We start from the raw sequence: 56196 nt of genomic DNA, 5'->3' as shown, positions 1-56196 counted from the left end.
CACGGCGATGGCCAAGTTCCTGCTGCGCGGCGAGGTGATCGAATGACCGCCACCACCCTGCCCCTGTGGGCCGAGATCGCCATCGCGGCCCTGGTGCTGGCCGGGTGCGGCATCGCCCTGCTGGGATCGCTCGGACTGCTGCGCCTGCCGACCTACTTCGAGCGGGTGCACGCGCCGTCCGTGATCGCCACGCTCGGGTGCTGGTGCATCGTGCTGGCCACGCTGCTGTACTTTTCGGTCCAGGGCGCCGGGCTGGCGCTGCACGCGCTGCTCATCGGCCTGTTCGTGGCGGTCACCGTGCCGGTGACCAACATCTTCCTGATGCGCGCCGCCCTGTTCCGCGCGCGCCGGGCCGGCCAGAACGTGCCGCCCAGCCTGAGCCGCCTGCACGAGAGCACCGACCGCGACTCCTGAGGCGATCGTCGGCGCATCTTCTCGGCGTGTTTCTCGACGCATTCTTCGATGTACTTGCTACCAAATTTGTAGCAATATGCCCTAGAAGAATATGCCGCCACGGCCTGTTTGACCACATGCCGAACGGTCCGCACCGGACGAGCGGCATCTGTGGCTGGATACAGCCAAATGCTATTAATTCAATAGCATGATGCCCTAGTGGAATATTCGCTGGCGGCCTTTTCCGCTCGAATCAAGAACCCACCCCGCCGAAGCCGCCGCCACCCGGCGTGTGCACCTCGAACACGTCGCCCGGCTCCATCTGCGCCTGGCCGATGTGCTCCAGCACCTCCACCCGGCCGTCCGCACGCACCACCCGGTTGATGCCCGGCTGCCCCGGCTGGCCGCCCGCCATGCCGAACGCACCGTGGCGGCGCCCGTTCGACAGGATGCCGGCCGTCATGGGTTCGAGAAACCGCACCCGGCGCACGCCGCCGTTGCCGCCCTTCCACCGCCCTGCTCCACCCGAATCAGTGCGGATGGCATAGCTCTCCAGCCGCACCGGAAAGCGGAACTCCAGGATCTCCGGATCGGTCAGGCGCGAGTTGGTCATGTGCGTCTGCACCACGTTCGTGCCGTCGAAACCGTCCACGCAGTCCCCGTCGTCGCCGAACACCCCACCGGCGCCGCTGCCGCCCGAGATGGTCTCGTAGTACTGGTGGCGGTCGTTGCCGAAGGTGAAATTGTTCATCGTGCACTGGCTGCCCGCCGACACACCCAACGCGCCCAGCAGCGCATTGGTGATGCAGGTGGAGGTTTCCACGTTGCCCGCCACCACGGACGCCGGCGGCAGGGGGTTGAGCATGGAGCCGGGCGGGATGATGACCTGCAGCGGCTTGAGGCAGCCGGCGTTCAGCGGAATGTCGTCGTCCACTAGCGAGCGGAACACGTACAGCACCGCGGCCATGCACACCGCCGTGGGCGCGTTGAAGTTGTTCGCCTGCTGCGCCGAGGTGCCGGTGAAGTCGATCACCGCGCTGCGGGCGGCGGCGTCCACGCGCACCGCGACCTGGATCTGCGCGCCGTTGTCCAGCGGCAGCGTGAAGGCACCGTCCTGGAGCCGGGCGGCCAGACGGGTGATGGCCCGGCGCACCGACTCCTCGGCGTTGTCCTGCACATGGCCCATGTAGGCCTGCACCACGGGCAGGCCGAACTGCTGCACCATGCGCCGCAGCTCCTGCACGCCCTTTTCGTTGGCGGCGATCTGCGCCTTCAGGTCGGCCAGGTTCTGCTGCGGGTTGCGGCTGGGGTATTCGCCGCTTTGCAGCAGGGCCACCATTTCGGCCTCGCGCAGCATGCCGCGCTCCACCAGCTTGACGTTGTCGATCTGCACGCCCTCTTCCTCAATGCGCGTGGAAAACGGCGGCATCGAGCCGGGGGTGATGCCGCCCACGTCGGCATGGTGGCCGCGGCTGCCGACGTAAAACGTGGGCTCGGCCTCTTCGGCCAGGTACACGGGCGTGATGACGGTGATGTCCGGCAGGTGGGTGCCGCCGTGGTACGGGTCGTTCAGCACGTACACGTCGCCCGGCTGCATGCGGCCGGCATTGCGGTAGATGACCGCCTTGATGCTCTCGCCCATCGAGCCCAGGTGCACCGGCATGTGCGGCGCGTTGGCGATCAGGTGGCCTTCGGCGTCGAACAGCGCGCAGCTGAAATCCAGGCGCTCCTTGATGTTCACCGAGTGCGCGGTGTTCTGCAACTGCAGGCCCATCTGTTCGGCGATGTTCATGAAGAGGTTGTTGAACACCTCCAGCAGCACCGGGTCCACCGTGGTGCCCAGCGCATGCCGCACACTGCGCGCGATGGTGCGGTCGATCACCAGGTGGTCGAGGGCCGTCAGCGCGGCCTGCCAGCCCGGCTCCACCACGGTGGTGGCGTTCTTCTCGGCAATGATGGCCGGGCCGGCGATCACGTCGCCGGGGCGCAGGTCCTCGCGCACCACCAGGGCCGCGTCGTGCCACGCGGGCACGCCGTCCACGCCCACGGTGTACATGCGCACGGTGCCACGGCGCGGCGCCTCGCGCGGCGGGTGCAGGGCCTGCATCGGTTCGACCGGCGCGTCGCCGGCCACCACCGCCTCGACCGAGACCGCCTCCACGATCAACGCCCGGCCCCGCATGAGAAAGGCGAAGCGCTGGCGGTAGGCGGCCTCGAACCCCGCCGTGATGGCCGCCACCTCCGGCACGTCGCCGACGGGCACGACCAGCGCCGCGTCCGAGCCCTCGTACCGCACATGCACCCGGCGGCGCACCGACACCGGCGCACCGCCTTGCTGCTGCTGTGCCATCTCGGCCCGGGCCGCCTGGGCCAGCGCATCCAGCGCGTGGGCGATGCCGCCCAGGGCCTCTGGCGACAGGCGCGCCTCCACTGCCTGCTCGCGGATCAGGTTCTGGTCGGCCAGGCCCATGCCATAGGCCGACAACACGCCGGCCAGCGGGTGCACGAACACGCGCTGCATGCCCAGCGCATCGGCCACCAGACAGGCATGCTGCCCGCCCGCGCCGCCGAAGCACTGCAGCGTGTAGCGCGTGACGTCGTAGCCCCGTGCGACCGAGATCTTCTTGATGGCATTGGCCATCTGCTGCACCGCGATCTGGATGAAGCCGTGCGCCACGTCGTGCGCGGCGCGGCCGGCCTGCGCCGCGAGGTCGGCGAAGCGGGCCTGCACCACGCCCGCATCGAGCGGCTCGTCGCCGCCATGGCCGAACACGTGCGGAAAGTGCGCGGGCTGGATCTTGCCCACCATCACGTTGGCATCGGTCACGGCCAGCGGCCCGCCCCGGCGATAGCTGGCCGGCCCCGGGTTGGCGCCCGCGCTCTGCGGGCCCACGCGAAAGCGCGCACCGTCGTATTCCAGCAGCGAGCCGCCGCCGGCGGCCACGGTGTGGATGCTCATCATCGGCGCGCGCATGCGCACGCCCGCCACCTGGGTTTCGAACTCGCGCTCGAACTCGCCCGCATAGTGGCTCACGTCGGTGGAGGTGCCGCCCATGTCGAAGCCGATCACGCGCACCGAATCGCCTGGGCCTGCGGCCCCGCGCGCCTGGCCCGCGAAGGCCAGTTCCGCCGTGCGCGCCATCCCCACGATGCCACCGGCCGGGCCGGAGAGGATCGCGTCCTTGCCCTGGAAACGGTGCGCATCGGTGAGCCCGCCCGACGACTGCATGAAGTACAGCGGCACGCCCGGCATCTCGGCCGCCACCTGCTCCACGTAGCGGCGCAGGATGGGCGACAGGTAGGCATCGACCACCGTGGTGTCGCCCCGGCTCACGAACTTCATCAGCGGGCTGGTGCCGTGCGAGGTGCTCACCTGCGTGAAGCCCGCCTCGCGCGCGAGCCGCGCCGCCGCCTGCTCGTGCGCGGTGTAGCGGTAGCCGTGCATGAACACGATGGCCACGCTGCGCAGGCCCGCGTCGTGGGCGGCCCACAGGCGCTCGCGCAGGTGGGCCTCGTCCAGCGCCTGCTCGACCTCGCCATGGGCACCCACGCGCTCCTGCGCCTCAATCACGCGGCTGTACAGCAGCTCGGGCAGCACGATGCGGCGGTCGAACAGGCGGGGGCGGTTCTGGTAGGCGATGCGCAGCGCATCGCGAAAGCCCCGCGTGGTCACCAGCAGCGTGGGCTCGCCCTTGCGCTCCAGCAGCGCGTTGGTGGCCACGGTGGTGCCCATCTTCACGCACTCCACCTGCTTGGGCGACACGGGCGCGCCGGGCGCCAGGCCCAGCAGGTGGCGGATGCCGGCCACCGCGGCATCGCGATAGTGCCCGGGGTTTTCGGACAGCAGCTTGTGCGTGACCAGGGTGCCGTCGGGCCGGCGGCCCACCACGTCGGTGAAGGTGCCGCCACGGTCCACCCAGAACTGCCACAGTTGTGTTGCCATGTCGATGTTTTCCTCAGCCTGTTACGAATGAAATGTTTGGACAACATTGACGCAGGCATCACCTGCGAGCCAGGAGAACATCCACGATTTGCCGACCTTTTTCGATGATATCTTCGGCCCGCGGCACGACGCTGCGGCGGCCCGCTCGCATCCCAGGGGGCGCGATTTTTCGATTCCCCTCTTCTCAACGAACCGGCCCATTCCTCCGAGTGCGGCAGCCACCGATCACCTTCATCCACCAGACATGCCAGAACAAATCGACTATGCATTCCTGAGCGCCCTGGAGGGCGGCTCGCTGACCACCGGCTACGTGCCAGCGGCCAACGTGAGCAAGAGCGGCGTGACCATCGCGACCGGGTTCGACCTGGGCCAACGCTCCGAAAGCGATCTGAAGAACCTGGGCCTGGCCAGCGGCCTGGTCACCAAGCTCAAACCCTACCTCGGCACCAAGGGCGCCGATGCCAAGACGCTGATCGAGAAGACCCCGCTGACGATCACCGCCGCCGAGGCCGAGTCCATCGACAAGGCCACCAAGGCCAGCCACATCGCCAGCGTGAAGCTGAAGTACGACTCGGCCACGGCCGCCAAGAAGAACTTCATCGACCTGCCTGCGGAAGCGCAGACCGTCATCGCGTCGGTGTCGTTCCAGTACGGCGTCAACCTGGATGCGGCCACGCCGAAGTTCTGGAAGGCCGTCACCGAACAGGACTGGACCGAAGCGGTCAAGCTGCTCAAGAACTTCGGGGACGTGTACCCCACCCGCCGCGGCAAGGAAGCCGCACTGCTGGAGAAAGTCAAATGAAACGATGGATCGCCCTGGCCACCGCCGTGATGGTTTCCGGTGCCCTGCATGCCACCAATGCCACGCCTGCCGCCGACCACGCGGTCGGCGTGGTGCATGTCACCAACCCGGAACTGCTCTCGGCGCTGCAGAACCTCAAGGCCTCGCTCACGGCGGAGCGCACGCCGCTCGCGTTCGACAACGGCGCGTCGGCCAAGAACTGCCTCGAATACTCGGATCTGCTGTCGAAGAGCCAGCCGGTCGAGTCGACCCGCAACTTCGAGATCCGCAGCGAATACCGGCTGTGCGACAGCATCCGCGTGATCGCCGGCAAGCCTTTCGTCGCGCAGAAGGCCGCCGCCTCCGGCAAGCAGGGCAAGACCCTGTACGAAAAACTGGACCTGCGATCGTTCCCCTCGTCGCTTCGCAATCGCGCCGATGGCAAGAAGCACACGCTCCAGGCGCTGCTGCCTGGCACGCCCCAGTCCGAAGGCAGCGCCGTCCAGGTGGAAACCCCGGAGCAGTTCTTCCGCCTGGAGGTCGTGGGCACCATCGACCACGGCAAAGGCCGCCCGCCCGAATGGATCGTCTGGGTGACGGACGAGCTCAAGAACGGCACCTACCGCGGGTACAGCAACATCGTCGTGCATCCGCCCCGTGCGGCTTCCGGCCTGTACACCGCGGCGGCTTCGCCCCGATGACAATGGGCGGTCCTTTCCTTTAGCCCCATCGCCGGGGCACCGCAGGTACCGAATCGCATGGCCTCTTTCGCCCCCCACCGTCCCTTGCTGGACCAGACCTTTCCCCGCACCCTGTCCGCCTGGGTGGAGCGTTTCGGCCAACCCGCATTTCGCGGCGCCCGCATCGAAGGCTGGCTGTTCGAGGGCGTGACCGCGCGGCGCGCGGCCGAGCAGCGCCTCGCGGCGGTAGGCGTGGTGGCGCGCTTTCGCAGTGCCTACAAGCCGCTGGTGCACTACTTTCTGGAAGAGGTCGATGCCGCCCAACTGGCCGCCGCCACGGTGCGCTACCCGGTGCCAGCCACGGGCTCGCCCGGGCGTTTTCTGCTGGAGGCCTATCCGCTGGCCGACCTGCTGGCCGGGTGCGACCTGCAGTTCGAACCCGGGGCCGACGACCTGCACTATGGCGTGGCGCTGCGCTTTCGCGATGGCCGCGAAACGGCCGATCGGGTCTTCGCACCCAACCGGGTGCACGAAGACCCCACCGGCCCGGACCCGCTGCTGTCGCCCACGGGCTGGCTGCGCGTGGACGCGTCCGGCGCGCCGGGCGGCAACCTGGATGCGGCCGAATCCACCGACTTCGAAGACCTCTTCGCGCACGCCATGCACACGCTGCGGCAGCATGCCTGGCCCGCGCAGGAGCCCTACTTCGAACGGCTGGACATCCGCGTCGACCTGCCGGGCTTCGAGCAGCCGCTGTCCACGCCGCACGAATGCATGAGCCTGCACGAGGCCCTGCACGAAGACCTGTATTTTTCGCTGCTCGAGTTCTTTCAGCAGCACTCCGGCCGCCCGGCGGGCGACCGCCGGCTGCAGCCCGGGCAGATCGTGCCCGACATCCGCCAACACGAAGGCCCGCCGTGCCTGCGCATCGCGCTGCGCGCCTTCGACGTGGCCGCACAGGACGCCGGCGCCTGGGCGGACACCACGGCCGGGCAGGCGCTGGACGACATGGGCCAGGCCCCGCCGCCCGAGCGCATCGCGCAAGCCATGGAGCAACTGGGCGGCCAGCGCTTTTCTGCCCGCAGCCGCCAGGGGCGCGAGGTGCTGGGCCTGTACCGCACCGGCACCGAGGCCCCGATCCTGCTGAGCGGCGGCCAGCACGCCAACGAAACCTCCGGCGTCGTGGGGGCCCTGCGCGCGGCCGAGGCGCTGCATGCGCAGCCCGGCGCGCACTTCGCCCTCATCGCGCTGGAGAACCCCGACGGCTACGCGCTGCACCGCGAACTGGGTGCGCACCACGCCCACCACATGCAGCATGCCGCGCGCTACAGCGCGCTGGGCGACGACATCGAATACCGCGAGACCGCGCCGCTGTACGAGCGGGAGGCCCGCGAACAGGCCCTGGCACTTTCCGGCGCGCAATTGCACATCAACCTGCACGGCTACCCCGCGCACGAGTGGACCCGGCCCCTGTCCGGCTATGTGCCGCGCGGCTTCGGCCTGTGGACGGTGCCCAAGGGGTTCTTTCTGATCCTGCGCCACCACCCGGGCTGGCAGGCCGAGGGCCGCGCGCTGCTGGAGCGGGTGGCTGCCGCGCTGCAGGGCGTCCCCGGCCTGCCTGAGTACAACGCCCGCCAGATGGCGCTGTACGAACGCCATGCGGGCGCGTTGCCGTTCGAGGTGATCCATGGCACGGCCTGCACGCAGTCCGAGAACCCGCGCGGTGCGCCGGTCACGCTCATCACCGAGTTCCCGGACGAGACGGTGTCGGGCGATGCCTTCCGCTTCGCGCACGGCGTGCAAAAGGCCGCCGTGCTGGCCGCGGTGGAGGCATGGCAGGCCCTTCTTTCCGCACGCGGCTGACCGGCAGGACGGCCGGGCAAGCCTGCACGCTCGGCCCTCACGAAGCGGCTCCCGGCCCATGCGATGAACCGCCACCGTCGCGGCCGATGCGCAAGGAAAAGAGCAGATCGTAGAGAACGGGAATCAGCCCCAGCGTCACCAGCGTGCCCAGCGCCAGGCCGCCGATCATGGTGATGGCCATGCCCGTCCACAAAGGGCCGGCGAACAGCATCAGCGGAACCAGCCCGACGATGCAGGTGAGCTTGGTCATCACGATCGGCCGCAGCCGCTTGATGGCCGCGGCCACCACCGCTTCGCGGCGCTCCAGGCCCTCGCTCAGCTCTTCCTCGATGCGCTCGAGCAGCAGCACCGCGTTGTTGACGATGATGCCCGCCAGCGCCAGCAGCCCGAACGTCGCCATGAAGCCGAAGGGATACCCCGTGACGAGCAGCGCCAGCGCTGCGCCGATCAACACGAACGGCACGCTCGCCATCACGATGAACAGCTTGCGAAACGAGTTGAACTGCCAGACGAACAACAGCAGGATGGCACCCAGCGCGTGCGGAAAATACTGCAGCAGGGCGCCGTTGGCTTCCCGCGAGTCCTCGATCTCGCCCCCCAGTTCGATGCGGTAGCCGGGCGGCAACCGGATCGCCGCCACGGGGCCGGCAAGGCGGTTGACGATCTCGGTGGCGGTCAGGCCGGGGTTCTGGCCGGTCACGGTGATGGCACGGCTCAGGTTGCGGCGCACGATGGCGGACGGCTCGGTGCCGCTCACGACGGTGGCCACCGAAGCCAGCGGCACGGGCGATCCGCCGCCCTGCGCAGACACCAGGGTGTCGCCCGGATCGCCGTGCCCGGCCCGCTCGCCCGCATCGCCGCGCAGCACGATCGGCACGTTGACGCCATCGTCGCGAACCATCGACACGTCCGTGCCGCTGTACCGCATCTGCAGCGCCTGGGCGATGCCCTCGCTGGTCACGCCGGCGCGGCGCGCCTTCAGTGGGTCGACGCGCACCTGGTAGCGGGGAATCCGCGCATTCCAGTCGTCGTAGACATCTTCGGTGCCGGGCAAAGCGCGCAGGGCCTGGGCGATCGCCTCGGCGGCTCCCCGCAACACGGTCTCGTCCGGCCCGATCACGCGGTAGATCGCCACGCCCGCCTCGGTCGACCCCATCGAAAAGCGCTTGGGTTCGGCACGCGCTTCGGGATGCTGCGCGCGAAGATGGGCGCGGGTGCGGGCGATGACCGCGTCGATGTCGGTGCCCGCCCGAACGCTGACCGTGAAGTAGGCCATGCCCGCCGCAGGCAGCGGCGGCGCCAGGCCCAGCACGATGCGGGGCCCGCCATCAGCGACGTAGCCGATGCTGTCCACCACTTCCGGGTTCGCCGTCTTGTCGGCGAACCACTGGCTGATTGCCTGCACGGTCCGCAGCGTCTGGCGGGAATCGCTGCCGGGCTGCAGGTTGACCGGCATCTGGAACTGCAGGCGGTCCGATTTCGGCAGGAAGTCATACGGAATGCTGGCGAGGACCGCGATGGCGCCGGCCAGCAGCGCCAGCATCGCCCCGACGAACCAGGGCTTGTGCGCGAGCAGGCTTTCGATGGCCCGGCGGTAGCCCCGGTAGAACGCGGAATCGTAGACCGCGCCCCCCGATGCGTCGGCCGCATGCGCCCGCGCGAAATACAGACACAGCAAGGGGGTGACGGTGAGGCTGAGCAGCCACGAGCCCAGCAGCGTCGTCGCCAGCACGATCGCGAGCGACCGCAGGTATTCGTTGGTGCTGGTCTGGCCCAGGAAGAACGGCGAGAACGCCAGCACGATCACCAGCGAGGACGTGAGCAGCGGCAGTGCCAGCGTGCGGCCGGCGGCGATGCAGGCGGCCCGGCGGTCCTCGCCGATGCCGAGCCGGCGCTCGATGTCCTCCGCGATGACGATGCCGTTGTCCACCAGCAGGCCGAGCGCGAGGATGATCGCGGCGATCGAGACCGTCTGCAGTTCCACGCCGAGCGCGCGCATCGCCACCAGCGCGCCGAGAATGGTCAGCGGCACGATGGCGCCCACGATCAGGCCGGTGCGCCAGCCCAGGAACAGCATGACGACCGCCATGACGATGGCCACCGTCTCGCCCATGACGTGGTGCATCTTGTCCATTTCCCGCTCGACCACGTCGGCCTGGAAGGTCACGATGTGCTGCTCGAAGCCCGCAGGCAGCAAGGTGGCGGTCTCGTCGAGCTTCTGGCGCAGCGCCTTCCCGAACGCGGCAATGTTCCTGCCGGGGGCCATCGACACCGCCACCACCACCGCGGGTTGCCCCTGGTAGATGGCGGCGCTCTCCGGTGGATCAACGGGCATGACCTGCACCTGGGCGAGTTGGGACAGCGGCACCTCCCGAGGGCCGCTGCCGGCCGGGACCGACACCAGGAACTGGCGCAGGTCATCGAGGGTGCGCAATTCGCCGGAGACGGCCACGGTCATCGCCAGACCGGAGACTGCGATCTGCCCGCCAGGCGCCACGATGTTCTGAGCGCGCAGCTGCGCGATCACCGCGGCCGGCGTCAGGCCCGCCTGGAGAAGGCGGCCCCGGTCGAAATCGACATACACGCGCTCTTCCTGCAAGCCGTGCAGTGTCACCCGCTCGACCCCTGGCAAGGCATAGAGCTGCTCGCGCATGCGCCGCAGCGGGCCGCGCATCTCGCCCATGCTGAAGCCCGGGGCCACGATGGCGATCGAGGCGACCGAGACGCGGCCGAAGTCGTCGTCCACGAAAGGGCCCAGCGCTCCCGTTGGCAAGGCGGTGCCGGCTTCGAGACCCTTGGCACGCACCCGCTGCCACAGGGCGCCGAGGTCCTTGACATCGTCGTAGGCCGTCAACTGGATGATCGCGCTGCCCGGGCGCACCGTCGTGACGATCTTCTTGATGCCGGCAATCTCGCGCAGGCGCTCCTCGGTCGGACGGGCCAGCAGGCTCTCGACCTGCTCGCTGGGCATGCCAGGGAAAGCCACGGAGACAAGGGCATCGCGCACCGTGACCGAGGGCTCTTCTTGCGAGGGAAAATCCAAGAAAGCGACGATGCCAGCGACCAGAATGAACAGCGCGGCGAACAGCGTCAGGCGGCTGGAGGAAAGGGCTGCACGGGTGAGGTTCATCGCGGCACACCGGCACCCAGGCGGGTTTCAGGACGAAACAGAGCGACCGCCTGTCCATTGACCAAGAAGGCGGCGCCCGTGCTGACGATGCGCTCGCCCGGGGCCAGCCCCCGAAGCACGGGAAAGCGGGTGCCCTCCAAAGGGCCCAGCACCACTTCGCGGCGCTGCACATGCCCCGTCAGCGCGTCGTAGACGAAGACAGCGGCCTTGTCCTTTTCCGCGGCGGGAACCACCGCGGTCAATGGAATGGTCAGACCGGCCGGCGCGGAGGGCAACGCCAGCATCAGGCTTTCACCGCTGCGCGGGAGCCGCTCCTGTTCGGGCAGGTCGAAAATCGCCTGCACGGTGGCGCCGCCTTCGACCTGGGCCGACACGCTGCGAAGCCGCAGTGCGAACGACCGGTCGCCCTCCCCGCTGCGGTAGGCCGTCGCCGAGGCACCCGGGGCCAGGCCGGCACCCACATCGGCCGGCAGCATGGTCAGCACCTGCGCACGGCCCTCGCCATCGAGCTGCAGGACGGCCTGACCCGGCGCGGCATCCGACTGCGGTTGCAGCAAACGCGCGACCACGGTGCCCGCAAACGGCGCGCGGATGTCCGCCTGCCGCAAGGCGCGTCGGGCCAAGGCGCGGTCGGATTCCGCCGCGCGCACCTTGGACTGCGCGGCCTCGAACGCGGTCCGGCTGGTGATCAATGCCGCGGCGGAAAGGGACCCATCCTCGAACAGGGCCTGCTGCTGGCGCAGCTGGCTTTTGCGCTCGTCCAGATCCGCCACGGCGGCCTGGACGCTGGCGTCGGCCTGCTCCCACTTCAGCCGCGCCGGCTGCGGATCGAGGCGGGCCAGGAGCTGGTCCTTGCGCACGCGATCGCCGACGTCCACGCGGACCTCGGCAATGCGGCCGCCGCCCTCGAACCCCAGTTGGGCGCGCTGCTCCTGGCGGACCACGGCGGTGAACCGGGTTTCGACCGATGCGGCCGCCCCCACGGTTTCCAGTTTGACGGCCCGGGGGACCGTGTCGGCAGGGGCGGCCTGCCCGTCGCAGCCAGTCAGCAACAGCATGGAGGCCCATCCGCAAAGGAGGAGAAAAAGACAAGGAACGGATTTCACGGCAGTGGCCTCCCTGTTCATCGATGCGTCAGTAGGTGTAGGTCACTGCGGCACCGCCGGTGACGGAGGTGCGGCGCACGACCAGCGGGCTGTGCTCCGCGTTGTCGACATACCGCAAGGCGGACACCTGCAGGGAAGTGGTCCAGTGCGGGGCCAGGGCGTGGCTCCAGCTCGCGCCGATGGCATATCCGTACACACCGGAGCCGGCGTTGAATGCGGCGAAGCGCGTGCGCGAAGCCTGCTGCGGCGTGACGCCGAAATAGGCCTGGTTGTATCGCCGGTCGCCCGCATGGACGTCGGCACTGAGCGAGACGGTATCGGCCGAGGTTTTCAGCAGGTTGTATTCGGCCCCCAGGCGGTACCGGTTGCGGCGCGCACCGCTTTCCAGGGCGAATTCCGCTTCGGCGCTGACCGAGAAATCGGGAGTGAACTGCTGCATGAGCAAGGTGCGGGTGGTGACCGAGTCCGGCACGTCTCCCAGGCCCGCCAGCTTTCTGGAGCCAGGGCGAAAGGGACTGTTGCGCTGCACGCGGCCGAAGTCGTAGAACACCGATTGCGATGCGTAGAAACCGCTCTCGGACTGCCATTGCAGGCCGATGCCGCGGCTGGTGTCGGCAAAGAAGATGCCTCGCTGGACAGACAGCACCGGAAGAATCTCCACGCGGTGGTCGTCGGACCCCGGATAGCGGGGGGTCACCCTCGCCGCGGCGCCGATGCTGAAATCGGTCGTGTCCCCGAGCAGGCGGGAGCCCCAGCCCGCGAGCGTTTGGGCATGCCCGGCGTGGGGCATCGCCACGAAAACGGACGCCAGCAGGCAGGGAGCGAGGCGGAGAGCGGTTGGTTTCATGATGGTTCGCGAGGTGTGGTCGAGTCAAAGGGAAGACGGAAGCTGAACGCCGTAGAACGCGCTGAACAGCGCGATCCGGTTCAGCACGAGGTCGCGGGCAATGCCCAAGTGGTCGAGTTCGGACTGGCTCGCCCGCACCCGTTCGGACAGCAACGTGCTGCGGTTTTGCAGGCCCTGGGCGGTGCGGGCCGCCAAGCGCTGAATCCGCGCGCGCTCGCGCATGGCGTTGTCCCGCGCATGCGTTTCGGAAGCGGCCAGCGTGGCCTGCCTGTCCAGGGCATCGGCGACTTCGCGGAAAGCGGACTGGACCGCCTTTTCGTATTCGGCGACGCCGGCCCGTTGGCGCACTTCGGCCAGTTGCAGGCCCGCGCTGTTGCGGCCGTGGTCGAAGATCGGCAACACCAGTTGCGGCGTGAAGGTCCACATGCGGCTGCCGGCATTGAAAAGGCCGCTCAGGCTGTCGCTGGCCACGCCCACCGACGTGCTGAGGCGAATGGAAGGAAAAAAGGCCGCCCGCGCAGCGCCGATGTCCGCATTGCCTGCGCGCAATTCGGCCTCGGCCTGCTGGATGTCGGGCCGCTGCAGCAGCACCTGCGAGTCCAGGTTGCGCAGCGCCGCCACCGGGGCGCCCCGAGGGAGCAGGCCATCGATATCGCCCTCGGCACGGCCGGTGCTGTAGCCGGTGAGCAGTTGCAGGGCCCGCAGGGCCGCCGCATCGTCGTCGTCGGCCTGCAGCGCACGCACGTGGATTCGGTCGGCCTGCGTGCGCTGGGCATCGAGTTCGTCCGCCGAGATCGCGCCGACCTCGTGCTGGCGTCGGGCGATGGACAGCAGCGCGGCGCTGTCGCTGTCGATGGCGGCCATCTGCCCCGCTGCCTGGGCCGCCGCCAGCTTCTGGCTGTAGGCCCGCAGCACCTCGGCGATCAAGGCGCCCCGCGCCGCCTGCTGCCCGTGCGCCGATGCCAGGTACCGTTGCCGCGCGGCTTCGGACAGCGCCTTCATCTTGCCGAAGAAATCGATCTCGAAATCGGAAATTCCCACACTGGCATAGGCCTGATCCTGTCCGTACCGGGCCTGCAGCGCATCGCTGCCGAACCGTTGCCGGTCGCGCTGCACCTGGAGTCCGACCTGCGGCAGGCGCGCCGAGTCTTCGATCCCATACTGCGCGCGGGCCTGCTCGACCTTCAGCGCAGCCAGGCGGAAATCCGCGTTGTGGGCCAGCGCGCGGGCCACCATCGGCGCGAGGTCCCGCGCAGGCGAGAACGCTTGAAGAAACCGGCGCTCGTCTTGCGAGAGTTCGGCCGTCGCCGCTTCGGAAGCCATGCCGCGCCCGGCCGGGTCCGCCATGAAGGTCGCCGGAATCCGGGGAACGGGGCGCTCGAAAGGCGGGGTCAACGAGCACCCGCCGACCAGCAAGGCCAAGGTGGCGCATGCCAGCGAGAGGCCGCTGCGGACGGGGTGTGCGGGCAATGAAATCATGTCGATGGGTGGGTGACAACTCGGCGGGCAGTGTCCCCAGGCGGGATCAAGATTGCTTTCGGGAATCTTCAAGATTTCATCAAGACGCGCGCAAAAAATGGCCGCTCGCATTCGACCGCGCGGCGGGCGGCTGGCAGTACGATTCGCACGGCAAAGCCGGGCACCGGTGCCCGGCGCGTTTTGCCAAGTGCTTCGAAGGCGCACGAAACCCATGAATCAAAAACGAGTGTTGGTGGTTGAGGACGATCCCGACAGCGCCAGCGTGCTGGAGGCCTACTTGAAAAGGGAGGGGTTCCTGGTGGCCGTGGCGAACGACGGCGAGCAAGCCGTCACCTGGCATGCCCAGTGGAAACCGGATCTGGTCCTGCTGGATGTGATGCTTCCCAAGCTGGGCGGCACCGAAGTGCTCTCCGCCATCCGGCGTGCGGGCGATACGCCCGTCATCATGGTGAGCGCCATCGGCGACGAGCCGGAAAAGCTGGGGGCGCTGCGCTACGGCGCGGACGATTACGTCGTCAAGCCCTACAGCCCGAAGGAGGTGGTGGCGCGCGTGTATGCGGTGATGCGCCGCACCGGTGCGGCCCGCTCGCCCGAGGGCGCGCTCAAACATGGCCGCCTCACGGTGGACACCAGTGCCTTCGTGGCGGCCGTGAGCGACGCCGATGGCCAACCCGTCGCGCTCGACCTGACACCCACCGAATTCAACCTGCTGGCGTCGTTGCTGCGCACGCCGTTCAAGGCCTTCACCCGCAGCGAGTTGCTGGAAGCGTGCCTGCCCGAGAGCGATGCGCTGGAGCGCGTGGTCGATGCGCACATCCACAACCTGCGCCGCAAGCTGGAGCAGCGCGGCATCACCGGGGTGCTGGTCACGGTGCGGGCCGTGGGCTACCGCTTCCAATGAAAGGCCTGTTCTCCCCACGCCCCCGGCACACCCCGCTTTGGCGGTGGGTGGGTTTTCGCATGAGTGCGTTGGCCGTGGTGACCGTCATCGCGATCGCGCTAGCGATGTGGTTTCGATTCGCGATCTCGGACGCGGTGGCGCTCGGCCAGCTGCCGCCCGAAGCCCGTCAGGAAATGCTGCAGCTGCGTGCCGACCCACACCGCAATGCCTCGCGGCTGTGGCAGCTGTTTGCGCAGTACTACGACGTCGTCGATTTCCTGCCAGGCATCGCCAACCGGGACTGGTGGCTGCTTGCGGCGATGGTGATCGGTGCCATCCCGTTGATCGTCCTGTGCGGCCTCTACGCTTCGCGCCCGCTGTCGCGGCAGTTCACCATGGTCGCTCACGCGGCACGCCGCGTGAGCGAGGGCGACTTCTCCGCCCGGGCGACGGTGGTGACCGACGCTCCGCAGGAACTCATCGGGCTGGCGGTGGATTTCAACGACATGACGGCCCGGCTGCAGCGCTACGAACGCGAGGTGAGCGAATCGAGTGCCATGGTCGCGCACGAATTGCGCACGCCGCTGAACGCCGCCATGGGCCGGCTCCAGGGCATGCTGGACCAGGTGTTCCCCTGCGACGAGTCGCAGCTGCTGATGGTGCATCGACAGCTGGAGCAGCTCAACCGGCTGGTGGGCGATCTGCACCTGCTCTCCCTGGCCCGCGCAGGCCAGCTGTCGCTGGAGCATGAAGACTTCCTGCTCGAGGACCTGATCCAGGAGCGGCTGGCCTGGGCCTCGCAGCGGCTGAACGCCGCGGGACTCGCACCGCAGGTGTCCATCCCCCGAGGCACCCGGCTGACCGGCGACCGCGACCGGATCGGCCAGGTGCTGCTCATCCTGGTCGACAACGCCATTCGATACGCCGCGTCCGGCCAACAGCTGTCCATCGACGTGCAGGCATCGAATGGCGATATCCACCTGTCGGTCTGCGACCGGGGGCCGGGCGTGGAGGCAGAATCCCTGGCCCGGATGACCGAGCGCTTCTGGCGGGCCGAGCACTCCCGCGACCGCCATCTGGGCGGCAGCGGGCTGGGTCTGTCGATTGCCTGCGCCATCTGCGAGGCCCATGGCGGTTCGCTGGAAATGGTCGGCCGCAACGGGGGTGGATTGTGTGCCCGGGTCCGGCTCCCGCATCCGCCGCAGCGCGCGCCCTAGGTCCGTCGTTCATGCCGAAGGGGCGGCGCCACTGCGGCGCGGCCACCTGCGCCGCCGTGCCCTTGCCGTCCTTTGGTGACAGTCGCCGGTCCGATGCCCGGCCCCTTCCTCCCTGCCTTGGTGCGTGCCGGACGCACCACCGCGCGGCCACTGCAGCCCCCCTGCCTGCGGACCGCCCCGTTTTCCCAGGATCCCGCCCTTGGCATGCTCCGTGCATGGCCAGCCAGGTGATCGCGATGGCCCGAGGGCGGGGCTCCGGCCAGCCGGTCGTTCAGGTAAACACCTGAGGGTGGGATCGCAAACACGCGGTTACATTGAATGCGGTCTTTCGTTTCCCTGTCTCACTACCACTGTGGAGTTCATCGATGAAGCGTAGCGCTCTCCCTCTGTCCGCATGGGCCCTCGCCGGCGCCCTGGGTTGCGGACTGTGTGCCCCCACCGCGTTCGCGCAGACCAAATGGGACCTGGCCGCGGCCTATCCCGCCACCAACTTCCACACCGAGAACCTGGCGGAGTTCGCCAAGGACGTGGACGTCGCCACGGGTGGCAAGCTCAAGATCACGGTGCATGCCAACGCATCGCTGTTCAAGGCCAACGAGATCAAGCGCGCCGTGCAGGGCGGGCAGGCGCCGGCCGGCGAGATCCTGCTGCCCAACTTCGAGAACGAGAACCCCATCTTCGGCGTGGACGGCATTCCGTTCCTGGCCACCTCGTACGCCGATTCCAAGCGGCTGTATGAAGCGCAAAAGCCTGTGCTCGAAAAATTGCTCAATGCGCAGGGCCTGCGGCTGCTGTACACGGTGGCCTGGCCTCCGCAGGGCATCTACTCGAAGCGGGAAATCACCTCGGTGGCCAATCTGCGGGGCATCAAATGGCGCGCCTACAGCCCCGCCACGGCCAAGATTGCCGAACTGATCGGCGCGCAGCCCGTCACCATCCAGGCGGCCGAACTGTCGCAGGCCACGGCCACCGGCGCGGTCGAATCGATGATGACCTCCGGCTCCACCGGTTACGACAGCAAGCTCTACGAGAGCATCAAGTACTTCTACGACACCCAGGCATGGCTGCCCAAGAACGCGGTCATCGTGAGCAAGAAGGCCTTCGACGCGCTCGACAAGCCCACGCAGTACGAGCTGCTCAAGAGCGCCGCCGCGGCCGAGGCCCGTGGCTGGAAGGTCAGCGCGGAAAAGAACGAGTGGTACAAAAAGGCCCTGACCGACAAGGGCATGAAGATCCTTCCGCCCCCGCCGAAGCTGGTGGCCGACCTGCGCCAGGTCGGCGACATCATGCTGGCCGACTGGCTCAAGAAGGCCGGTCCCGATGGCGAGGCCATCATCGCCGCCTACCGCAAGCCGGCCCCCGTGGCAGCCAAGTGATGCGCCGCTTCCTGGACCGCCTGTACCTGGGCGCGGGCGCCCTGGGCGCCACCTTCGTGGCCCTGATCTGCGTGCTGATGATCGCCCAGAGCGTACTGCGCGAGGTCGGGGTGCGCACCGGGGCGCTCAACGACGTGGTGGCGTGGTTCTGCGCCGCCGCGGCGTTCTTCGCCATGGCGCATGCCTTCAAGCACGGCGACTTCGTGCGGGTCACGCTGCTGCTGGAAAAGCTCTCGCCGCCCCGGCGCCGGCAGTTCGAGATCGTCTCGCTGGCCATCGGCTCGGTGGCGGTGGCCTACCTGGCCTGGTCGGCCTGCCTCTTCACCTACGAAAGCTGGGAGTTCAACGACGTCGCCCAGGGGCTGCTGCCCCTGCCGATGTGGATTCCCCAGATGAGCTTCGCGCTGGGCTCGGTGCTGCTGTTCGTCGCGGTGGTCGATGAATTCATCATCGTGCTGCGCGGCGGCGTGCCCACCTTCGTGCGCGAAGTCGAGGACCGGCACGCGCGCGGCGATTTCTCTTCCGACATCTGACCCTCCACCCGACCTGAACCCTCGCTGCGGCCCGGCCGGGCCCGAAAGAAGAATCCCATGGACATTCTGATGGTGGGCGGCGTCCTGCTGCTGCTGATGATCGTGCTGCTCTCGGGCGGCGTCTGGATCGCGATGACGCTGGCGATCTGCGGCTGGGTCGGGCAGGCGTTCTTCACGAACACGCAGCCGGGCAAGAATTTGTTCTCGGCCTTCTGGGAAAGCAACGCCAGCTGGGAGCTGGCGGCGCTGCCGCTCTTCATCTGGATGGGCGAGATCCTGTTTCGCACCAAGCTGAGCGAAGAGATGTTCGAGGGTCTGCGGCCCTGGCTCAACCGGGTGCCGGGCCGGCTGATGCACACCACCATCCTGGGGTGCGGCATCTTCGGATCGGTGTCGGGCTCGTCCGCCGCCACCTGCGCCACCATCAGCAAGGTGGCCCTGCCCGAGTTGCTCAAGCGCGGCTACGACGAGCGCCTGGCGCTGGGCTCGCTTGCCACGGCGGGCACGCTGGGCATTCTCATTCCCCCATCGATCACCATGGTGGTGTATGCGGTGGCGGCCGACGCCTCCATCATCCGCATCTTCCTGGCCGGCTTCCTGCCGGGCCTGCTGCTGATGCTGCTGTTTTCGGGCTACATCGGCTGGTGGAGCCTGCGCAACCCTGACAAGGTGCCGCCGGCCGATGCACCGACGACCTTCCGCCAGAAGATCCGGCAGTCCGGCAACCTGATTCCGGTGGCGGTCCTGATCGTCTTCATCGTGTGGGTGCTGGTGGCCGGCTACGCCACCGCCACCGAGTGCGCCGCCTACGGCGTGGCCGGCTCGCTTGGGCTGGCGCTGTGGAGCCGCTCGCTCACGTGGAAGAACTTCACCGAAGGGCTGATGAGCACCACGCGCACCAGTTGCATGATCATGTTCATCCTAGCCGGCGCGGCCTTCCTGACCAAGACCATGGCCTTCACCGGCATTCCGCGCGAGCTGGCCGAATGGGTCAATGCGATGAACCTCTCGCCCTTCGCGTTGATCGGCGTGCTGACGATCGTCTACCTCGTGCTGGGCACGGCGCTGGACGGCATCAGCATGATCGTGCTCACCAGCGCGGTGGTGCTGCCCATGATCCAGAAGGCCGGCTTCGACCTGATCTGGTTCGGCATCTTCATCGTGCTGCTGGTGGAGATCGCCGAGGTCACGCCGCCCGTGGGTTTCAACCTCTTCGTGCTGCAGAACATGACCGGCAAGGACAGCAACACGATCGCGCGCGCGGCCATTCCATTCTTCCTGTGCCTGGTGGTGTGCATCGCGATCATCACGGTGTTCCCGCAGATCGTCACCGTGCTGCCGGACCTGGTGATGGGCAAGGACGGCGGCTAGGCGCCGGCCCACTGGGGCCGCTGGCCGCCGCCACTCCACGGATGACAGCGCCTCGGCGGCGAGGCCCCGGGTTTTTGCGATACTTTGCGGCATGCTGCTTCACGTCGCCGTCATCTGCCTGGCCGCCTGCCTGGGCGCCCTGCTGCGCTGGGGCTTCGCTCTGTGGCTCAACCCCGGCGGCCTGCTGCCCTGGGGCACGCTGGCGGTGAACCTCATCGGCGGCTACCTGATCGGCATCGCCATCGCCGTGTTCACCCAGCGGCCGGACATCGACCCGGCCTGGCGGCTGCTCATCATCACCGGCTTTCTCGGTACCCTGACCACCTTCTCCAGCTTCTCTGCCGAAGTCGTCACCATGCTGCTGCAGCAGCGCTACGGCATCGCGCTGGCCACGCTGCTTTTGCACGTGGGCGGCTCCTTCACCCTCACCTGGGCCGGCATGCGCACGGCCCTGTGGTGGGCGGCCCGCTGACCGACGGCCCGGCAACGGGCCCTTCTTTTTTTGCCCGCACAATCTCATCCCATGGATTCCAATACCGAACTCAACGACAGCCGCCTGGCCAATGCCTGGGCCGAATTGAACAACCACGCCGTGAACGGCAATCCGCTGCACGCCGATGCCTACCGGCTGGCGTTCGCAGACCCCGAATTCCTGCTGCGGCGCGAAACGCGCGGCATCCGCTTCCAGCTCGAAATGCTCAAGCCCGATCTGGGCCAGACCGCACAGGGCATCGAGAACACCGTGGTGGTGTACGGCAGCGCGCGCTTCATCGCCCCCGACGAAGCCGAGCAGCAATTGGCCGATGCCGAGGCGAGCGGCGACGACAGCCGCATCGCACGCGCCAGGCTCGCCGTGCGCAATGCCCGCTACTACGACCTGGCGCGGCAGTTCGCGCGCGTGGTCGCAGAGCACAGCGAACAGCAGCAGCCGGCGGACCGCATCTACGTGTGCACCGGCGGGGGGCCGGGCATCATGGAGGCCGCCAACCGCGGCGCGCACGACGTCGGCGCGCTCAACGTGGGCCTGAACATCGCCCTGCCCCACGAACAAAGCGGCAACCGCTTCATCTCGCCCTCGCTGAGCTACAAGTTCCACTACTTCGCGCTGCGCAAGATGCACTTCATGATGCGCGCCAAGGCCCTGGTGGCATTCCCCGGCGGCTTCGGCACGCTGGACGAATTGTTCGAAGTGCTCACCCTCGTGCAGACCGGCAAGGCCAAGCCGGTGCCCATCGTGCTGTTCGGCACCGACTTCTGGAAAAAGGTCGTCAACTTCGACGCCCTGGTGGAACAAGGGACCATCTCCGCCGCCGACCTGAAGCTGTTCCATTACACGGACGATCCGCAGGAAGCCTGGAACATCGTCAAGGCGTTCTACAAGCTTTGAATCCGGCCTGACCGCGCTGGAACAGGGTGCGTGCACCCGTTGTTTCGCACCACAGGCCGGACCATCGCATGACGGCGGCGGCATTTCGGAGCAGCGCAAACAATGGGCATTTTGGCTTTTCCCCAAACCAATATGCCCCGCATCGACGCTCCCAATCCATCGGCCCAGGCCGCATCCAGCACATCGCGCCCCACGGAGGCAGAGCCGTCCAATGTGCGTCGGCGCTCCAGTGCACGCCATCAGGCGCCGGAAGGTTTGCAGCAGCAGCGCGCGGACGCACATGCCGCCGCGCAGCACGCTCCGCAACCGCCACGCGTTCGCACTGGACTGCAGGCCTTGCGGCAGACAGCGCAGGCGGCGGTCGATGGCGGCACGGTCATCGCACATGCCGGCGCACGCATCGGCGCGGCAGCCGGTGCTGCCTTTCTGGCAGACCCTGTCCGGACCACCGGAATCGCCATGCTGGCGGGTGGCAGCAGTTACGCCTTGATCAACAACCAGCGCAACAATGACCTGGAAACCGTGAGAGGGGTGGCGATCGCTTCCGCGGGATACACGTTGATGGCAGCACGCGCTTTCTTCGGTGTGCTCCCCGGCGCCGTCCAAGGGGTCGCGGAGGGCATCCAGGCCGCACCCGGGGCCCTTCGGGACATGGCAGAGCTCTTCCAGGCCGTGGCGCAAGCCGCCATGGCAGAGGGACGTGTGCCCCAAATTTCCCAGGAACTGGCCGTCGCTGCCCTCAATATGGTTCTCGTGATTGGCGAGCCCAATCCCGACGACCCGGACGACCTGTCACAGGAGGTGGGGCGCCATGTGCCCCAGGTGGTCGATCACCTCACGGACCTGCGAGAGGGGTCCGCATCCAGGACCGTCCATGCGGCTGCGCTGGCAGCGAACGAAGTCCCGGCGCAATTGGTGCGCAACCTCCACGCCCTGGTGACTGCCGATCCGCCTGTGCTGTCTCACCGCCCCAATTCCCGGGGTGCCAGACCGAACTGAAGCCGGCACGGGAGCGGCCGGATCGGCCACGGCCTCAATGCGGCACGGCGGAATGCGCGTCGGCGTCTCCCAGGCGCGCGGCCAGCCGGGAGCCGCCGCCCACCACCGCCCCCACGACCCAGAAAAGCCCTGCCACCCCGATCAACGCTCCCGCCGAACCGAACAGCACCGGCATCAGCACGCTCGAACCATTGATGGCCATCAGCCGCAGGCCGAGCGCCTCGCCGTGGCGGTTCGACGGGGTGATCTGGTGCAGCATGCTCATGATCATCGGCTGCACCGATCCCAGCGCGAAGCCCAGCAGCACCGAACACAGGCCCAGTGCCCACGGGTTGGGCAGCAAGGGGTACACCGCAAACAGCACCGCCGTGGTGACCATCGCCCAGGTCACCACGACCGCCTCGCGCAGGTGCGCGGCCACCAGGGGCATGAGCACGCGGATCACGGCCGCCGCAATGGCGAACGCGCCCAGGATGGTGCCGATCACCGACGCCGACAGGCCCCGCTCGTGGCCCAGGAGCGGCACCACGAAGGTGTGCACGTCCCAGCACGACGACAGCAGCCAGTTCACGATGAGCAGGCGGCGAAAGCCGGGCTCGGCCAGCAGGTCCCAGGCCCGGGGGCGCACGCCGCCGGCCGCCGCGATCACGGGCGGCAGTTCCACGGTGGCCCGCACCCAGAACCAGGTGGCGATGGGCAGCACGGCCATCAGTGCGAAGGCGGCGCGATAGCCCTCGGTGCTGCCGGCCGTGGGACCGGCATGGTCGATGAGCAGGCCGGCGCAGAACGGCCCGACGAAGTTGGACACGGCCGGGCCGATGGCCAGCCAGCTGAACACCTGGCGCAGTTGCGTGGAGTCGTGCGCCGCGCGCCCCACATGGCGCTGCAGCGCGATGGTGGCGGCACCCGTGGCGCCGCCCGTCATGAGCGCGGCCAGGCACAGCATGGGAAACGCCGGCCACACCAGCGCCCCGGCCGCCCCGACCACCGCCACGACCACGGCATAGCCGACCGGGCGCTTGAGGCCGTGGCGGTCGGCATAGCGGCCCGCCGGCAGCGCCAGGAACACCTGCGTGAGCGCGAACAGCGCGAGCAGGATGCCGACCGCCGCCGCGCTGTAGCCCTCGCGCAGGGCCAGCAGCGGCGCGGCCAGCCGCATGCCGGCCATGCAGGCGTGGATGCAGATCTGTCCAGCGATCAGGCGGGCAAGGGCGGTGTTCATGTCAAACGGCCTCGTCTTCGGTGGTGGGCGGCAGGCCGCCGTCCGTGGCACCCGCACCCGCCAGGGGCACCGCCGCCCCCGGGGCCGGCAGGGCCTGCACTTCGCGCAGCTGGCGCTGGATGGCGCGCGTGCGCACGCCCACCTCGTCGAACCGCCGGGCCGCCGCGTCGATGGATTTGCGCGTGGCCTCGACCACGTCGCCGAACTTGGAGAACTCCGTCTTCACCGCGCCGAGCAGGCCCCACACCTCGGAGGAGCGCTTTTCGATCGCCAGCGTCTTGAAGCCCATCTGCAGGCTGCTGAGCATGGCCGCCAGGTTGGCGGGTCCGGTGATCATCACGCGGCAGTCGTTCTGCAGCGCCTCCACCAGCCCGGGCCGGCGGATCACCTCGGCGAACAGGCCCTCGGTGGGCAGGTACATCACGGCGAAGTCGGTGGTGTGCGGCGGCGACACGTACTTGGCGAAGATCTTGCGCGCCTCGGCCTTGATGGAGGTCTCGAAGGCGTTGCCCGCGGACAGCACCGCCGCCTTGTCGGCCAGGTCCTGCGCGTCCAGCAGCCGCTGGTATTGCTCCACCGGGTACTTGGAGTCGATGGGCAGCCACACGGGCTGCTCGTCGCCCCGGCCCGGCAGCCGGATGGCGAACTCCACGAGGTCGTCGCTGCCAGGCACGACCTTCACGTTGCGCGCGAACTGGTCCACGGTGAGCACGTTCTCGATGATGGCGCCCAGTTGCATCTCGCCCCAGGTGCCGCGCGTCTTCACGTTGGTCATCACGCGCTTCAAGTCGCCCACACTGCCGGCCAGCGTCTGCATCTCGCCCAGGCCCTTGTGGACCTGCTCCAGCCGGTCGCTCACCAGCTTGAAGGATTCGCCCAGGCGCTGCTCCAGCGTGGCGTGCAGCTTCTCGTCCACGGTGCGGCGCATCTCCTCCAGCTTGGCGGCGTTGTCGGCCTGGATGGCGGACAGGCGCTCGTTGAGCACGCCGCGCAGGGCTTCGCCGGTCTGCGTGAGTTCGGCGCGGAAAGCGCCCAGCGCCTGCACCAGTTCCTGCCGCGCCGCGACGGCATCGGTCTGGCCCAGCGCCAGGCGCTGCTCCAGCTTGCCTTCGAAGGCAGTGAAGGCCGCGAGCAACTCCGCCCGGCCGCTGCGCGACTCGTGCACCGCCTGGGCCAGCCGCTCGTCCACGGCCTGGCGCACGCTCTCCAGCGTGCCCTGCATGGTCTGCGTGAAGCCGCGCAGTTGCTGGGCCATGCCCTCCAGCGCGCCATCGTTCTTGGCCACCGCCAGCTGCGTGGCCTGGGCCGTGGCCTCCAGGCGCTGCAGGCGCATCAGCCACTCGGGAGGCAGTTCGGCGCGCGGGCTGCGCAGCAGCAGCACCCCCAGCAGCAGCACCCCCAGCACCAGCAAACCCAGGACAGCGAACATTTCCAAAACCCGACACTCCTTTTGCTATTTATTTGATAGCTACCCCGGCATGAAAATCGCCGGCATGTGGCCGATTCGGCTTGAAACCGCGGCGCGGCCGCGCCGTGGCGGCATCCGTCACACCGGCCGTTCGGCCGGCGTGTTGACGGGCGTCAGCGCGCCCCGGCCGTCGAAGAACGCGATCAGGTTGTCCGCCGCCAGGTTGGCCATGGCCAGCCGCGTGGGCACGGTGGCGCTGGCGATGTGCGGGGTCAGCACCACGTTGGGCACGGTGAGCAGGTCCGGGTGCACCTGCGGCTCACCCTCGAACACGTCCAGCCCGGCCGCTGCGATGCGCTTGTCGCGCAGCGCCGCCGCCAGCGCCGCGTCGTCCACGATGCCGCCGCGCGCGATGTTGACCAGGGTGGCGGTTGGCTTCATCTGCGCCAGCTCGGCGGCGCCGATGGCGTGGTGCGACTCGGCCGTGTAGGGCAGCACCAGCACGAGGTGGTCGGCCGTGCGCAGCAGCTCCTCCTTGGAGACGTAGCGCGCGCCGCATTCGCCCTCCAGTGCGGGCGAGAGGCGGGAGCGGTTGTGGTAGATCACCCGCATGCCGAAGCCGTGCGCGCCGCGCCGGGCGATGCCCTGCCCGATGCGGCCCATGCCCAGGATGCCGAGCGTGCTGCCGTGCACGTCGGAGCCGGCGAACATGTCGTAGCTCCATTTCGTCCACTGGCCGGCCCGCAGATAGTGCTCGCTCTCGGTCATGCGGCGCGCGGTGGCCATGAGCAGCGCGAAGCCGAAATCCGCCGTGGTCTCGGTCAGCACATCGGGCGTGTTGGTGCCCTGCACGCCCGCCGCGGTGAGCGCGTTCACGTCGAAGTTGTTGTAGCCCACCGCCATGTTGGCCACGATGCGCAGCCGCGGGCAGCGCGCCAGCAACTCGGCGTCGATGCGCTGGCTGCCGGTGGTCAGGGCGCCGTCCTTGTCCTGCAGGCGCTCGGCCAGCTCGGCCGGCGACCAGACCGCATCGGCGGGATTGGCCTCGACCTCGAAATGCTGCGAGAGCCGCTCGACCACCTCGGGAAAGATGGCGCGGGCGACCAGGATGCGGGGCTTGGACATGGATCAGGACCTTTCAGCGAAACCAGAGGAATGTCATGGCGACGAGCAGCGGCAGCAGGATGCCGCACGACCAGAGCATGTAGCCGAAGAAGCTGGGCATCTTCACGCCGCGCTCTTCGGCAATGGCCTTGACCATGAGGTTGGGCGCATTGCCGATGTAGGTGCCCGCGCCCATGAACACGGCGCCGGCCGAGATCGCGGCCAGCGTGGGGGCGAGCGTGGTCATGAGCACGGCCGGGTCGCCGCCGGCCGTGTTGAAGAACACGAGGTAGGTCGGCGCGTTGTCCAGGAACGCGCTCAGCAGGCCGGTGGCCCAGAAGTACATGGCCGGATCGGGGGTGCCGTCGGGCCGGGTCACCGCCCCCACGATGGCGCCGAACGGTCCCTGCGTGCCCGCCTTGAGCATCGCGATGACCGGGATGATGGTGAGAAAGATGCCCGCGAACAGCTTGGCCACTTCCTGCATGGGGGCCCAGCCGAACTGGTTGTCCGCGTGCACCTGGCGCGGCGTGAGCCACAGCGAGGCGCCCACCACCGCCAGCAGCCCCACGTCGCGCACCAGCCCGGGCAGGCCCACGGGCGTGCCAGCGATGCTCCACGCCACCGGCGACTTCCAGAACCCGCTGAGCAGCACCAGGGCGATCACCGCGCCCAGCAGCCAGAAATTGACCTGGCCGTCGAAGCCGATCGACCGCGTGTCGGGCGTGGGGTCCGGCCTTGCCGCCTCGCCCGGCCGGCCATGGAACCAGCGGTCGATCGCGTAGAAGATCGCCAGCAGCGAACCCACGAGGAACAGCGTCTCCTGGTGGATGTGCCCGACTGTCCAGAAGAAATCCACGCCCTTCAAAAAGCCCAGGAACAGCGGCGGGTCCCCCAGCGGCGTGAGCGAGCCCCCGGCGTTGGAGACGATGAAGATGAAGAACACGACGATGTGCGCCACGTGCTTGCGGTGGTCGTTGGCGCGCACCAGCGGCCGGATCAGCAGCATCGATGCGCCCGTCGTGCCCATGAAGCTCGCCAGCACCGCGCCGATGGCCAGGATGGCCGTGTTCAGCCCGGGGCCGCCATGCAGGTTGCCGCGGATGTGGATGCCACCCGCCACGGTGAACAGCGCCGCCAGCAGGATCACGAACGGCAGGTACTCGGCCAGCAGCGCATGCACCAGGTTCACACCCGCCGCACCGGCCCCGAAGACCGCAGCGAACGGCAGCAGGAACGCCAGCGCCCACGCGGCGGCGATCTTGCCGAAGTGGTGGTGCCAGAACACGGGCGCGAACAGCGGCACCAGCGCGATCGACAGCAACAGGCCGGCGAAGGGCACGCCCCACAACACCGACAGCGCGCTACCGTCGATCTCGGCGGCCCGCGCCAGGCCCGGCAGCAAGCCCGCGGCGATCAGCAATAAGCCACGCAGGCCGCGGGACATCGGCAACGAAAGGGGCACGGTGTCCCCAGCCTGCGTGGTGGGGACAGGGGTGGGGATTGCCATCGGAGCACCCGGCGGCCGACCGGTGCGCTGCATGCGAATCGATGCGTTCACTGCGGCGCCGGAATCTCGAACACCTGGCGCAGGTAGGCCAGGTACTTCTCGTCGTCGCACATGCCTTTGCCCGGGGTGTCGGACAGCTTGGCCACGGGCTGGCCGTTGCAGCGCGTCATCTTGATCACGACCTGCAGCGGCTCGCAGCCCAGGTCGTTGGTGAGGTTGGTGCCGATGCCGAAGGCCAGTTGGCAGCGACCGCGGAACTGCTGGTACAGCTCGATGGTGCGCGGCACCGTTAGGGCGTCGCTGAAGATCAGCGTCTTGGTCAGCGGATCGACCCGGTTGCGTCGGTAGTGGTCGAGCAGGCGCTCGCCCCAGGCGAACGGGTCGCCGCTGTCGTGGCGCGCGCCGTCGAAGAGCTTGCAGAAATACAGGTCGAAGTCGCGCAGGAAGGCGCTCATGCCGTACACGTCCGACAGCGCGATGCCCAGGTCGCCGCGGTACTCCTTGGCCCACATTTCGAAGCCGAAGATCTGGCTGTCGCGCAGGCGCGGGCCCAGCGCCTGGCAGGCCTGCAGGTACTCGTGCGCCATGGTGCCCAGCGGCGTCACGCCGAGCTTCATGGCATACAGCACGTTGCTCGTGCCGGCGAACTGCCCCGGCCCCGAAGGCGCGCCTGTCGTGCGGCGCTCCCCCGTGCCCAGGCGCGCGCACAGCACGCGCAGCACCTCTTCGTGCCAGGCGCGGCTGAAGCGGCGGCGGGTGCCGTAGTCGGCGATCTTGAGGTCACCCAGGCCATCGGCCTGCAGCAGGGCGATCTTGGCGTCGAGCCGGCGGCGGCCTTCGGGAAAGTCGGGCACCTTCTGCGTATTGCGGAAGTACACCTCGTTCACGATGGCCAGCACCGGCACCTCGAACAGGATGGTGTGCAGCCACGGCCCGGTGATGGTGATGTCGATCTCGCCCGAGGGCAGCGGGCTCACGGTGATGTACTTTTCGTTGAGCCGAAAGAGCCCGAGAAAGTCCACGAAGTCGCTCTTGATGAAGCGCATGGACCGCAGGTAGGCCAGCTCGGCATCCTGGAAATGCAGGCTGCACAGCGAGCGGATCTCCTCGCGGATCTCGTTGACGAAAGGCACCAGTTGCACGCCGGGGTTGCGGCAGCGAAAGCGGTACTCCACCTGCGCGCCGGGAAACTGGTGCAGCACCACCTGCATCATGGTGAACTTGTAGAGATCGGTGTCGAGCAGGCTGGTGATGATCATGGGTGGAAGCGGCCGCGGCGGGCCGGCTGGGCATCTGCAGTGAACGGCAGCGGCGAACCGTCGCATGGCATTGTGTCATCAAGGGCGCCCCATTGCCGGGCACCGCACTGGTCCGGATCTTGCACCGCACCGCTGCCGCCGCCCTGCACGCATCCCGCAGCGCACGCGCTCGTGTCCAACCGCTTCGCCGCCGATCGCATCTCGCACATGTCGCACGGCGGAATGGGGCCGGTCCGAACGGGCCCGCGCAGCGCGTATGCTCGATGCGCCGCAGAGACGACGGCACTTCCTTCCTCAAGAACAAAGGTATTTTTCCAATGCGCCATTCCCGCCCGCCCATCACACCCTCCACCACGCGCCCTGTGTGGCGCTACACCGCCACGCTGACGGCCGCCCTGCTGGTCCTTGCCGGCTGTGGCGGTGGCGGGGGTGGCAGTGGCAGCGCTTCGGCCCCTGGACAGGACTCGGCCTGCGCGGTCGTCAGCGATGGCGGCTCCGTCACGGTCGGCTCCGGCCTGCCCGGCGATCCCGCAGCTCCGGAGCCCGCCTCCGGCTACAAGGTCGGCAAGACCGCGGTCTATGCCAAGCAGTACATGGTGAGCACGGCCAATCCACTGGCCTCGCGCGCGGGCTGCGAAGTGCTGCGCCAGGGCGGCTCCGCGGTCGATGCGGCCGTGGCGGTGCAGATGGTGCTGGGCCTGGTCGAGCCGCAATCGTCGGGCCTGGGCGGCGGCGCGTTCATGCTGCATTACGACGCAGCGGCCAAGAAAGTGCAGGCCTATGACGGCCGCGAAACGGCCCCCGCGGCCGCGACGGAAAACTACCTGCGCTGGGTGAGCGACAGTGACCGCACCCTGCCCCAGCCCGGCGGCGCGCGCGCCAGCGGCCGCTCGATCGGCACGCCCGGCGCCGTGCGCATGCTGGAGTTGGCCTACCAGGACCACGGCAAGCTCAAGTGGAGCGAGCTGTTCCAGCCCGCGGTCAAGCTGGCCTCGGACGGCTTCCAGATCAGCGGCCGCATGGCCAGCGCCATCGCCGGTGCCACCACGGGCCTCTCGCGCGATCCCGAGGCCGTCGCCTACTTCTTCAATGCCGACGGCACGCCCAAGGGCCTGGGCACGCTGATCAAGAACCCCGCCTACGCCACCACGCTGAACACCATCGCCAGCGGCGGCGCCGATGCGTTCTACACCGGCCCCGTGGCGCAAGGCATCGTGAACAAGATCAAGGTCACCAGCGGCGGCACGCCCACCGTGGCGATCACCCCCGGCCTGACCGAGATGAGCGACCTGGCCAACTACCGCGCCAAGCGCCGCGACCCGGTCTGCACGACCTACCGCGACTACTGGGTGTGCGGCATGTCGCCACCGTCCTCCGGCGGCATCGCCGTGGCGTCGGCGCTCGGCATCCTGGAGAACTTCAACCTCGCGAACTACAAGCCCACGGCCATCGACATCGAAGGCGGCAAGCCTTCGGTGATGGGCGTGCACCTGGTGAGCGAGGCGGAACGCCTGGCCTATGCCGACCGCGACAAGTACATCGCCGACACCGACTTCGTGTCGCTGCCAGGCGGCTCGCCCGCGGCCATGCTGGACAAGACCTACCTGCGCAACCGCGCGGGCCTGATCAGCATGACCAAGAGCATGGGCACGGCCGTGGCCGGCGACCTGAGCAACAAGCCCGCCGGCGTGAGCCTGATCGACGAGAAGGGCACGACGCACTTCACCATCGTGGACAAGCAGGGCAATGCCGTGGTGATGACCACGACGGTGGAAGCCGGCATGGGTTCGTTCCACATGACGCAGGGCTTCTTGCTGAACAACCAGCTGACCGACTTCTCGGCCACGCCGACCGACAGCACCGGCGCCGTGGTGGCGAACCGCGTCGAAGCCGGCAAGCGTCCCCGCAGCTCGATGGCACCCACGCTGGTGTTCAAGAAGACCGCGGACGGCCGCATGGGCGACTTCCTGATGGGCACGGGCTCGCCCGGTGGCGGCACCATCATCCAGTACGTGGTGAAGACGGTCGTCGGCGCGCTCGACTGGGGCCTGGATGCACAGCAGGCCACCTCGCTGGTGGACTTCGGCGCGAGCAACAGCCCCACGACCTCGCTGGGCGGCGAACACCCGGCCATCGACAGCAGCAACGGCGGCAACAACGACCCGCTGATCACGGGCCTGCGGGCACTGGGCCACACGGTGTCCACCTCGGCGCAGTCGAGCGGCACGAGCACCATCATCCGCGTGCAGCGCAACGGCGAGAGCGTGCTGCAGGGCGGTGCCGATCCCCGCCGCGAAGGCGTGGTGCTGGGCGATACCTACAAGCCCTGACCGTGCATTGAAGCGCCAGGCGGCCCGGCCGAAGGGCTGCCGCCTGCCGCGCCCCCTTCCGAAAGCACCGATCGCGCGAGCGCTCCGGTGCTTTTTTCATGGAAGGGGCCGGGTCAGGTGCCGACTGCGATGCGCAGGGGTGCGAGGGCGTCCAGCAGCGCCTGCGGCAAGGCCCGGGGCCGGCGGTCCTCGCGGCCGACGTACACGTGCACGAAGTGCCCGCCCGCCGCCGACTCGGGCGCGCCCTCGGCGAACAGCCCGACTTCGTAGCGCACGCTGGAGCGGCCCACGTGCGCCACGCGGATGCCCGCCTCCACCGTCTGGGGAAAAGCGAGCGGCGCGAAATAATGGCACTGGGTTTCGACCACCAGGCCGATCGTCTCGCCCGCATGGATATCCAGGGTACCGCGCTCAATCAGATAGGCATTCACCGCGGTATCGAACCAGCTGTAATACACGACATTATTGACATGGCCGTACGCGTCGTTATCCGCCCATCGGGTGGTAATCGTGCGGAACACGGAATATGCGGAGCGCGGCTCCGGCAGGCGGCGGGACGGCGTGGAAACGGTGGGGGCATTCATGGCGGCAAATTCTGCCAGTGGAGGCGCCCCCTTTGATGTGCCTCAGGCGACGGGCATTTTTGGTTATGCACTCTAATCATGTTGCAACGCAGCAAAATCGCTTGATTCTTGAACTCAACCGCCTAGAATCCGTCCCATGCTGCACTGCAACATGACTTCCAGGTCACGACAGCGCAGATGTCTCAACCATCCGTCCCTCGAGGACTCATCAATAGGAGATACACCATGTCGCTGACCCCGGAACAACTCATTGCATCCCACAAGGCCCACCTCGAAACCCTGTTCGGTCTGACCAACAAGGCATTCGAAGGCGTCGAAAAGCTGGTGGAACTGAACGTCACCGCTTCCCGCGCTGCCCTGGCCGAAGTCGCCACGCACACGCAAGCCGTGCTGAGCGCCAAGGATGCGCAAGAGCTGCTGTCCCTGCAAGCCAGCCTGTTCCAGCCCCTTGCAGAAAAGACCGCTGCCTACAACCGCCACCTGTACGACATCGCCTCGAGCACCAGCGCCGAATTCGGCCGCACGTTCGAAGCCCAGGCTTCCGAAGTGCAGCGCAACTTCAGCAACCTGGTGGACAGCGCCGCCAAGAATGCACCCGCCGGTTCCGAAACCAGCGTGGCCGTGTTCAAGAGCGCCGTCTCTGCCGCCAACAACGCTTTCGAATCCGTTCAAAAGGCCGTGAAGCAAGCCAGCGATGTCGCTGAAGCCAACTTCAACGCCGTGGCCAACACCGCTGCCAACGCCGCCGCCAAGTCGGCCGCCGCCGTGCAGCAGCGCAAGCGCTAAAACCCGTTGTCTCCTTGGATCTCTCGAAACCGGGTTTCAGGGATCCAATTCAAGCCCGGTCTTGCGACCGGGCTTTTTTTATGGGCGCACGGCGCGTGGACTGGCAGCGGGCCGGGCGGGATCACCGCGAGAAGACCTCTGGTGCAGCAGGTCTTGTTTAAGAATCATTCTCGTTCGGCCTATCATCGCCCGGTTTCCAACCTCCAGAGAAGAGACCCTCTCCATGCAGAAGTCCATGAAAGCCGTTTTGGCGGCCTGCCTTTTGGCTGCCGCTGGCGCCGCCTCCGCCCAGGACCAGGTCGTCAACCTGTACTCCGCCCGCCACTACGCCACCGATGAAGCGCTGTACACCGGCTTCACCAAGGCCACCGGCATCAAGGTGAACCGCGTGGATGCCGACGACGCCGGCATCATGGCCCGACTGAAGGCCGAGGGCACTGCCTCCCCGGCCGACGTGATCCTGCTGGTGGACGCCGCCCGCCTGTACCGCGGCGAGGTCGACGGCCTGTTCCTGCCCATCCGCTCCAAGGTGCTGGAAGACACGATCCCCTCCAACCTGCGCGCCAAGCCCGCGGCCGACGGCGGCATCGCCTGGTTCGGCCTGTCCACCCGCGCCCGCGTGATCGTCTACAACAAGGACAAGGTCAGCAAGGAAGACGTGGACACCTATGAAGAGCTGGGCGACCCGAAGAACAAGGGCAAGATCTGCATCCGCTCCGGCTCGCACCCCTACAACCTGAGCCTGTTCGGCGCCGTGACCGAGCACATGGGCGAGCAGAAGGCCGAGGCCTGGCTCAGGGGCGTGGCCGGCAACCTGGCGCGTCCTCCGAAGGGCGGCGACACCGACCAGATCAAGGCCGTGGCGTCGGGCGAGTGCGACATCGCCGTGACCAACAGCTACTACCTCGCCCGCATCATGCGTTCGGAAAAGCCCGAGGACAAAGCCATCGCCAGCAAGGTGTCAGTGGTGTTCCCCAACCAGCAATCGTGGGGCACGCACATGAACATCGCCGGTGGCGCCGTGGCACGCAACACCAAGAACCAGGCCAACGCGGTCAAATTCCTGGAATACCTGGCCAGCCCCGAAGCGCAGAACTACTTCGCCAACGGCAACAACGAATGGCCCGCCGCCAAGGGCGTGGACCCGGGCAATCCGGCCCTGAAAGCCATGACAGACGGCAAGCCCTTCAAGAGCGAGACCATCCCCATCAGCGCGGTGGGCGAGCACATGACCAAAGTGCAGCAGATGCTGGACCGCGTGAACTTCCAGTAAGCCACGCACCGTCCTCTCGCACCAAAAGCCCGGCATGCCGGGCTTTTTCACGCCCGCTGCTTCGGCCATAATTGACGTTTACGTTAACGTCATATCGAGGAGACATCCCCCATGGAAATCCAAGGCAAGGTATTCATCGTCACCGGCGGCGCGTCGGGGTTGGGCGAAGGCACGGCACGCCGGCTGGCCGCGCAGGGCGGCAAGATCGTCATCGCCGACCTGCAGGCGGACCGGGGCGAAGCGGTCGCCCGCGACATCGGCGGCGTCTTCGTGAAGTGCGACGTGAGCCAGGAAGCCGATGGACAGGCCGTGGTGGCGAAGGCCGTCTCCCTGGGCAAGCTGATGGGCCTGGTCAACTGCGCGGGTATCGCCCCGGCCGAGAAGACCGTGGGCAAGAACGGCGCACACGCCCTGCCCCTGTTCGCCAAGGCGGTCACCGTGAACCTGATCGGCAGCTTCAACATGATCCGCCTGGCTGCCGAGGCCATGGCCAGGAACGAGGCGGAGGCCACCGGCGAGCGCGGCGTGCTCATCTCCACGGCCAGCGTGGCGGCCTATGACGGGCAGATCGGCCAGGCGGCCTATGCCGCATCGAAGGGCGGCATCGTGGGCATGACGCTGCCGATCGCGCGCGACCTGGCGCGCAACGGCATCCGCAACATGACCATCGCCCCCGGCATCTTCGGCACGCCCATGCTGTTCGGCATGCCGCAGGAAGTGCAGGACGCGCTGGCCGCGGGCGTTCCCTTCCCGAGCCGCCTGGGCACGCCCGAAGACTATGCGCGCCTGGTGCAGCACATCTTCGAGAACGACATGCTCAACGGCGAGGTGATCCGCTTGGACGGCGCGATCCGCCTGGCACCACGCTAAGCGCGATTGCTATTTAATCGATAGCAGAATGCCCTAGTGGAATCTGTGCTGGCAGCCTTTTTCATCCAAAGCACCTCTGCCGCCAGCACCACCCTCGCCTGCCGATCTATCCGTGCCGGCAGGCCCGCAGCGGCTCATCCCCGCAGCTGGTCGCGCAGCCGCTGGCCGATGTCCGGCCGGGCCAGGAACGGATCGGGCGGGTTCTCCATCCGCACGATGTTCTCCATGCGGCTTTGCACGTTGCCCAGCGCCTGCGGGTGGCTGAAGATGTAGAACTGCCCGGCACCCACCGCGTCGAACACCCGCTGGGCCACCTCGGCCGCCGTCACCTTGCCGCTGCTGACGGCCTTGTCGGTCATGGCTTGGCCGATCAGCTGGCTCTTGGTGGGCTGCGCCGCGGTCGCCACGTCCGGGCGGTTGCGTTCGCTTCGGGTGATGCCCGTGGGCACGAAGTAAGGGCACAGCACGCTGGCGCCGATCTGGTCGGTGACGAGGGCCAGGTCCTGGTACAGCGTTTCGGACAGGCTCACCACCGCGTGCTTGCTCACGTTGTAGATGCCCATGTTGGGCGCGTTGAGCAGGCCGGCCATGCTGGCCGTGTTGACAATGTGGCCGCGCCACTGCGGGTCCTGCGCCGCGGCGGCCAGCATCATGGGCGTGAACAGGCGCACGCCGTGCACCACGCCCATCAGGTTCACGCCCATCACCCAGTCCCAGTCCTGCACGCTGCTTTCCCAGATCAGCCCGCCCGCGCCCACGCCCGCGTTGTTGAACACGAGGTGCGGCGCGCCGAAGCGCTGCTGCACGTCGGCGGCCAACTGCGCCATCTGCGCGGCGTCGGCCACGTCCACGCGCCGGGCCAGCACGGCGGCGCCCGCGGCCTGCAGCTCGGCCGCGGCGGCATCGAGCGCGTCCTGCTGCACGTCCACCAGCACGAGGTTCATGCCCCGCTGTGCGCCGATGCGCGCGCATTCGAGGCCGAAGCCCGATCCCGCGCCGGTCAGTACCGCCGTCTTGCCCTGGAACGATTCGATCATGCCGATGTCTCCGTTTTCTTGAGTACGTAGCCGATGCGTGGGAAATGCACGTGCAGCGCCCCCGCCCGCGCGTCGGTGCGGGCCAGCGTGTAGCGCGTGCGCGTGGCCGCCACGAGCGTGCCCTCGGTCGGCTCGGTGCCGAAGGTCTCGGCGGCGATGGTGACGGCGCTGCCCAGGGGAATGCCGTGCTCGTCCTGGAACGGCTCGGCCGGCAGCGGCAGGGGTTCGGCCGCCGCGGCCACGGCGATCGCGTCCTGCGCGTTGAATTTCTCCATGCGCCCGTGGCCCAGGGCGGCGATGCGGTCCATCCACTCGGTGACCGCCGGCGTGGCGGCGAAGATCTCGGCCATCACCGGCACGCAGGTGCGCGTGAACCACAGCGGGTGGTAGGCGGCGAAGTCGGCCACGCACGGCTCGGCGCCGAACAGGAACTCATGCTCCTCGGCCATGTGCGCGATGCGGCGCAGGTACGAGCGGTAGGCCGCCGTGGCATCGTGCGGGCGCAGGCGGTTCATGCCGGCGCTCATGGCCTTGCGGTCCTCGCCGAAGGCCTGGGCGGCCGCGGGCGGCAGGTTGGCGAACAGCACGGCCGCGCCGCGCGGCTGCAGGTTGTAGGCCATGGCGGCCCAGAACAACGTGGTGTCGGCCCATTGCGCGAACACGCGCGAGACGCCCTTGAGGTGCGGCGGGTACAGCACCGGCTCGGGCTGGGCGTGCTCCAGCACGTCGCAGATCAGCGCGGTGTCGCAGTAGATGTCGGCCCCCACCTGCAGGAAGGGCGTGCGGCGGTAGCCGCCCGTGAGCGCCAGCACGTCGGGCTTGGGGGCGACGCTGGGCACGATGACCGACTTCCAGGCCAGTTGCTTGAAGCCCAGCACCGCGCGGATCTTTTCGGAGAACGGCGACGAGGGGTAGTGGTGAAGGATCAGCGCGGACATGAACGATCTCCTGGCCAGTGGCTGCTGCTGCTGCGTGCGGGCCGCCGGGCCGTCAGGCGGGGCTCCACAGCATTTCGATGTGGGGGATGTTGTCTTCGAGGTACTCCGCCGAGACGGCCACGAAGCCCATCTCGCCGTAGAAGCGCTGCAGATGCGCCTGCGCGCTGATGCGCACCGCGCGGTCCGGCCAGGTGGCCTGCGCGCGCGCCAGGCCCTCGCGCACCAGGGCCCAGCCCATGCCGGTGCCCCGCGCCTCGGGCGCGACCACCACGCGGCCGATGGAGGGCTCCACGTAGTTCACGCCGGGGTCGGTCAGCCGCAGGTAGGCCTGCAGGTCGCCCGCTCCGCCGCGGCCCAGCAGGTGCCAGGCGGTCTTGTCGGCTTCGTCGGGGTCTTGGTAGGGGCCCTGCTCCAGGATGAACACGCGGCAGCGCAGCGCCAGCGCATCGTGCAGCGCGTGCACGCCCATGTCGTCGAAGCGGGCCCAGGTCCAGTGCAGCGCCATCGTCAGACGAGCTTGACGAGCTGCTTGCCGAAGTTCTTGCCCTTGAGCAGGCCCAGGAAGGCCTCGGGCGCCGCGGCCAGGCCCTCGGCGATGGTCTCGCGCGGGCGCAGTTTGCCGGAGCCGACCAGCGTGCCGAGTTCCTTGAGCGCCTCGGGCCAGATCTCCATGTGTTCGCTCACGATGAAGCCTTCGATCTTCATGCGGTTCACCAGGATCAGCGCGGGGTTCTGCAGCGGCAGCGGCTGGCCGTCGTAGCCGGCGATCATGCCGCACACGGCAACGCGGGCGAAGGCGTTGGCGCGCAGCAGCACGGCGTCGAGGATGTAGCCGCCCACGTTCTCGAAGTGGCCGTCGATGCCGTCCGGGCAGGCTTCTTTCAGGGCCTTGGACATGGCCTTGAGGTCGCCGTGCTCGCGGTGGTCGATGCAGGCGTCGAAGCCCAGTTCCTCGGTCGCGTACTTGCACTTTTCGGGGCCGCCGGCAATGCCGACCACGCGGCAGCCGCGGGCCTTGGCCAGCGCGGCGAAGGCACTGCCCACGGCGCCGGTGGCGGCGCTCACCACCACTGTTTCACCGGCCTTGGGCGCGATGATCTTCACCAGGCCGTACCAGGCGGTCACGCCCGGCATGCCCACGGCACCCAGGTAGTGCGACAGCGGCACGTGGGTGGTATCGACCTTGCGCAGCATGCCGGGGGCGTTGCCGTCGACCACGCTGTACTGCTGCCAGCCGCCCATGCCGACGACCTTGTCTCCCACGGCGAACTTCGGGTGACGGCTTTCCGCCACCTCGCCCACCGTGCCGCCGATCATCACCTCGCCCAGCGGCTGGCTGGCCGCGTAGCTCTTGCTGTCGTTCATGCGGCCGCGCATGTACGGGTCCAGGCTGAGGTAGTGGTGGCGCACCAGCACCTCGCCGTCCTTCAGGGCCGGCGTGTCGGTGGTCACCCGCTTGAAGTTGCTGGTGGCGGCTTCGCCCTGCGGGCGGTTGTCGAGCAAGATCTGTTCGTTGCTGGGCATGTTGGACTCCTTGGGTTGACTATTGTTTTGATAGCGGCATGCCGGCGTTTTCATTGCGCTGGCAGGCGATAGGGCATCGAACCCTGGCGGGCTCATGTCGGGTGGTCAATCGGTGGGCAGTGCGCCCTCCGTGGCGCCCGCGCCTTCGGGCGCACCGGGCGTAGCGGGCTTGCGCCGCACGTACTTGAAGGTGCCGGTGGCATGGCAGCACACGCGGCCTTCCGCATCGGTGACCGTGCCTTCGGTGAAGGCCATGGACACGGTGCGGTGGATGAGCCGCCCCCGCGCCACCAGCGGGCCGCGCGCGGGCTGCATGAAGCTGGTCTTCATCTCGATGGTGACGACTCCGAAGTCGGGCGTGTCGCTGCGCGCCGCCGTGGCCATGGCCACGTCCAGCAGCGTCATGGAGGCGCCGCCGTGCGTGACGTCGAACGAGTTCATGTGCTCCGGCCGCGCTTCATAGTGCAGCTCGGACGCGCCACCCTTCATGTGGTGCAGCGTGAAGCCCAGCTCATCGACAAAAGGAATTTCGACACCAAAACTCAGCACAGGGCACTCCAGGAATCAATGGAAAGACGAAAAGCATAGCCACGAAAACACACCGCCCGCCTCACCAGCGCCGCCGAGGGGTAGCGGAGGTTTCGCCGCCGGGCCGCCCCAAGGCGAAACGCGGCCCCCTCGGGGGGCAGGGAACGACACGCAGTGCGCGACCGTGGGGGCCACATTCAGCCTCCGGTGACGATGCTCACGCCACCATCGACGGCCAGCCACTGGCCGGTGATGTGCTTGCCGGCATCGCTGGCGTACAGCACGCACAGGCCCTTCAGGTCTTCGTCGTCGCCCAGCCGTCCGAGCGGTGCATGGTTGGCGAGCTTTTCCTCGCCCATGGCCTTCAGGGTGCCCACCGTCATCCGGCTCGGGAAGAAGCCGGGGCAGATGGCGTTCACGCGAAGGTTGTACTTGCCCCACTCGGCGGCTAGCGCACGGGTGAAGTTGATCACGGCGCCCTTGGAGGTGTTGTAAGCGATGGTGTTCATGCCGCTGGGGTTGCCGCCCAGGCCGGCGATGGAGGCCACGTTGATGATGCTGCCGCTGCGCCGCCCGATCATGCTGCGCTTGGCGATCTGCTGGCTCAGGATGAAGTAGCCGCGCACGTTCAGGTTCATCACCTTGTCCCAGGCCTCCACCGGGTGGTCCTCGGCCGGGGCGCCCCAGGCGGCGCCGGCGTTGTTGACGAGGATGTCCACATCGCCCACGCGCTGCAGCGTCTCGTCGGCTAGGCGGCGGATGTCGGTCTCCTGCGCGCAGTCAGCGGCGATCCAGCGCGTGTCGATGCCGGCCTGCTGCAAGGTGGCCGTGGCCTCCTCCAGATCGGACGCCTTGCGCGAGCTGAGCACGATGCGCGCGCCGGCCTCGCCCAGCGCCTGCGCCAGCTGCAGCCCCAGCCCGCGCGAGCCGCCGGTGACCAGCGCGGTCTTGCCGGAGAGGTCGAACAGTTGTTGGATGGTGCGGGTCATGTCGGGGTCTCCTCGTTGGTGGTGATGGGGGGTCGGCGCGGCCTGCCTGAACGCTGCCCGATCCGCGCGGCGCCGGTGCATTGTGCTGCGGACCGGCGCCCGGCGGTGTCCCGGGAGCGATGGCCGGGCGCGCTCAGAACGCGTCTTCCGGCAGGCTGGCGCAGGTGTCGTCGCGCGTGCGCACCACGTTCAGCCAGGCGCCGATCTTGGGCAGCTCGTAGTGAAAGAAGTAGCGCGCCGCGCCCAGGCGGCCCACGCTCGCGGGCGCGGCCTGCGCGGCATCGGCGCGCAGCGTGGCCAGGGCCACGTCCAGCCACACCCAGGCCAGCACCGTGTGGCCGAAGGCCTGCATGTAGGGCACGGCGTTGGCGAGCGCCTCGGTGGGCTCGCCCGTCGCCCAGGCGGCCTTGGTGGCCGCGCCCACCTGCTGCAGCGCCTGGGCCAGCGCGTTGGCGTGCGCCGCCAGCGCGGGCTGCTGGATGGCCTGCTCCACGGTGGCGTTGATGCGCGCGGCCAGCAGCTGCAGGCCCCGGCCGTTTTCCATCAGCACCTTGCGGCCCAGCAGGTCCAGCGCCTGGATGCCGTGCGTGCCCTCGTGGATCATGTTCAGCCGGTTGTCGCGCCAGTACTGCTCCACGGGAAAGTCGCGCGTGTAGCCGTAGCCGCCGTGGATCTGGATGGCGAGCGAATTGGCCTCCAGACACCACTCGCTGGGCCAGCTCTTGGCAATCGGCGTCAGCACCTCCAGCAGCAGCCGCGCCTCGTCGGCGTCGGGCGAGGTGCCGGTGTGCTGCTCGTCCACCAGGCGCGCGCAATACAGGTTGAGCGCCAGCGCGCCCTCGCCGTAGCTCTTTTGCGCCAGCAGCATGCGCTTGATGTCGGCATGCTCGATCAGGCGCACCTGGGGGGCGCTCGCGTCCTTGCCGGCCTTGCCCAGCAGACGGCCCTGCGGCCGGTTCTTCGCGTAGTCAAGGCTCGCGTGGTAGCCGGCCAGGCCCAGCATGGTCGCGGCCATGCCGATGGCGATGCGCGCCTCGTTCATCATGTGGAACATGCACTTCAGGCCTTCGCCCGGCTGCCCCACCAGGTAGCCGATGGCGCCCGCGCGCCCCTCGACCGGGTAGCGCCCCTCGCCGAAGTTGAGCAGCGTGTTCGTCGTGCCGCGCCAGCCCAGCTTGTGGTTGAGCCCCGCCAGCGCCACGTCGTTGCGCACGCCCGTGAGCTGGCCCTGCGCATCGACGAGCCGCTTGGGCACGATGAACAGCGAGATGCCCCGCGTGCCCGGCACCAGCTTGCCGTCCGGCCCGGGGATCTTGGCCAGCACCAGGTGCACGATGTTCTCGGTCAGCTCGTGGTCGCCGGAGGAGATCCACATCTTGTTGCCGGTGAGGCGGTAGCGCGGGCCCAGCGCGTCCTGCTGCCAGGCATCGCCATCGCCATCCGGCACGGCGCGCGTGGCCACGTCCGAGAGCGACGAGCCCGCCTGCGGCTCCGACAGGCACATGGTGCCGGCCCAGCGGCCGTTGAATTCGTTGTGCGCGAACACCTGCTGCTGCGCCGGCGTGCCGTGCGCCATCAGCAGGTTGGCGTTGCCAGAGGTGAGCAGGTTGGAGCCGATGCTGACCGAGGCCGCGGCGAAGAAGCTGTTGGCCGCCGCCTCCACCGTGTAGGGCAGCTGCATGCCACCCAGCTCGTAGTCCTGCGCGGCGCCCAGCAGGCCCGACTCGGCATAGGCGCGGCGCGCCTCGTGCGTGGCCTGCGGCAGGATCACCTTCTCGCCGTCGAAACGCGGCTCCTCGGTGTCCACCAGGTGGTTGAACGGCGCGTATTTTTCGCGGGCGATGCGCTCGCAGGTGTCCAGTACCGCATCGAAGGTTTCGCGCGAATGGTCGGCAAAGCGCTCGCGCGCCTGCAGCGCGGGAGCGTCCAGCCAGTCGTAGAGCAAGAAATCAACCGTGGTGCGCAGGCTCATGATGGGGCATCGAATAAGGCTTCACCGCAATGAATGTGGCGGCATACAGCTGCAAAAACAATAGCAAACAACCACCACCGGCGTTCAGCCGGGCGAAGCTGGTGGCGAAGGCGCGGCATGCGATGGCAGGGCCACGATGGTGCCCTGGGCGATGGCGCAGAGCTTTTCCACCCCGCCCTGCACCGCGAACACGTCGCAGCGGCAGACCGCCTGCGACGCCCCGGCATGCACGGCCTGGGCGCGCGCCACCAGGCGCTCGCCCACGGCGGGCCGCACGTAGTTGATCTTGAACTCCGAGGTGACCACCGGCACCCGCAGCGCCGAGCCGCCCGCGTAGGTGAGCGCGTTGTCGGCCAGGTAGCTCACCGCCCCGCCGTGCACGAAGCCGTGCTGCTGGCGGATCTGCTCGGTGATGGGCAGGTGCAGCTCGCACCCGCCCGGGGCGAACGCATGCAGTTCTGCGCCCAGCAGCACGCTGAAGGGCTGCGCCGCCAGCACCTCGCGGCCCATGGCCAGGAAGGCCTCGGGCGGCACGGTGACGGGTGGCGCGGCCATGGGCGTGCCCCTTGCGGTTACAGCACTTCGAAGATGCCGGCCGCGCCCATGCCGCCGCCGATGCACATGGTCACCGCCACGCGCTTGGCGCCGCGGCGCTTGCCTTCTATGAGCGCATGGCCGGTGAGGCGCTGGCCGCTCACGCCGTAGGGGTGGCCCAGGGCGATGGCGCCGCCGTTCACGTTCAGGCGGTCGGCGGGAATGCCCAGCTTGTCGCGGCAGTACAGCACCTGCACGGCGAAGGCCTCGTTCAGCTCCCACAGGTCGATGTCGTTCACCGTGAGGCCCAGCTTCTTGAGCACCTTGGGCACGGCGAACACGGGGCCGATGCCCATCTCGTCGGGCTCGCAGCCCGCCACCGCGAAGCCCAGGAAGCGGCCCAGGGGCTTCAGGCCCTTGCGGCTGGCGTAGTCCTCGCTCACCAGCACGCAGGCGCCGGCACCGTCGGAGAACTGGCTGGCATTGCCGGCCGAGATCACGCCGCCGGGCATGGCCGGGCGGATGCCGCTGATGCCTTCCTTGGTGGTGCCTTCGCGCGTGCCCTCGTCCTTGGAGACCGTCACCTGCTGGGTGATGAGGCCGCGCACCTTGTCGGCCACGCCGGCCGTCACGGTGATGGGGGCGATCTCGTCATCGAACTTGCCAGCCGCCTGCGCGGCGCAGGCCCGCTGCTGGCTGGCGGCGCCGTATTCGTCCATGGCGTCGCGGCCGATGCCATAGCGCTTGGCGACCTGCTCGGCGGTCTCCAGCATGCTCCAGTAGATCTCGGGCTTGGCCTTGGCCAGCGCCAGGTCGCGCAGCATGTGCAGGTTCATCTCCTGCTGCACGCAGGAGATGCTCTCCACGCCGCCGGCCACGTACACGTCGGCCTCGCCGGCGATGATGCGCTGCGCCGCCAGGGCGATGGTCTGCAGGCCCGACGAGCAAAAGCGGTTCACCGTCACGCCCGACACGCTGACCGGCAGGCCGGCGCGCAGCGCGATCTGGCGTGCGATGTTGGCGCCCGTGGCGCCCTCGGGGTTGGCGCAACCCATGATGACGTCTTCCACTTCCGCGCCGTCGATGCCGGCGCGCGCGATGGCGTGCTGCACGGCATGGCCGCCCAGCGTGGCGCCGTGGGTCATGTTGAACGAGCCCTTCCAGCTCTTGGCGAGCGGCGTGCGGGCGGTGGAAACGATCACTGCGGAGGTCATGTGCAATTCCTTGGGATTCGGGGGGACACGTGCGGTGCGGTCGGTCGGGTCAGGAGAAGGCCTTGCCTTCCGCGGCGAGCCGGGCCAGCAGCGGCGCGGGCTCCCAGAACTTCGCATCGTCCAGCGGGTTCTGCGCGAAGCGCTTCATGGCCTGCACCACGTTGAACAGGCCGACCTCGTTGGCGTAGTGCATGGGGCCGCCGCGGTGGATCGGAAAGCCGTAGCCGGTGAGGTACACCATGTCGATGTCGCCCGACTTGCCGGCGATGCCGTCCTCCAGGATGTGCGCGCCTTCGTTCACCAGCGAGAACACCAGGCGCTGCACGATCTCTTCGTCCGAGATCTTGCGCGGCGTGATGCCCAGGCTCTTGCGGTGCTCTTCGATCATGCGGTTGACCACCTCGCTCGGGATCGCATCGCGCTTGCCGGCCTGGTAGTCGTACCAGCCCGCGCCGGTCTTCTGGCCGTAGCGGCCCATCTCGCACAGCAGGTCGGCCGTCTTGCTGTACTTCATGTCCGGCTTTTCCTGGTAGCGGCGCTTGCGGATCGCCCAGCCGATGTCGTTGCCGGCCAGGTCGCCCATGCGGAACGGGCCCATGGCGAAGCCGAATTTCTCCACCGCCTTGTCCACCTGCTGCGGCGTGGCGCCCTCCTCGATCAAAAAGCCCGCCTGGCGGCTGTACTGCTCGATCATGCGGTTGCCGATGAAGCCGTCGCACACGCCCGAGACCACGGCGGTCTTCTTGATCTTCTTGGCCAGGGCCATCACCGTGGCCAGCACGTCCTTGGCCGTGGCCTGGCCGCGCACCACTTCCAGCAGCTTCATCACGTTGGCAGGGCTGAAGAAGTGCATGCCCACCACGTCCTGCGGGCGCTTCGTGAAGCCGGCGATCTTGTCCACATCCAGCGTGGAGGTGTTGGACGCCAGGATCGCGCCGGGCTTGGCCACGGCATCGAGCTGCTTGAACACGGCTTCCTTCACGCCCAGCTCTTCGAACACCGCTTCGATGATGAGGTCGGCGTCCTTGAGGTCGGCGTAGTCCAGCGTGGTGGCGAGCAGCCCCATGCGCTGCTGGTACTTGTCTTCCTTGAGCTTGCCCTTCTTGACCTGCGACTCGTAGTTCTTCTTGATCGTGGCGATGCCGCGGTCCAATGCCTCCTGCTTGGTCTCCAGGATGGTGACGGGAATGCCCGCGTTCAGGAAGTTCATGGCGATGCCGCCGCCCATGGTGCCGGCGCCGATCACACCGACCTTCTGGATGTCGCGCTTCGGGGTGCTGGAGGGCACGTCGGCGATCTTGCTCGCGGCACGCTCGGCCATGAACAGGTGGCGCAGCGCGCGGGACTCGGGCGTCCACATCAGGTTGATGAACAGCTCGCGCTCGTAGGCGATGCCATCGGCGAACTTGCGCTTGGTGGCGGCCTCGACAGCGTCCACGCATTTTTCAGGCGCGGGGAAGTTCTTGGCCATGCCCTTGACCATGTTGCGCGCGAACTGGAAGTACGCATCGCCCTCGGGGTGCTTGCACGGCAGATTGCGCACCAGCGGCAGCGGACGCACGTCAGCCACGCTCTGGGCGAAGGCCAGGGCCTCGGCGGCCAGCGCCTCGGGCGAGGCCACCAGCTTGTCGAACAGCTTCTGGCCGGGAATGGAGCCGATCAGCTCGCTCTTGACCGTCTCGCCGCTCACGATCATGTTGAGCGCGGCCTCCACGCCCAGCACGCGCGGCAGGCGCTGCGTGCCGCCGGCGCCGGGCAGCAGGCCCAGCTTGACCTCGGGCAGCGCCACGCTGCAGCCCGGCGCGGCGATGCGGTAGTGGCAGCCCAGCGCCAGCTCCAGCCCGCCGCCCATGCACACCGAATGGATGGCCGCCACCACGGGCTTGGCCGAGTTCTCCACCGCCAGGATCACCGATTGCAGGTTGGGCTCCTGCAGCGCCTTGTCGGTGCCGAACTCCTTGATGTCGGCCCCGCCGGAGAACGCCCCACCGGCGCCCGTGATGACGATGGCGCGGACGGCCGCGTCGGCGTTGGCACGCGCCAGCCCGTCGGCCACGCCCTGGCGGGTGGCATGGCCCAAGCCATTGACGGGGGGGTTGTCGAGCGTGATCACGGCCACATCGCCGTGGACTTGGTACTCAGCGGTCATGCGCTTGTTCCTCGGGTTTGAAAAGACAACGCTGCGGGCCTTGGCGGCTCTTTAGCGAACGATCGTGCTTTTCCATTCTAGGGGCCTTGCAAGGCGGCCCGGTATCAACGGGTGTCCGCTCTGGGACACCCGCCGGCACGGGGCTCGCACGCAAACGTCATATGCACGTCGGTTTTCCTTCGTTTCCCCGTGCGGGGCGCGCCGGTAGCCTCGGCCGTTTTCCCGCACGCAGAGGATCCTCCCATGAGCGAATGGACACAGCACCTTCCCACCGCGGCGCGCGTCGCCACGCAGCACACGGCGCCGGCCGCCCCGGCCGCGCGCGGCGCAGCGGCCTCCAAGGCCCTGCCCGTGCGAGCTGCCGCGCGCCGGGCACCACGCCCCTGGAGCCCGCGCAGCCTGGCCCTGATTTCATGGCTGGCGCCGCTCGCCCTGGTGCTGGTGTGGGAGCTGTTCGCCCGCGCCGGCGCCCTGTCTCCCCAGGTGCTGCCCGCGCCCAGCCGCGTGGCGCAAACCGCATGGCAACTGGTGCTGCAGGGCCAGCTCATCAGCGACCTGGGCGTGAGCCTGCTGCGCGCGGCCACGGGCTTCGCCATCGGCGGCACCATCGGCTTCACGCTGGGGACGCTGGTGGGGTTCTCTCGGCTGGCCGAAGCCCTGCTGGACCGCAGCGTGCAGATGGTGCGCGCGGTGCCGTTCCTGGCCATGCTGCCGCTGGTCATCGTGTGGTTCGGCGTGGACGAGGCGGGCAAGATCTTCCTGGTGTCGCTGGGCGTGATGTTCCCCATCTACATCAACACCGTGCTGGGCATCCGGCAGGTGGACCCCAAGCTGGTGGAGGTGGGCCGGGTCAACGGCCTGTCCACCGCCGCGCTGATCCGCCGCATCGTGCTGCCGGGCGCCCTGCCCTCCATCCTGGCGGGCGTGCGCTACGCGCTGGCCGTGGCCTGGCTGGCGCTGGTGATCGCCGAGACCATCGCGACCGAGGCCGGCATCGGCTTTCTGGCCATGGACGCGCGCGAGTTTTTGCGCACCGACGTGATCGTGCTCACCATCGTGGTCTATGCCGCCATCGGCGTGGCGTCGGACGCCGTGGCGCGGGCGCTGGAGCGGCGGCTGCTGTCGTGGCACCCCAACTACGCCGCGCGGGGTGGCCGATGAGCGCGCCGCACGCCCCCACCACCGCCGTCGCCGTGCACGGCCTGCGCCGCCGCTACGGCGAGCGCACGGTGATCGACGGGCTCGATCTGGCCATCGCACGCGGCGAGTTCGTCGCCCTCCTGGGCGAGAGCGGCTGCGGCAAGACCACGCTGCTGCGCGCCCTGGCCGGCCTGGACACCATCGACGGCGGCCGCATCGACGGCCCGCCGCAACCGGCCGTGGTGTTCCAGGAACACCGCCTGCTGCCCTGGGAGCCGCTGTGGCGCAACGTGGCGCTGGGCCTGGAGGGCGACACCGCGCAGGCGCTCGCCCAGCAGGCCCTGGCCGAAGTGGGCCTGGGCGACCGGCTGCACGACTGGCCGCGCAACCTCTCGGGCGGCCAGGCCCAGCGCGTGGCCCTGGCCCGCGCCCTGGTGCGCGAGCCGCGCCTGCTGCTGCTGGACGAACCCTTCGCCGCGCTCGACGCCCTGACCCGCATCCGCATGCACGCCCTGGTCAAGGCCCTGGTGCGCCGCCACCAACCCGGCGTGCTGCTCGTGACGCACGACGTGGACGAGGCCATCGCCCTGGCCGACCGCGTGCTGGTGATGCGCGAAGGCGCCATCGCCGGCGAATACGCCGTGCCGCCCGAGGCGCAGACCCTGCGCACCCACCCCGACGCCGTGGCGCTGCGCGAGGCCCTGCTGTCCGAGCTGGGCGTGGCCGCCGAGGCCTGATGCCCCCGCACCGATTCCCGCCTTCCGAATGGCTTCCCGAATGACTTTTTCTTTCTCCCGCACCATGACCTCCGCCGTTTCGACCGACGTTTTCGACGCCCCCCACGCCCCATCGTCCTCCCGCCGCAGCTTCCTGCAGGCCGGCCTGCTGGCCGGCGGCCTGGCCGCGCTGCAGGCACCGGCCTTCGCCGCCAACCGGGCCGCGCGCAACACCGACACCGTGCGCCTGGCCTGGGGCCGCGGCGGCCTGCCCGGCCTGGCCAAGACGCGGGGCGCGTTCGAAAAGCGCCTGGCCCAGGACGGCATCAAGGTGCAATGGGTGGGGCCGTTTCCCAACCACGCGCCGTCGCTGCAGGCGGTGACGGGCGGCAGCAGCGACTTCGGCTTCGGCGGCAGCACCACGCCCGCGCTGGCGGCCATGATTGCGGGCTCGCCGCTGGTGTTCACGCAGTTCGCCATCGTGGAGCCGCGCAGCACGGCCATCATCGCCAAGGACGGCTCGGGCATCGACAAGGTGCAGGACCTGGTGGGCAAATCGGTGGCGGTCAACCGCTCGGGCCTGGGCGAATTCCTGCTCGTGGCCGCCCTGGAAAAGCACGGCATCGACCGCAGCAAGGTCAAGTTCGTGTACCTGAACCCGCCCGACGCCGGCCCCGCCTTCGCGCAGGGCAAGATCGACGCCTGGTCGATGTGGAGCCCGGGCGTGGACATCGCCCGCACCGAGTACAAGGCGCACGACGTGTTCTTCGAGGGGCGCGATCTCGACTTCCTGATCGACTTCAACTCCTACGTCACCCACCGGAAATTCGCCGAAGAGAACACCGCCATCGTGCACGCCGTCAACGCGGCCTACGCCGCCGAAGCCCAATGGGCCACGCAGAACGCGTCCGAGGCCGAGGCGCTCTACCAGCAGGACGCCAACTACAGCGACGCCGTGCGTGCCTCGCTGCTGCAGCTCAAGCGCCGCTGGGAGGTGCACGGCGTGAACGACGCGGCCTTCATCCAGAAATTCCAGAACGCTGCCGACTGGCTGTCGCAGCGCAAGATCCTGCCGCAGAAGGTGCAGGTCAAGGACTACCTGGCCCGGCTGTGAGCACCACCCCGCCCACCCATCCGCCCCACTCTGCGAATCCGGCGCCGACGGCCCACGCCGCCTTCACCGCCACGCACTGGGGCGTGTACCGGCCCATCGTCGAAGGCGGCCGGCTCACCGGCATGGCGCCTGCGCCATGGGACGCCGCGCCCTCGCCCATCGGCCAGTCCCTGCCCGGCGCCATCGACTCGCCCACCCGCGTGCGCCGGCCCGCCGTGCGCCGCAGCTTTTTGAACCCGGCCACGCGCCACGCGAGCGGCCACCTGCGCGGGCGCGAGCCCTTCGTCGAGCTGCCCTGGGACGAGGCGCTGGACCTGGTGGCCGGCGAACTGCGCCGTGTGCGCGCGGCCCACGGCAACGAGGCCGTCTTCGGCGGCAGCTACGGCTGGTCGAGCGCGGGGCGCTTTCACCACGCGCAGAGCCAGCTGCACCGTTTCCTGAACGGCTTCGGCGGCTACATCGCCAGCAAGGACAGCTACAGCCTGGGCGCCGGCCGCGTGCTGCTGCCGCACATCGTCGATGGCATGGACGCGCTGCTGCAGCACCACACCGCGTGGGACGTTCTGGCGCAGCACTGCGAGCTGTTCGTGGCCTTCGGCGGCCTGCCCGTGCGCAACACGCAGGTGAGCCCGGGCGGCGCAAGCGACCACGGCGCGGCACCGGCCCTGGCCCGCATGGCCACGAGCAGGCGCACGGCCTTCGTCAACATCAGCCCGGCGCGCGACGACCTGGCGGCCGTGCCCGAAGCCGAGTGGCTACCGATCCAGCCCGGCACCGATACCGCGCTGATGATGGGCCTGGCCCACGTGCTGGTCACCGAAGGCCTGCACGACGGTGCCTTCTGCGCGCGCTACACCGTGGGCTTCGACCGCGTACGCGACGCCCTGCTGGGCCACGGTGCCGACGGCACCGCCAAGACACCCGAGTGGGCCGCCGCGCAGACCGGCATTCCCGCCGAGCGCATCGTGGCGCTGGCGCGGCGCATGGCCCGCCAGCGCACCCTCGTCAACTGCACCTACTCGCTGCAGCGCGCGCGGCACGGCGAGCAGCCGTTCTGGATGGCCGTCACGCTGGCCGCGCTGCTGGGCCAGATCGGACTGCCCGGCGGCGGCTTCGGCCTGGGCTACGGCTGCATGAACTACATCGGCAGCGGGCACGGCAGCTTCTCGGGCGCGCGCCTGCCGCAGGGGCACAACCCCGTGGGCGCCTTCATTCCCGTGGCGCGCATCGCCGACATGCTGCTGCAGCCCGGCGAGGCCTTCGACTACAACGGCGAACGCCACCGCTACCCCCATGCCCGCCTGCTGTACTGGGCCGGCGGCAACGTGTTCCACCACCACCAGGACCTGAACCGCACCATCGAGGCCTGGCAACGGCCCGAGACCATCGTGACGCACGAACAGGTGTGGACGGCGCAGGCCAAATACTCCGACATCGTGCTGCCCGCCACCACCTCGCTGGAGCGCGACGACATCGGCAGCGCCGGCAGCGAGCCGCGCATGATCGCCATGCGCGCGGCCATCGCGCCCGTGGGCGAGGCCCGCGACGACTACGCCATCTTCCGCGCGCTGGCCGCGCGGCTGGGCTTCGAGGCCGCCTACACCGAAGGGCGCGACACCGCGCAATGGCTGCGCCACCTGTACGAAGCCGCCCGGCCACGCGCGGAGGCGGCGGGCATCGCACTGCCATCGTTCGACACGTTCTGGAGCGCCGGCCACCTCGAACTGCCCCGGCCCGCCGCGCCCGTGGTGCTGCTGGAACGCTTTCGGCAAGACCCGGCCGCGCACCCGCTGCCCACGCCCTCGGGGCGCATCGAGCTGTTCTCGCAGACCATCGACCGCTTCGGCTACGGCGACTGCCCGGGCCAGGCCACGTGGTTCCCGCCCGAGGCATCCGCCTGGCCCATCCACCTGCTGTCGCACCAGCCCGCGGCGCGGCTGCACAGCCAATACGACCACGGCCGCGTGAGCCGCGCCACCAAGGTGCAGGGCCGCGAGCCGATCACGTTGAACCGCGCCGACGCGCTGCGACGTGGCATCGCCGGGGGCGACGTGGTGCGCGTGTTCAACGCCTACGGCGCCTTCCTGGCCGGGGCAGTGCTGAGCGACGGCCTGCGTCCCGGCGTGGCGCAGATCGCCACGGGCGCCTGGTACGACCCGCTGGACCCGCAGGTGGCCGGCAGCCTGGACAAGCATGGCAACCCCAACCTGGTCACGCCGGATGTCGGCAGTTCCCGCCTGTCGCAGGGCTGCGCGGCGCAGAGCGCCCGGGTGGAGGTGGCGCTGTGGCGGGGACCGTTGCCGGAGGTGACGGCGTTCGAGCCGCCGCAGCGGTTGGAAGTGGACGCGGCGCTCGCCCATCCGGCTGCAAGCCAATTCCAGCCCAACCGGGACTTGCACCCAAATTGGCCTCCAGCACAATAGTTACTAGGGCATATCGCTATCAATTAAATAGCACCCATGCTGGCGGAGCGTGTCGAGGGCGAGTCGGGCTATGCTCGCCGTTGGCACGCGCCCGTGGCGCCGCAGTTCGGCGACTGGTGCTATACACGGATTCACGCAACACACCATTCAAGAGGAACGCATGTCGATCAAAACCCTTCTGAAATCCACCGTGGCGGCCCTGGCGATCGCCACCGGCGGGTCGCTTTTCGCACAGGGCACGCCCATCAACACAGCGGCGTTCGACGCGCTGGTCGCGCAGGGCCCCGTCGCTGACGCGGCCACCATCGCATCCAGCACCTGGGCCAGCAAGATCAAGCAGGCCGGCACCCTGCGCCTGGGCGGCACGCAAACCTCGAACCTGTTCTCGCTGCTCAACGAGAAGGACGGCAAGATGCGCGGCTTCGACGCCGGCCTGGCCCAGCTCATCACGCGCTACATCCTGGGCGATGGGGCCAAGGTCCAGTTCACGCAGGTGACCTCAGCCACGCGCGAGCAGGTGCTCATCAACGGTCAGGTGGACATGGTGTTCGCCACCTATTCCATCACGCCCGCCCGCGCCGAGAAGATCTCGTTCGCCGGGCCCTACTACACCTCGCAGGCCGGCGTGCTGGTCAAGGCGAACAACAAGACCATCCAGTCGCACGACGACCTGGCCAGCAAGAAGGTCGCCACGCAGGCGGGCTCCACGGGCCCCGCGATCCTGGCGCAGTACGCGCCCAAGGCAGCCGTGCAGGAGTTCCAGACCCACCAGGAGGCCCTGGACGCCCTGCGCCAGGGACGCGTGGATGCCTACGTGACCGACCACACGCTGCTGCTCAACGCCCTGAGCCTGGGAACCGGCGACGCCAAACTGGCCGGCGCGCCCTTCGGTGCGCAAGACCCCTACGGCATCGGACTGCCCAAGGGCTCGGACGGCGTGGCCTTCGTCAATGCCTTCCTCAAGAAGATCGAAGCCGACGGCACCTGGGCCAAGCTCTGGACCATTTCCATCGGACAGCGCACCGGCAGCACCACCGTGCCGACGCCCCCCGCCCTGCCCTGACCCCCGATGGGCGAGGTCTCCAGGCTCCTGGCCGACCACGGGCCTGCCTTCGGGCAGGCCCTTTTGCTGACGTGGAAGCTCACGGTCCTGTCGTTCGTGCCCGGCTTCCTGCTGGGCATGGCCGTGACGGTGCTTCGGCTCTTGCCGCTGCCGCCGCTGCGCTTCGTCCTGACCGTCTACGTCGAGATCTTTCGCAACATTCCCAGCGTCGCGCTGCTGATCTTCATCGTGTTCGCGCTGCCCGACCTGAACGTGCTGTTCGACTATGAGCCCGCCGTCATCCTGACGTTGATACTGGTCTGCTCCGCGTTCACGGCGGACTACCTGCGCTCGGGCATCAACACCGTCGCCGGCGGCCAGATCGAGGCCGCCCTCAGCCTGGGCATGCGCCCGATGCGCATCGTCTCGGCGGTGCTGCTGCCGCAGGCGCTGCGCGCGGTGGTGCAACCGATGACCTCGCTGCTCATCGCGTTGATGCTGTCCACCTCGTTGGCGTCGCAGGTGCCGTTTCCGGGCCGGGAACTCACCACGCTCGTATCCAAGATCGCCAACGACTCCGCGGCCGGCATGGCCGCGTTCGCAGTGGCCGCCGCGATGTACGTGGCGTCCGGGCTGCTGATCGCCTGGGCCGGCGCCGCCCTGGAAAAGAAGGTGCGGATCCTGCGATGAGTCGCCCCCTCGAAGACATCCTGTTCGGGGCGCCCAGCCCCCGGGCCCAAACCGTCGCGCGGGTCGCAAGCGGGGCCGCGGCGGCCCTGCTGCTCCTGCTGGCGGCGGCGGTCGTGTTCCGATTCCACTCGGCGGGGCAGCTTGACGCCCGGTTCTGGAAATTCTTCGCCTGGCCCTCGACCTGGGCCTTCCTGGCCAAGGGCCTGCTCGGCACGCTGGCCTCGGCGGCGATGGCCGCCGTCATCGCGCTGACCCTCGGCCTCGTACTGATGGTGGGCCGCCGGGCGCGGTCGCGGCTCGTGCGCTGGCCCAGCACCGCGGCCATCGAGTTCCTGCGTGGCACGCCGACGCTGCTGCTCATCTACGTGTGCTTTCTGGTACTGCCCTCGGCCGGGATCAAACTCAGCACCTACTGGATGCTGACCCTGCCCGTCGGCCTGAGCACCGCCGCCGTCGTGGCCGAGGTGTACCGCGCGGGCGTGCTCGCCGTTCCCCGCGGCCAGACCGATGCCGCGCGAAGCCTGGGGCTGACCGAGGTCCAGGTCTTTTCCGTCGTCGTCTTTCCCCAGGCGCTGCGCTACATCGTCCCGGCCCTGGTCGCGCAACTGGTCATCGTGGTCAAGGACACCACCTTCGGCTACGTCGTCACCTATGGCGAACTCATGCAGAACGCCAAGGTGCTCATCGCCAACTACCACTCGCTGGTACCGGTGTACCTGGTGGTCGCGGCGCTGTACTGCCTGGTGAATTACGCGATCTCCAGGGCGAGCCAATGGCTGGGGCGGCCGGTGCATTGACGGTCGTCAGCAGCCCGGTGACGAGACGCTCTGCGAGGAAAAGGACAGCGGTCTTGTGGGATTTTCACTCTGACCTCGGCAACCGATGGAATGCTCTCCATCATTGAGTCGACGACCGGTTCATATTCCTTCCGTGCCGACGATCCATCTCCTGAATGGCGAACATCAACTCGCCGATCAACTCTGCACAAACAATTTCATTTTTCGATTGATAGGCCAGCCCAAACTCTTCCTCATCAGGATCGAAAAACAAAATGCAACTATCGCTTCTGGCAATTTTGTAGGCCAGTTTATTTGGCTGATCAAATATTTTGAAAATCGATACGTCAGTACGGCAGCTTTGGAAATATTGAACCAATGTCAAATGCGCATTGGATTCACAGAAAGCATGTAGGAAATTTTCCAATTCGCCTTCTAAAATCTTCATTTAATTATCTGCAATTTTATGCAGCCAGCGAGAAACAATGGAGGACAAACATGCAGTCATTGTATATGCGAAAAATCAATGGCACCCCAGTTAGCCCCCTTGGCATCCAACCCAACCTTCAATCCATCATTATACTCGTTAATTTCCAATAACAAGTAGTCTTTCATATCTTCGGACAAAAGCCCCATAATTCCCCAATCAGCAGAACTCAACAAATACTCCACATTGATATCTGCCAATGAATCTATTTTTACCAAGCCGCAATCGATAGAGCCCTCAATCCATAAATATATTCTCGAAATATTCAACACACTTAAATTATTAAATACCTTCTTAAATCTTTCGACTTCATGGATTGAAAAATCCAACTCAATGGTCCGCGATGCCATGCCTTCGAAAACCTGGCTTTGCGCACGAAGCTTTTCAGCCTCATCTGGCGTACCTAAATCCCTATACGAAATAGGAAAAATTAATAATTTTAAAAGATTGCTCAAATATTTCGGATAAATTATCCTCCTGCGAATCAATGACTGCCTATCCGACATTTTTTCGATCATCAATAAAATTATTAGCAGCCATTTCTCCAGCCTCACGTGATTACGATTAATTTAAATTACTTATACTCAAATATTTATATTTAAGCCACCTAGCTTCAGATTGCATTTCTAGAGGAATATCGTCTTCCGGCTCCAACCCAATCCGATCCAAGACGTCAAACCAAGCCTCCCGTAGAGACGGTGGCAGTTTTCCCCCGCACCATGGGCAATAGTCAATCGCATGATAGCTCCCTCCGCCACCGTATGTGATCCCGTATTCTCTGAATTTCGGAATAAATTCCAAATTAAAATCATCCGAAATTAGCCGATCACACATGGCCGAGCAGCAGTGTCGAAAAAATTCCATTTAACAATCACCAAGCCATATTCTATATTTAATGATTATATCAGCTTAAAAAGTGTTCAGCCTGCTTAAATCCCATCTCTTCAGCCGACTAAGCAAGAAAATTGCTTTATCAGCTATCGTTCCTTCTACAAACTCTTTCGAATCAAGGAATGCTTATCTGACACTTTACCAATATTTCCAGCCATGACTAGAACAGCCTTTGCCTAGATTTGGACTGAGCATCCAGTCATTATCAACTCCTTACAAGCCTTTCAATCAAAGCAATCTGGATATCAATCTCGTCTTTCTCAGCTTGATTGATCGGTCTACCCTCATCAAGAGTCAACGCATTTATTTCCTCAAGGACGTATATGCAATCAATAACTCTTGAAAAATCCAAATGAGTATTTTCTTTAAAAATCTCACCCAAAACCAACTCCGCATTGAAACAAAGCGAATCCAGACTCAAAGAACCATTGCGATAGCCAGCGATTAATTCAAACAACTTTTCTTTATTCATCTCCATTCCCCCTAGTAGCACAAGAATTACTTGGAGGCCCATTTCTAACAGTAATAACATTACCAGTTGTCGAATTCGTCACAACCGTTATATTATTAACAGGGTCGTGAAACTGGGTGGTATTTGGTCGCGAGCCTGGATTCTGCCGCCCATAGAGCAGAGTATCTATTACGGCGGAAGGAGGAAGCCCACGCCCTTGCATCCGATCAAAAGCATGCCCCGAGAAAGAGCGACCATTAATTTCGCCTGGCAAATTTGACCCAGGCCGCACTTCAACAGGTGCGCGCGTTGTTCCTACCTGTGGATTAGGCGGTGGAAGAGTAGGTCCAATTCTGGGAAATATTGGAATGACCGGGGCACCGCTTGATCGACGTTGCAGACCTTCAGGATCGATATCAAGCAATGGATCACCATCTACATACAAGAACCGATTCCACCCTCCCTCTAGTCCAATCGGATCGGCCTGTATATACCGTGCTATTGCAGGCCCTTGTGCCACCAAGCTCAAAAAACTAACAAGCAATATATATTTAAACCATTTCATCACGATTTTCCCTCTCCTAATTTTGAAATTTTGCATTTTCGCCGTATCCAGTTTTGGCAGTAATTTCCAATGGCCGCCAACCCAGCCCATAAGCCCGATCATAAATTGACTCGAGTTGATTATTCAGCATCAGGAGCCTCGGCCGCTTGCTAATCGGAGTGTCGTTGGCTATAGGATAGTTTTTCACAAACTCCTGTCTTCGAATTTCCTGCGTCGCAGCGAACAGATTCAAAAGCGCGCAAATGTCATTGGGACTGTATTTCAACAAAAATTGAGCCATCGCGGCATGCCGATAAGGCTGATCCTGCTTTTCATAAAACGCCATGAGCGTTTCTGCCATGGCGACAATGGCCTCTTTTTTGGGCATGGGCCGCAGGTAAATCCCTGATTTCAGAGCAATGTCGGTCATGGGCGACTGCTGGCGCAGCCAAGCCTCGCGCGTGAAACCGGCGCCGCTGGTCGTTTCCAGGTTGTACAACTTGCCGTCGCTGTCTCGCCATTGCACGAACAGATGGTTGGGGGCGGCCGCCAGGCTGACGTCCAGACCAAGCCGCTGGCCTAGAGCGTGTTATGAACTTTGCTCCGTGAGAGCGAAGCCAAGGGTAGAGTTTGCAGATGCCCCGCAAGCCCTACCCAACAGACGTCAGCGATGAAGAATGGAGCTTCGCTGCGCCTTACCTGACCC

Annotated in this window: 51 protein-coding genes (1 of these 51 only partly in view); 24 read left to right on the top strand and 27 right to left on the bottom strand. The window is 67.4% G+C overall.

The genetic code is table 11. From position 1 onward, the window contains the following. Nucleotides 1–46: the end of a K+/H+ antiporter subunit F gene (locus AVTE2539_RS25555; RefSeq protein WP_284415051.1), read on the top strand. 239 nt of this gene lie to the left of the window's left edge; only the last 46 of its 285 coding nucleotides appear in the window; the start codon falls outside the window, past its left edge; the stop codon is at nt 44–46. Continuing rightward, nucleotides 43–414, top strand: a complete 372-nt coding sequence (mnhG, locus tag AVTE2539_RS25550) for a monovalent cation/H(+) antiporter subunit G (RefSeq protein ID WP_284401042.1) — start codon at nt 43–45, stop codon at nt 412–414. The genes AVTE2539_RS25555 and mnhG overlap by 4 nt, the downstream gene beginning before the upstream one ends. Before the next feature lie 232 nt (nt 415–646). On the opposite strand, the gene AVTE2539_RS25545 is transcribed toward mnhG, so the two are convergent. Continuing rightward, nucleotides 647–4336, bottom strand: coding sequence for a hydantoinase B/oxoprolinase family protein (locus AVTE2539_RS25545; RefSeq protein WP_284415049.1), 3690 nt, complete (start codon nt 4334–4336; stop codon nt 647–649). Between the two features lie 244 nt (nt 4337–4580). Between AVTE2539_RS25545 and AVTE2539_RS25540 the strand changes: the two genes are divergently transcribed. The 3 genes from AVTE2539_RS25540 to AVTE2539_RS25530 are packed head-to-tail and all read left to right on the top strand — an operon-like array spanning nt 4581 to nt 7660. Continuing rightward, nucleotides 4581–5138, top strand: a complete 558-nt coding sequence (locus AVTE2539_RS25540; protein WP_284403732.1) for a pesticin C-terminus-like muramidase — start codon at nt 4581–4583, stop codon at nt 5136–5138. Then, nucleotides 5135–5818: a hypothetical protein gene (locus AVTE2539_RS25535; protein WP_284415047.1), complete on the top strand. Its 684-nt coding sequence runs from the start codon at nt 5135–5137 to the stop codon at nt 5816–5818. Before AVTE2539_RS25540 ends, AVTE2539_RS25535 begins: the two co-directional genes overlap by 4 nt. Before the next feature lie 57 nt (nt 5819–5875). Continuing rightward, nucleotides 5876–7660 carry a M14 family metallopeptidase gene (locus AVTE2539_RS25530; protein WP_284415045.1) on the top strand — a complete coding sequence of 595 codons (1785 nt, stop codon included), beginning with the start codon at nt 5876–5878 and terminating at the stop codon, nt 7658–7660. 37 nt (nt 7661–7697) lie between these two features. On the opposite strand, the gene AVTE2539_RS25525 is transcribed toward AVTE2539_RS25530, so the two are convergent. The 4 genes from AVTE2539_RS25525 to AVTE2539_RS25510 form a co-directional block, all read right to left on the bottom strand. Then, a complete protein-coding gene (locus AVTE2539_RS25525) occupies nt 7698–10790 on the bottom strand; it encodes an efflux RND transporter permease subunit (RefSeq protein ID WP_284415043.1) in 3093 nt (1030 codons plus the stop codon). After that, entirely contained in the window at nt 10787–11848 is a 1062-nt protein-coding gene (locus AVTE2539_RS25520) for an efflux RND transporter periplasmic adaptor subunit (protein ID WP_284415040.1), read from the bottom strand. The genes AVTE2539_RS25525 and AVTE2539_RS25520 overlap by 4 nt, the downstream gene beginning before the upstream one ends. Before the next feature lie 76 nt (nt 11849–11924). After that, nucleotides 11925–12743, bottom strand: a complete 819-nt coding sequence (locus tag AVTE2539_RS25515; protein WP_284415038.1) for a MipA/OmpV family protein — start codon at nt 12741–12743, stop codon at nt 11925–11927. Between the two features lie 24 nt (nt 12744–12767). After that, nucleotides 12768–14222, bottom strand: a complete 1455-nt coding sequence (locus AVTE2539_RS25510) for an efflux transporter outer membrane subunit (protein ID WP_284415036.1) — start codon at nt 14220–14222, stop codon at nt 12768–12770. A 211-nt stretch (nt 14223–14433) separates the two neighbouring features. On the opposite strand from AVTE2539_RS25510, the gene AVTE2539_RS25505 reads away from it, so the two are divergent. From AVTE2539_RS25505 to AVTE2539_RS25470, 8 genes are all read left to right on the top strand, one after another. Next, the gene (locus tag AVTE2539_RS25505) at nt 14434–15123 is read left to right on the top strand and encodes a response regulator (RefSeq protein WP_284401052.1); all 690 of its coding nucleotides are present in this window, start codon (nt 14434–14436) and stop codon (nt 15121–15123) included. Nucleotides 15124–15182: 59 nt separating this feature from the next. Beyond that, nucleotides 15183–16319 (top strand): sensor histidine kinase, encoded by a 1137-nt coding sequence (locus AVTE2539_RS25500; RefSeq protein WP_284415034.1) that lies wholly within the window; start codon nt 15183–15185, stop codon nt 16317–16319. Between the two features lie 365 nt (nt 16320–16684). Next, nucleotides 16685–17695, top strand: a complete 1011-nt coding sequence (locus AVTE2539_RS25495; protein WP_272568850.1) for a TRAP transporter substrate-binding protein — start codon at nt 16685–16687, stop codon at nt 17693–17695. After that, entirely contained in the window at nt 17695–18228 is a 534-nt protein-coding gene (locus AVTE2539_RS25490) for a TRAP transporter small permease (RefSeq protein WP_272568849.1), read from the top strand. Before AVTE2539_RS25495 ends, AVTE2539_RS25490 begins: the two co-directional genes overlap by 1 nt. Nucleotides 18229–18285: 57 nt before the next feature. Beyond that, nucleotides 18286–19599, top strand: coding sequence for a TRAP transporter large permease (locus tag AVTE2539_RS25485; RefSeq protein ID WP_272568847.1), 1314 nt, complete (start codon nt 18286–18288; stop codon nt 19597–19599). A 91-nt stretch (nt 19600–19690) separates the two neighbouring features. Beyond that, the gene (gene crcB / locus AVTE2539_RS25480) at nt 19691–20071 is read left to right on the top strand and encodes a fluoride efflux transporter CrcB (protein ID WP_284401062.1); all 381 of its coding nucleotides are present in this window, start codon (nt 19691–19693) and stop codon (nt 20069–20071) included. Nucleotides 20072–20122: 51 nt separating this feature from the next. Further along, nucleotides 20123–20986, top strand: coding sequence for an LOG family protein (locus AVTE2539_RS25475; protein ID WP_272568845.1), 864 nt, complete (start codon nt 20123–20125; stop codon nt 20984–20986). A gap of 132 nt (nt 20987–21118) precedes the next feature. Then, the gene (locus AVTE2539_RS25470) at nt 21119–21985 is read left to right on the top strand and encodes a hypothetical protein (RefSeq protein WP_284415032.1); all 867 of its coding nucleotides are present in this window, start codon (nt 21119–21121) and stop codon (nt 21983–21985) included. Nucleotides 21986–22019: 34 nt separating this feature from the next. On the opposite strand, the gene AVTE2539_RS25465 is transcribed toward AVTE2539_RS25470, so the two are convergent. The 5 genes from AVTE2539_RS25465 to pncB all read right to left on the bottom strand — a co-directional run bounded on the left by AVTE2539_RS25465 (nt 22020) and on the right by pncB (nt 28488). Then, nucleotides 22020–23207 (bottom strand): MFS transporter, encoded by a 1188-nt coding sequence (locus AVTE2539_RS25465; protein ID WP_284415029.1) that lies wholly within the window; start codon nt 23205–23207, stop codon nt 22020–22022. A 1-nt stretch (nt 23208) separates the two neighbouring features. Further along, complete coding sequence (locus AVTE2539_RS25460) at nt 23209–24636, bottom strand: DNA recombination protein RmuC (RefSeq protein ID WP_284415098.1); 1428 nt, start codon at nt 24634–24636, stop codon at nt 23209–23211. A gap of 117 nt (nt 24637–24753) precedes the next feature. After that, nucleotides 24754–25740 carry a 2-hydroxyacid dehydrogenase gene (locus tag AVTE2539_RS25455; protein ID WP_284415027.1) on the bottom strand — a complete coding sequence of 329 codons (987 nt, stop codon included), beginning with the start codon at nt 25738–25740 and terminating at the stop codon, nt 24754–24756. Between the two features lie 13 nt (nt 25741–25753). Then, the gene (locus AVTE2539_RS25450; RefSeq protein WP_284415096.1) at nt 25754–27166 is read right to left on the bottom strand and encodes a sodium:proton antiporter; all 1413 of its coding nucleotides are present in this window, start codon (nt 27164–27166) and stop codon (nt 25754–25756) included. A 110-nt stretch (nt 27167–27276) separates the two neighbouring features. Further along, the gene (gene pncB, locus AVTE2539_RS25445; RefSeq protein WP_272568841.1) at nt 27277–28488 is read right to left on the bottom strand and encodes a nicotinate phosphoribosyltransferase; all 1212 of its coding nucleotides are present in this window, start codon (nt 28486–28488) and stop codon (nt 27277–27279) included. Nucleotides 28489–28805: 317 nt separating this feature from the next. Between pncB and ggt the strand changes: the two genes are divergently transcribed. Next, a complete protein-coding gene (ggt, locus tag AVTE2539_RS25440; RefSeq protein ID WP_284415026.1) occupies nt 28806–30818 on the top strand; it encodes a gamma-glutamyltransferase in 2013 nt (670 codons plus the stop codon). Between the two features lie 113 nt (nt 30819–30931). Here ggt and AVTE2539_RS25435 read toward each other — a convergent pair whose 3' ends face one another. After that, nucleotides 30932–31402 carry an acyl-CoA thioesterase gene (locus AVTE2539_RS25435; protein WP_284415024.1) on the bottom strand — a complete coding sequence of 157 codons (471 nt, stop codon included), beginning with the start codon at nt 31400–31402 and terminating at the stop codon, nt 30932–30934. A gap of 225 nt (nt 31403–31627) precedes the next feature. On the opposite strand from AVTE2539_RS25435, the gene AVTE2539_RS25430 reads away from it, so the two are divergent. The 3 genes from AVTE2539_RS25430 (at nt 31628) to AVTE2539_RS25420 (ending at nt 34331) form a co-directional block, all read left to right on the top strand. Then, entirely contained in the window at nt 31628–32188 is a 561-nt protein-coding gene (locus AVTE2539_RS25430) for a phasin family protein (protein ID WP_272568836.1), read from the top strand. A 223-nt stretch (nt 32189–32411) separates the two neighbouring features. Further along, nucleotides 32412–33461 (top strand): extracellular solute-binding protein, encoded by a 1050-nt coding sequence (locus AVTE2539_RS25425; protein ID WP_284415022.1) that lies wholly within the window; start codon nt 32412–32414, stop codon nt 33459–33461. Between the two features lie 111 nt (nt 33462–33572). After that, nucleotides 33573–34331: a 3-hydroxyacyl-CoA dehydrogenase gene (locus AVTE2539_RS25420; RefSeq protein WP_284415020.1), complete on the top strand. Its 759-nt coding sequence runs from the start codon at nt 33573–33575 to the stop codon at nt 34329–34331. Between the two features lie 134 nt (nt 34332–34465). Here AVTE2539_RS25420 and AVTE2539_RS25415 read toward each other — a convergent pair whose 3' ends face one another. The 10 genes from AVTE2539_RS25415 to AVTE2539_RS25370 form a co-directional block, all read right to left on the bottom strand. Beyond that, nucleotides 34466–35368, bottom strand: coding sequence for an SDR family oxidoreductase (locus tag AVTE2539_RS25415; RefSeq protein WP_284415018.1), 903 nt, complete (start codon nt 35366–35368; stop codon nt 34466–34468). Then, nucleotides 35365–36306 carry a glutathione S-transferase family protein gene (locus AVTE2539_RS25410; RefSeq protein WP_284403699.1) on the bottom strand — a complete coding sequence of 314 codons (942 nt, stop codon included), beginning with the start codon at nt 36304–36306 and terminating at the stop codon, nt 35365–35367. The genes AVTE2539_RS25415 and AVTE2539_RS25410 overlap by 4 nt, the downstream gene beginning before the upstream one ends. Nucleotides 36307–36358: 52 nt before the next feature. Then, nucleotides 36359–36811 (bottom strand): GNAT family N-acetyltransferase, encoded by a 453-nt coding sequence (locus AVTE2539_RS25405; protein ID WP_272568830.1) that lies wholly within the window; start codon nt 36809–36811, stop codon nt 36359–36361. 2 nt (nt 36812–36813) lie between these two features. Then, nucleotides 36814–37830, bottom strand: a complete 1017-nt coding sequence (locus AVTE2539_RS25400; protein WP_284403698.1) for an NADP-dependent oxidoreductase — start codon at nt 37828–37830, stop codon at nt 36814–36816. 105 nt (nt 37831–37935) lie between these two features. Further along, complete coding sequence (locus AVTE2539_RS25395; RefSeq protein WP_284403696.1) at nt 37936–38379, bottom strand: PaaI family thioesterase; 444 nt, start codon at nt 38377–38379, stop codon at nt 37936–37938. A gap of 176 nt (nt 38380–38555) precedes the next feature. Then, nucleotides 38556–39347: an SDR family oxidoreductase gene (locus AVTE2539_RS25390; RefSeq protein ID WP_272568825.1), complete on the bottom strand. Its 792-nt coding sequence runs from the start codon at nt 39345–39347 to the stop codon at nt 38556–38558. A gap of 133 nt (nt 39348–39480) precedes the next feature. Then, nucleotides 39481–41319 carry an acyl-CoA dehydrogenase gene (locus AVTE2539_RS25385; protein ID WP_284415015.1) on the bottom strand — a complete coding sequence of 613 codons (1839 nt, stop codon included), beginning with the start codon at nt 41317–41319 and terminating at the stop codon, nt 39481–39483. A gap of 84 nt (nt 41320–41403) precedes the next feature. Beyond that, nucleotides 41404–41874 carry a PaaI family thioesterase gene (locus tag AVTE2539_RS25380; protein ID WP_284415013.1) on the bottom strand — a complete coding sequence of 157 codons (471 nt, stop codon included), beginning with the start codon at nt 41872–41874 and terminating at the stop codon, nt 41404–41406. A 17-nt stretch (nt 41875–41891) separates the two neighbouring features. Further along, a complete protein-coding gene (locus AVTE2539_RS25375) occupies nt 41892–43067 on the bottom strand; it encodes an acetyl-CoA C-acyltransferase (protein ID WP_284401101.1) in 1176 nt (391 codons plus the stop codon). A gap of 49 nt (nt 43068–43116) precedes the next feature. Continuing rightward, the gene (locus AVTE2539_RS25370; RefSeq protein WP_284415011.1) at nt 43117–45216 is read right to left on the bottom strand and encodes a 3-hydroxyacyl-CoA dehydrogenase NAD-binding domain-containing protein; all 2100 of its coding nucleotides are present in this window, start codon (nt 45214–45216) and stop codon (nt 43117–43119) included. 243 nt (nt 45217–45459) lie between these two features. Here AVTE2539_RS25370 and AVTE2539_RS25365 point away from each other — a divergent pair, with 243 nt between their 5' ends. The 7 genes from AVTE2539_RS25365 to AVTE2539_RS25335 all read left to right on the top strand — a co-directional run bounded on the left by AVTE2539_RS25365 (nt 45460) and on the right by AVTE2539_RS25335 (nt 53138). After that, nucleotides 45460–46377, top strand: a complete 918-nt coding sequence (locus AVTE2539_RS25365; protein WP_284415008.1) for an ABC transporter permease subunit — start codon at nt 45460–45462, stop codon at nt 46375–46377. Further along, the gene (locus AVTE2539_RS25360) at nt 46374–47093 is read left to right on the top strand and encodes an ABC transporter ATP-binding protein (protein WP_284415006.1); all 720 of its coding nucleotides are present in this window, start codon (nt 46374–46376) and stop codon (nt 47091–47093) included. Before AVTE2539_RS25365 ends, AVTE2539_RS25360 begins: the two co-directional genes overlap by 4 nt. Before the next feature lie 64 nt (nt 47094–47157). After that, nucleotides 47158–48186, top strand: coding sequence for an NrtA/SsuA/CpmA family ABC transporter substrate-binding protein (locus tag AVTE2539_RS25355; protein WP_284415004.1), 1029 nt, complete (start codon nt 47158–47160; stop codon nt 48184–48186). Beyond that, nucleotides 48183–50609, top strand: a complete 2427-nt coding sequence (locus tag AVTE2539_RS25350; RefSeq protein WP_284415001.1) for a molybdopterin-dependent oxidoreductase — start codon at nt 48183–48185, stop codon at nt 50607–50609. Before AVTE2539_RS25355 ends, AVTE2539_RS25350 begins: the two co-directional genes overlap by 4 nt. Nucleotides 50610–50769: 160 nt before the next feature. Next, nucleotides 50770–51672 (top strand): glutamate ABC transporter substrate-binding protein, encoded by a 903-nt coding sequence (locus tag AVTE2539_RS25345; protein ID WP_284414999.1) that lies wholly within the window; start codon nt 50770–50772, stop codon nt 51670–51672. A 6-nt stretch (nt 51673–51678) separates the two neighbouring features. Then, complete coding sequence (locus AVTE2539_RS25340) at nt 51679–52341, top strand: ABC transporter permease subunit (protein WP_284414997.1); 663 nt, start codon at nt 51679–51681, stop codon at nt 52339–52341. Beyond that, nucleotides 52338–53138 carry an amino acid ABC transporter permease gene (locus tag AVTE2539_RS25335; RefSeq protein ID WP_284414994.1) on the top strand — a complete coding sequence of 267 codons (801 nt, stop codon included), beginning with the start codon at nt 52338–52340 and terminating at the stop codon, nt 53136–53138. The genes AVTE2539_RS25340 and AVTE2539_RS25335 overlap by 4 nt, the downstream gene beginning before the upstream one ends. Before the next feature lie 100 nt (nt 53139–53238). Here the strand turns inward: AVTE2539_RS25335 and AVTE2539_RS25330 are convergent, their stop codons facing one another. The 6 genes from AVTE2539_RS25330 to AVTE2539_RS25310 all read right to left on the bottom strand — a co-directional run bounded on the left by AVTE2539_RS25330 (nt 53239) and on the right by AVTE2539_RS25310 (nt 56016). Further along, nucleotides 53239–53565, bottom strand: coding sequence for a hypothetical protein (locus tag AVTE2539_RS25330; RefSeq protein WP_284401111.1), 327 nt, complete (start codon nt 53563–53565; stop codon nt 53239–53241). A gap of 56 nt (nt 53566–53621) precedes the next feature. After that, on the bottom strand, nt 53622–54122 hold the full coding sequence (locus tag AVTE2539_RS25325) for a hypothetical protein (RefSeq protein ID WP_284414992.1): 501 nt from the start codon (nt 54120–54122) through the stop codon (nt 53622–53624). A gap of 46 nt (nt 54123–54168) precedes the next feature. After that, complete coding sequence (locus AVTE2539_RS26380) at nt 54169–54468, bottom strand: DUF6980 family protein (protein ID WP_502868984.1); 300 nt, start codon at nt 54466–54468, stop codon at nt 54169–54171. Nucleotides 54469–54700: 232 nt separating this feature from the next. Beyond that, nucleotides 54701–54967 (bottom strand): hypothetical protein, encoded by a 267-nt coding sequence (locus AVTE2539_RS25320; protein ID WP_284414990.1) that lies wholly within the window; start codon nt 54965–54967, stop codon nt 54701–54703. After that, complete coding sequence (locus AVTE2539_RS25315) at nt 54960–55511, bottom strand: RHS repeat-associated core domain-containing protein (protein WP_284415094.1); 552 nt, start codon at nt 55509–55511, stop codon at nt 54960–54962. The genes AVTE2539_RS25320 and AVTE2539_RS25315 overlap by 8 nt, the downstream gene beginning before the upstream one ends. A 16-nt stretch (nt 55512–55527) precedes the next feature. Then, the gene (locus tag AVTE2539_RS25310; RefSeq protein ID WP_284414988.1) at nt 55528–56016 is read right to left on the bottom strand and encodes a hypothetical protein; all 489 of its coding nucleotides are present in this window, start codon (nt 56014–56016) and stop codon (nt 55528–55530) included. Nucleotides 56017–56196: the final 180 nt, after the last annotated feature.

Source organism: Acidovorax sp. SUPP2539, assembly GCF_030158975.1.
Taxonomy (GTDB): domain Bacteria; phylum Pseudomonadota; class Gammaproteobacteria; order Burkholderiales; family Burkholderiaceae_C; genus Paracidovorax.
The sequence above is the reverse complement of the archived record's forward strand: the minus strand, read 5'-3'. Positions and strand labels throughout refer to the sequence as shown.

Bases quoted from the DNA above. Each gene is read 5' to 3' on its own strand.
- AVTE2539_RS25335 (WP_284414994.1), top strand. From the start codon at position 52,338: ATGAGTCGCCCCCTCGAAGACATCCTGTTCGGGGCGCCCAGCCCCCGG.
- AVTE2539_RS25330 (WP_284401111.1), bottom strand. From the start codon at position 53,565: ATGAAGATTTTAGAAGGCGAATTGGAAAATTTCCTACATGCTTTCTGT.
- AVTE2539_RS25390 (WP_272568825.1), bottom strand. From the start codon at position 39,347: ATGACCCGCACCATCCAACAACTGTTCGACCTCTCCGGCAAGACCGCG.
- AVTE2539_RS25490 (WP_272568849.1), top strand. From the start codon at position 17,695: ATGCGCCGCTTCCTGGACCGCCTGTACCTGGGCGCGGGCGCCCTGGGC.
- AVTE2539_RS25505 (WP_284401052.1), top strand. From the start codon at position 14,434: ATGAATCAAAAACGAGTGTTGGTGGTTGAGGACGATCCCGACAGCGCC.
- AVTE2539_RS25435 (WP_284415024.1), bottom strand. From the start codon at position 31,402: ATGAATGCCCCCACCGTTTCCACGCCGTCCCGCCGCCTGCCGGAGCCG.
- AVTE2539_RS25515 (WP_284415038.1), bottom strand. From the start codon at position 12,743: ATGAAACCAACCGCTCTCCGCCTCGCTCCCTGCCTGCTGGCGTCCGTT.
- AVTE2539_RS25340 (WP_284414997.1), top strand. From the start codon at position 51,679: ATGGGCGAGGTCTCCAGGCTCCTGGCCGACCACGGGCCTGCCTTCGGG.
- AVTE2539_RS25495 (WP_272568850.1), top strand. From the start codon at position 16,685: ATGAAGCGTAGCGCTCTCCCTCTGTCCGCATGGGCCCTCGCCGGCGCC.
- AVTE2539_RS25385 (WP_284415015.1), bottom strand. From the start codon at position 41,319: ATGAGCCTGCGCACCACGGTTGATTTCTTGCTCTACGACTGGCTGGAC.
- AVTE2539_RS25320 (WP_284414990.1), bottom strand. From the start codon at position 54,967: ATGAATAAAGAAAAGTTGTTTGAATTAATCGCTGGCTATCGCAATGGT.
- AVTE2539_RS26380 (WP_502868984.1), bottom strand. From the start codon at position 54,468: ATGGAATTTTTTCGACACTGCTGCTCGGCCATGTGTGATCGGCTAATT.
- ggt (WP_284415026.1), top strand. From the start codon at position 28,806: ATGCGCCATTCCCGCCCGCCCATCACACCCTCCACCACGCGCCCTGTG.
- AVTE2539_RS25460 (WP_284415098.1), bottom strand. From the start codon at position 24,636: ATGTTCGCTGTCCTGGGTTTGCTGGTGCTGGGGGTGCTGCTGCTGGGG.
- mnhG (WP_284401042.1), top strand. From the start codon at position 43: ATGACCGCCACCACCCTGCCCCTGTGGGCCGAGATCGCCATCGCGGCC.
- AVTE2539_RS25540 (WP_284403732.1), top strand. From the start codon at position 4,581: ATGCCAGAACAAATCGACTATGCATTCCTGAGCGCCCTGGAGGGCGGC.
- AVTE2539_RS25410 (WP_284403699.1), bottom strand. From the start codon at position 36,306: ATGTCCGCGCTGATCCTTCACCACTACCCCTCGTCGCCGTTCTCCGAA.
- AVTE2539_RS25535 (WP_284415047.1), top strand. From the start codon at position 5,135: ATGAAACGATGGATCGCCCTGGCCACCGCCGTGATGGTTTCCGGTGCC.
- AVTE2539_RS25400 (WP_284403698.1), bottom strand. From the start codon at position 37,830: ATGCCCAGCAACGAACAGATCTTGCTCGACAACCGCCCGCAGGGCGAA.
- AVTE2539_RS25325 (WP_284414992.1), bottom strand. From the start codon at position 54,122: ATGATCGAAAAAATGTCGGATAGGCAGTCATTGATTCGCAGGAGGATA.
- pncB (WP_272568841.1), bottom strand. From the start codon at position 28,488: ATGATCATCACCAGCCTGCTCGACACCGATCTCTACAAGTTCACCATG.
- AVTE2539_RS25465 (WP_284415029.1), bottom strand. From the start codon at position 23,207: ATGAACACCGCCCTTGCCCGCCTGATCGCTGGACAGATCTGCATCCAC.
- AVTE2539_RS25355 (WP_284415004.1), top strand. From the start codon at position 47,158: ATGACCTCCGCCGTTTCGACCGACGTTTTCGACGCCCCCCACGCCCCA.
- AVTE2539_RS25405 (WP_272568830.1), bottom strand. From the start codon at position 36,811: ATGGCGCTGCACTGGACCTGGGCCCGCTTCGACGACATGGGCGTGCAC.
- AVTE2539_RS25360 (WP_284415006.1), top strand. From the start codon at position 46,374: ATGAGCGCGCCGCACGCCCCCACCACCGCCGTCGCCGTGCACGGCCTG.
- AVTE2539_RS25530 (WP_284415045.1), top strand. From the start codon at position 5,876: ATGGCCTCTTTCGCCCCCCACCGTCCCTTGCTGGACCAGACCTTTCCC.
- AVTE2539_RS25500 (WP_284415034.1), top strand. From the start codon at position 15,183: ATGAGTGCGTTGGCCGTGGTGACCGTCATCGCGATCGCGCTAGCGATG.
- AVTE2539_RS25510 (WP_284415036.1), bottom strand. From the start codon at position 14,222: ATGATTTCATTGCCCGCACACCCCGTCCGCAGCGGCCTCTCGCTGGCA.
- AVTE2539_RS25450 (WP_284415096.1), bottom strand. From the start codon at position 27,166: ATGTCCCGCGGCCTGCGTGGCTTATTGCTGATCGCCGCGGGCTTGCTG.
- AVTE2539_RS25420 (WP_284415020.1), top strand. From the start codon at position 33,573: ATGGAAATCCAAGGCAAGGTATTCATCGTCACCGGCGGCGCGTCGGGG.
- AVTE2539_RS25315 (WP_284415094.1), bottom strand. From the start codon at position 55,511: ATGAAATGGTTTAAATATATATTGCTTGTTAGTTTTTTGAGCTTGGTG.
- AVTE2539_RS25415 (WP_284415018.1), bottom strand. From the start codon at position 35,368: ATGATCGAATCGTTCCAGGGCAAGACGGCGGTACTGACCGGCGCGGGA.
- AVTE2539_RS25425 (WP_284415022.1), top strand. From the start codon at position 32,412: ATGCAGAAGTCCATGAAAGCCGTTTTGGCGGCCTGCCTTTTGGCTGCC.
- AVTE2539_RS25520 (WP_284415040.1), bottom strand. From the start codon at position 11,848: ATGCTGTTGCTGACTGGCTGCGACGGGCAGGCCGCCCCTGCCGACACG.
- AVTE2539_RS25380 (WP_284415013.1), bottom strand. From the start codon at position 41,874: ATGGCCGCGCCACCCGTCACCGTGCCGCCCGAGGCCTTCCTGGCCATG.
- AVTE2539_RS25375 (WP_284401101.1), bottom strand. From the start codon at position 43,067: ATGACCTCCGCAGTGATCGTTTCCACCGCCCGCACGCCGCTCGCCAAG.
- AVTE2539_RS25475 (WP_272568845.1), top strand. From the start codon at position 20,123: ATGGATTCCAATACCGAACTCAACGACAGCCGCCTGGCCAATGCCTGG.
- AVTE2539_RS25525 (WP_284415043.1), bottom strand. From the start codon at position 10,790: ATGAACCTCACCCGTGCAGCCCTTTCCTCCAGCCGCCTGACGCTGTTC.
- AVTE2539_RS25485 (WP_272568847.1), top strand. From the start codon at position 18,286: ATGGACATTCTGATGGTGGGCGGCGTCCTGCTGCTGCTGATGATCGTG.
- AVTE2539_RS25365 (WP_284415008.1), top strand. From the start codon at position 45,460: ATGAGCGAATGGACACAGCACCTTCCCACCGCGGCGCGCGTCGCCACG.
- crcB (WP_284401062.1), top strand. From the start codon at position 19,691: ATGCTGCTTCACGTCGCCGTCATCTGCCTGGCCGCCTGCCTGGGCGCC.
- AVTE2539_RS25430 (WP_272568836.1), top strand. From the start codon at position 31,628: ATGTCGCTGACCCCGGAACAACTCATTGCATCCCACAAGGCCCACCTC.
- AVTE2539_RS25545 (WP_284415049.1), bottom strand. From the start codon at position 4,336: ATGGCAACACAACTGTGGCAGTTCTGGGTGGACCGTGGCGGCACCTTC.
- AVTE2539_RS25345 (WP_284414999.1), top strand. From the start codon at position 50,770: ATGTCGATCAAAACCCTTCTGAAATCCACCGTGGCGGCCCTGGCGATC.
- AVTE2539_RS25455 (WP_284415027.1), bottom strand. From the start codon at position 25,740: ATGTCCAAGCCCCGCATCCTGGTCGCCCGCGCCATCTTTCCCGAGGTG.
- AVTE2539_RS25370 (WP_284415011.1), bottom strand. From the start codon at position 45,216: ATGACCGCTGAGTACCAAGTCCACGGCGATGTGGCCGTGATCACGCTC.
- AVTE2539_RS25470 (WP_284415032.1), top strand. From the start codon at position 21,119: ATGCCCCGCATCGACGCTCCCAATCCATCGGCCCAGGCCGCATCCAGC.